The 56,951-nt window shown below is 74.2% G+C and carries 51 protein-coding genes (1 of these 51 only partly in view); 14 read left to right on the top strand and 37 right to left on the bottom strand.

What is annotated here, in order from left to right; translation table 11 throughout:
* Positions 1-160: 160 nt before the first annotated feature.
* Both JOD57_RS24845 and JOD57_RS24840 read right to left on the bottom strand, forming a co-directional pair.
* Positions 161-718 (bottom strand): hypothetical protein, encoded by a 558-nt coding sequence (locus tag JOD57_RS24845; RefSeq protein ID WP_204694472.1) that lies wholly within the window; start codon positions 716-718, stop codon positions 161-163.
* A 9-nt stretch (positions 719-727) separates the two neighbouring features.
* On the bottom strand, positions 728-1,195 hold the full coding sequence (locus JOD57_RS24840) for a hypothetical protein (protein WP_204694471.1): 468 nt from the start codon (positions 1,193-1,195) through the stop codon (positions 728-730).
* 215 nt (positions 1,196-1,410) lie between these two features.
* Here JOD57_RS24840 and JOD57_RS24835 point away from each other — a divergent pair, with 215 nt between their 5' ends.
* Entirely contained in the window at positions 1,411-4,725 is a 3,315-nt protein-coding gene (locus tag JOD57_RS24835; RefSeq protein WP_204694470.1) for an ATP-binding protein, read from the top strand.
* Here JOD57_RS24835 and JOD57_RS24830 read toward each other — a convergent pair.
* Positions 4,686-5,162 (bottom strand): GNAT family N-acetyltransferase, encoded by a 477-nt coding sequence (locus JOD57_RS24830; protein WP_204694469.1) that lies wholly within the window; start codon positions 5,160-5,162, stop codon positions 4,686-4,688. The two genes, JOD57_RS24835 and JOD57_RS24830, sit on opposite strands and share 40 nt — an antisense overlap.
* Before the next feature lie 150 nt (positions 5,163-5,312).
* Between JOD57_RS24830 and JOD57_RS24825 the strand changes: the two genes are divergently transcribed.
* Together JOD57_RS24825 and JOD57_RS24820 are read left to right on the top strand one after the other, a co-directional pair.
* Complete coding sequence (locus JOD57_RS24825) at positions 5,313-6,101, top strand: SDR family oxidoreductase (protein ID WP_204694468.1); 789 nt, start codon at positions 5,313-5,315, stop codon at positions 6,099-6,101.
* Positions 6,102-6,106: 5 nt separating this feature from the next.
* A complete protein-coding gene (locus JOD57_RS24820; protein WP_204694467.1) occupies positions 6,107-7,810 on the top strand; it encodes an FAD-dependent monooxygenase in 1,704 nt (567 codons plus the stop codon).
* A gap of 18 nt (positions 7,811-7,828) precedes the next feature.
* Here the strand turns inward: JOD57_RS24820 and JOD57_RS24815 are convergent, their stop codons facing one another.
* Positions 7,829-8,590 carry a creatininase family protein gene (locus JOD57_RS24815; protein WP_204694466.1) on the bottom strand — a complete coding sequence of 254 codons (762 nt, stop codon included), beginning with the start codon at positions 8,588-8,590 and terminating at the stop codon, positions 7,829-7,831.
* 76 nt (positions 8,591-8,666) lie between these two features.
* A complete protein-coding gene (locus tag JOD57_RS24810) occupies positions 8,667-9,131 on the bottom strand; it encodes a RidA family protein (RefSeq protein WP_204694465.1) in 465 nt (154 codons plus the stop codon).
* A 195-nt stretch (positions 9,132-9,326) separates the two neighbouring features.
* Between JOD57_RS24810 and JOD57_RS24805 the strand changes: the two genes are divergently transcribed.
* Together JOD57_RS24805 and JOD57_RS24800 are read left to right on the top strand one after the other, a co-directional pair.
* Positions 9,327-10,277 (top strand): threonine/serine dehydratase, encoded by a 951-nt coding sequence (locus JOD57_RS24805; RefSeq protein ID WP_204694464.1) that lies wholly within the window; start codon positions 9,327-9,329, stop codon positions 10,275-10,277.
* 77 nt (positions 10,278-10,354) lie between these two features.
* Positions 10,355-11,584, top strand: coding sequence for a M20 family metallo-hydrolase (locus JOD57_RS24800; protein WP_204694463.1), 1,230 nt, complete (start codon positions 10,355-10,357; stop codon positions 11,582-11,584).
* Positions 11,585-11,631: 47 nt separating this feature from the next.
* Here JOD57_RS24800 and JOD57_RS24795 read toward each other — a convergent pair whose 3' ends face one another.
* From JOD57_RS24795 to JOD57_RS24760, 8 genes are all read right to left on the bottom strand, one after another.
* Positions 11,632-12,867 carry a metal-dependent hydrolase family protein gene (locus JOD57_RS24795; RefSeq protein ID WP_204694462.1) on the bottom strand — a complete coding sequence of 412 codons (1,236 nt, stop codon included), beginning with the start codon at positions 12,865-12,867 and terminating at the stop codon, positions 11,632-11,634.
* The gene (locus JOD57_RS24790; protein WP_204694461.1) at positions 12,864-13,859 is read right to left on the bottom strand and encodes a pyridoxal-phosphate dependent enzyme; all 996 of its coding nucleotides are present in this window, start codon (positions 13,857-13,859) and stop codon (positions 12,864-12,866) included. Before JOD57_RS24790 ends, JOD57_RS24795 begins: the two co-directional genes overlap by 4 nt.
* A complete protein-coding gene (locus JOD57_RS24785) occupies positions 13,856-14,701 on the bottom strand; it encodes an ABC transporter permease (RefSeq protein WP_204694460.1) in 846 nt (281 codons plus the stop codon). The genes JOD57_RS24790 and JOD57_RS24785 overlap by 4 nt, the downstream gene beginning before the upstream one ends.
* 15 nt (positions 14,702-14,716) lie before the next feature.
* Positions 14,717-15,643 carry an ABC transporter permease gene (locus tag JOD57_RS24780; RefSeq protein WP_204694459.1) on the bottom strand — a complete coding sequence of 309 codons (927 nt, stop codon included), beginning with the start codon at positions 15,641-15,643 and terminating at the stop codon, positions 14,717-14,719.
* Between the two features lie 87 nt (positions 15,644-15,730).
* A complete protein-coding gene (locus JOD57_RS24775; RefSeq protein ID WP_204694458.1) occupies positions 15,731-17,326 on the bottom strand; it encodes an ABC transporter substrate-binding protein in 1,596 nt (531 codons plus the stop codon).
* A 103-nt stretch (positions 17,327-17,429) separates the two neighbouring features.
* On the bottom strand, positions 17,430-18,488 hold the full coding sequence (locus tag JOD57_RS24770) for an ABC transporter ATP-binding protein (RefSeq protein ID WP_204694457.1): 1,059 nt from the start codon (positions 18,486-18,488) through the stop codon (positions 17,430-17,432).
* Entirely contained in the window at positions 18,485-19,528 is a 1,044-nt protein-coding gene (locus JOD57_RS24765; protein WP_307824928.1) for an ABC transporter ATP-binding protein, read from the bottom strand. The genes JOD57_RS24770 and JOD57_RS24765 overlap by 4 nt, the downstream gene beginning before the upstream one ends.
* Before the next feature lie 137 nt (positions 19,529-19,665).
* Positions 19,666-20,688: an Lrp/AsnC family transcriptional regulator gene (locus JOD57_RS24760; protein WP_204694455.1), complete on the bottom strand. Its 1,023-nt coding sequence runs from the start codon at positions 20,686-20,688 to the stop codon at positions 19,666-19,668.
* A gap of 168 nt (positions 20,689-20,856) precedes the next feature.
* Here JOD57_RS24760 and JOD57_RS24755 point away from each other — a divergent pair, with 168 nt between their 5' ends.
* Complete coding sequence (locus JOD57_RS24755; protein WP_307824927.1) at positions 20,857-22,086, top strand: M20 metallopeptidase family protein; 1,230 nt, start codon at positions 20,857-20,859, stop codon at positions 22,084-22,086.
* A 216-nt stretch (positions 22,087-22,302) separates the two neighbouring features.
* On the opposite strand, the gene JOD57_RS24750 is transcribed toward JOD57_RS24755, so the two are convergent.
* The 3 genes from JOD57_RS24750 to JOD57_RS24740 form a co-directional block, all read right to left on the bottom strand.
* Entirely contained in the window at positions 22,303-22,974 is a 672-nt protein-coding gene (locus tag JOD57_RS24750) for an enoyl-CoA hydratase-related protein (RefSeq protein WP_204694454.1), read from the bottom strand.
* A gap of 46 nt (positions 22,975-23,020) precedes the next feature.
* Positions 23,021-23,425, bottom strand: coding sequence for a hypothetical protein (locus JOD57_RS24745; RefSeq protein WP_204694453.1), 405 nt, complete (start codon positions 23,423-23,425; stop codon positions 23,021-23,023).
* A gap of 243 nt (positions 23,426-23,668) precedes the next feature.
* Positions 23,669-24,958 carry an acyl-CoA dehydrogenase family protein gene (locus JOD57_RS24740; RefSeq protein WP_204694452.1) on the bottom strand — a complete coding sequence of 430 codons (1,290 nt, stop codon included), beginning with the start codon at positions 24,956-24,958 and terminating at the stop codon, positions 23,669-23,671.
* A gap of 366 nt (positions 24,959-25,324) precedes the next feature.
* On the opposite strand from JOD57_RS24740, the gene JOD57_RS24735 reads away from it, so the two are divergent.
* A complete protein-coding gene (locus JOD57_RS24735; protein WP_307824926.1) occupies positions 25,325-26,011 on the top strand; it encodes an NRDE family protein in 687 nt (228 codons plus the stop codon).
* Positions 26,012-26,224: 213 nt separating this feature from the next.
* Positions 26,225-27,703: an amidase gene (locus JOD57_RS24730; RefSeq protein ID WP_204694451.1), complete on the top strand. Its 1,479-nt coding sequence runs from the start codon at positions 26,225-26,227 to the stop codon at positions 27,701-27,703.
* 114 nt (positions 27,704-27,817) lie between these two features.
* Here JOD57_RS24730 and JOD57_RS24725 read toward each other — a convergent pair whose 3' ends face one another.
* The 3 genes from JOD57_RS24725 to JOD57_RS24715 form a co-directional block, all read right to left on the bottom strand.
* A complete protein-coding gene (locus tag JOD57_RS24725; RefSeq protein WP_204694450.1) occupies positions 27,818-28,936 on the bottom strand; it encodes a glycosyltransferase in 1,119 nt (372 codons plus the stop codon).
* Positions 28,937-29,160: 224 nt separating this feature from the next.
* The gene (locus JOD57_RS24720; protein ID WP_204694449.1) at positions 29,161-31,317 is read right to left on the bottom strand and encodes a DEAD/DEAH box helicase; all 2,157 of its coding nucleotides are present in this window, start codon (positions 31,315-31,317) and stop codon (positions 29,161-29,163) included.
* A gap of 349 nt (positions 31,318-31,666) precedes the next feature.
* A complete protein-coding gene (locus tag JOD57_RS24715; RefSeq protein WP_204694448.1) occupies positions 31,667-34,105 on the bottom strand; it encodes a phosphoketolase family protein in 2,439 nt (812 codons plus the stop codon).
* 137 nt (positions 34,106-34,242) lie between these two features.
* Between JOD57_RS24715 and JOD57_RS25925 the strand changes: the two genes are divergently transcribed.
* Together JOD57_RS25925 and JOD57_RS25920 are read left to right on the top strand one after the other, a co-directional pair.
* On the top strand, positions 34,243-34,815 hold the full coding sequence (locus JOD57_RS25925) for an MsnO8 family LLM class oxidoreductase (RefSeq protein ID WP_307824925.1): 573 nt from the start codon (positions 34,243-34,245) through the stop codon (positions 34,813-34,815).
* Entirely contained in the window at positions 34,805-35,284 is a 480-nt protein-coding gene (locus JOD57_RS25920) for an LLM class oxidoreductase (RefSeq protein ID WP_239568795.1), read from the top strand. Before JOD57_RS25925 ends, JOD57_RS25920 begins: the two co-directional genes overlap by 11 nt.
* Positions 35,285-35,323: 39 nt before the next feature.
* On the opposite strand, the gene JOD57_RS24705 is transcribed toward JOD57_RS25920, so the two are convergent.
* The 4 genes from JOD57_RS24705 to recD2 form a co-directional block, all read right to left on the bottom strand.
* Positions 35,324-35,737, bottom strand: a complete 414-nt coding sequence (locus JOD57_RS24705) for a hypothetical protein (RefSeq protein ID WP_204694447.1) — start codon at positions 35,735-35,737, stop codon at positions 35,324-35,326.
* Between the two features lie 174 nt (positions 35,738-35,911).
* Entirely contained in the window at positions 35,912-37,018 is a 1,107-nt protein-coding gene (locus tag JOD57_RS24700; protein WP_372440290.1) for a PD-(D/E)XK nuclease family protein, read from the bottom strand.
* Between the two features lie 9 nt (positions 37,019-37,027).
* On the bottom strand, positions 37,028-38,485 hold the full coding sequence (locus tag JOD57_RS24695; RefSeq protein WP_204694445.1) for a hypothetical protein: 1,458 nt from the start codon (positions 38,483-38,485) through the stop codon (positions 37,028-37,030).
* Between the two features lie 133 nt (positions 38,486-38,618).
* On the bottom strand, positions 38,619-40,934 hold the full coding sequence (gene recD2, locus JOD57_RS24690) for an SF1B family DNA helicase RecD2 (RefSeq protein WP_204694444.1): 2,316 nt from the start codon (positions 40,932-40,934) through the stop codon (positions 38,619-38,621).
* Positions 40,935-41,109: 175 nt separating this feature from the next.
* Here recD2 and JOD57_RS24685 point away from each other — a divergent pair, with 175 nt between their 5' ends.
* Both JOD57_RS24685 and JOD57_RS24680 read left to right on the top strand, forming a co-directional pair.
* The gene (locus JOD57_RS24685; protein WP_204694443.1) at positions 41,110-41,631 is read left to right on the top strand and encodes a single-stranded DNA-binding protein; all 522 of its coding nucleotides are present in this window, start codon (positions 41,110-41,112) and stop codon (positions 41,629-41,631) included.
* A 327-nt stretch (positions 41,632-41,958) separates the two neighbouring features.
* Entirely contained in the window at positions 41,959-42,912 is a 954-nt protein-coding gene (locus JOD57_RS24680; protein WP_204694442.1) for an IS481 family transposase, read from the top strand.
* Between the two features lie 22 nt (positions 42,913-42,934).
* Here JOD57_RS24680 and JOD57_RS24675 read toward each other — a convergent pair whose 3' ends face one another.
* The 4 genes from JOD57_RS24675 to JOD57_RS24660 form a co-directional block, all read right to left on the bottom strand.
* Complete coding sequence (locus JOD57_RS24675) at positions 42,935-44,044, bottom strand: chymotrypsin family serine protease (protein WP_204694441.1); 1,110 nt, start codon at positions 44,042-44,044, stop codon at positions 42,935-42,937.
* Positions 44,045-44,506: 462 nt separating this feature from the next.
* Entirely contained in the window at positions 44,507-44,815 is a 309-nt protein-coding gene (locus JOD57_RS24670) for a hypothetical protein (protein WP_204694440.1), read from the bottom strand.
* A 353-nt stretch (positions 44,816-45,168) separates the two neighbouring features.
* Complete coding sequence (locus JOD57_RS24665) at positions 45,169-45,507, bottom strand: histone-like nucleoid-structuring protein Lsr2 (protein ID WP_204694439.1); 339 nt, start codon at positions 45,505-45,507, stop codon at positions 45,169-45,171.
* 245 nt (positions 45,508-45,752) lie between these two features.
* Positions 45,753-46,193 carry a DUF4386 domain-containing protein gene (locus JOD57_RS24660; RefSeq protein WP_307824923.1) on the bottom strand — a complete coding sequence of 147 codons (441 nt, stop codon included), beginning with the start codon at positions 46,191-46,193 and terminating at the stop codon, positions 45,753-45,755.
* Between the two features lie 173 nt (positions 46,194-46,366).
* On the opposite strand from JOD57_RS24660, the gene JOD57_RS24655 reads away from it, so the two are divergent.
* Both JOD57_RS24655 and JOD57_RS24650 read left to right on the top strand, forming a co-directional pair.
* Complete coding sequence (locus tag JOD57_RS24655) at positions 46,367-47,908, top strand: MDR family MFS transporter (RefSeq protein WP_239568789.1); 1,542 nt, start codon at positions 46,367-46,369, stop codon at positions 47,906-47,908.
* Positions 47,909-48,182: 274 nt separating this feature from the next.
* Positions 48,183-48,596 (top strand): GlcG/HbpS family heme-binding protein, encoded by a 414-nt coding sequence (locus JOD57_RS24650; RefSeq protein WP_204694438.1) that lies wholly within the window; start codon positions 48,183-48,185, stop codon positions 48,594-48,596.
* A 121-nt stretch (positions 48,597-48,717) separates the two neighbouring features.
* Here JOD57_RS24650 and JOD57_RS24645 read toward each other — a convergent pair whose 3' ends face one another.
* From JOD57_RS24645 to JOD57_RS24600, 10 genes are all read right to left on the bottom strand, one after another.
* Positions 48,718-49,119, bottom strand: a complete 402-nt coding sequence (locus tag JOD57_RS24645) for a YkvA family protein (protein WP_204694437.1) — start codon at positions 49,117-49,119, stop codon at positions 48,718-48,720.
* A gap of 176 nt (positions 49,120-49,295) precedes the next feature.
* Positions 49,296-50,360, bottom strand: coding sequence for a sodium:calcium antiporter (locus JOD57_RS24640; RefSeq protein ID WP_204694436.1), 1,065 nt, complete (start codon positions 50,358-50,360; stop codon positions 49,296-49,298).
* Between the two features lie 49 nt (positions 50,361-50,409).
* Entirely contained in the window at positions 50,410-51,522 is a 1,113-nt protein-coding gene (gene pqqE / locus JOD57_RS24635; protein ID WP_204694435.1) for a pyrroloquinoline quinone biosynthesis protein PqqE, read from the bottom strand.
* Positions 51,515-51,808 carry a pyrroloquinoline quinone biosynthesis peptide chaperone PqqD gene (pqqD, locus tag JOD57_RS24630; RefSeq protein WP_307824922.1) on the bottom strand — a complete coding sequence of 98 codons (294 nt, stop codon included), beginning with the start codon at positions 51,806-51,808 and terminating at the stop codon, positions 51,515-51,517. Before pqqD ends, pqqE begins: the two co-directional genes overlap by 8 nt.
* Positions 51,795-52,490 (bottom strand): pyrroloquinoline-quinone synthase PqqC, encoded by a 696-nt coding sequence (pqqC, locus tag JOD57_RS24625; RefSeq protein WP_204694433.1) that lies wholly within the window; start codon positions 52,488-52,490, stop codon positions 51,795-51,797. The genes pqqD and pqqC overlap by 14 nt, the downstream gene beginning before the upstream one ends.
* 8 nt (positions 52,491-52,498) lie before the next feature.
* Positions 52,499-53,404 carry a pyrroloquinoline quinone biosynthesis protein PqqB gene (gene pqqB / locus JOD57_RS24620; protein WP_204694432.1) on the bottom strand — a complete coding sequence of 302 codons (906 nt, stop codon included), beginning with the start codon at positions 53,402-53,404 and terminating at the stop codon, positions 52,499-52,501.
* A 108-nt stretch (positions 53,405-53,512) separates the two neighbouring features.
* Positions 53,513-53,635: a pyrroloquinoline quinone precursor peptide PqqA gene (gene pqqA, locus JOD57_RS24615; protein WP_204694431.1), complete on the bottom strand. Its 123-nt coding sequence runs from the start codon at positions 53,633-53,635 to the stop codon at positions 53,513-53,515.
* Between the two features lie 5 nt (positions 53,636-53,640).
* Positions 53,641-55,374, bottom strand: a complete 1,734-nt coding sequence (locus JOD57_RS24610) for a PQQ-dependent dehydrogenase, methanol/ethanol family (RefSeq protein WP_204694430.1) — start codon at positions 55,372-55,374, stop codon at positions 53,641-53,643.
* A 14-nt stretch (positions 55,375-55,388) separates the two neighbouring features.
* On the bottom strand, positions 55,389-55,853 hold the full coding sequence (locus JOD57_RS24605) for an MSMEG_3727 family PQQ-associated protein (protein WP_204694429.1): 465 nt from the start codon (positions 55,851-55,853) through the stop codon (positions 55,389-55,391).
* Between the two features lie 174 nt (positions 55,854-56,027).
* Positions 56,028-56,951: the 3' portion of a glutathione-independent formaldehyde dehydrogenase gene (locus JOD57_RS24600; protein WP_204694428.1), read on the bottom strand. It continues 222 nt past the right edge of the window; 924 of the gene's 1,146 nt are visible here — the last part of the coding sequence; the start codon falls outside the window, past its right edge — the gene reads right to left on this strand; the stop codon is at positions 56,028-56,030.

Raw genomic sequence — 56,951 nt, 5'->3', positions numbered from 1 at the left:
TCCTCCCGCCGCAGCGCTGGACTGTCACACACCGCGACGCCGATCGGGCGGTGGGGCGCCGCGCCGGTCACCGTCGCCGCGCCGGGTACCGGGGAGCCGGAACGGCCGGGGGTGCAGGGGGCCGGCGCTCCGGCCGGCCCCGGCGGGTCGATCCCGCGGGTCACGAGGAGCTCGACGACAGGACGCGGGGAGCCGACGGGTCGCTCGCGGGCCGCCGGCGGCGTGCCTGCAGCCGCCGCAGCCCCCAGAGGACGGCGGCGTCGCAGACCAGCAGCCCGACCAACCCGGGCACGGTCATCGCCCATCCGGTGCCGTCGCCCACGAGGACACCCCACAGCAGCTTCCCGCCGGCCATGAGGTTGAGGAGCACCACACCCCAGAGCACCGACCGCCGCCAGAAGGCCAGGCAGTAGGCGCCGAGGGCGAGCGGGGCGAGCAGCGCCTGACCGATCTTCTGCAGGTCCCAGGCCCCGGTGATCCACTCCCGCTCGAAGTCGAGGAACTCCAGGATCCGCGGATCGGGCTGCGCGGGCGCCGGGAACCAGAACATGCTGGTGGCGAGGGCGACGAGGGTGCCGGCGATGCCCCAGCCGCTGCGCCGGTGGGCGAACCAGGCCAGCGGGATTAGGAAGAGGGGCCGGATGTACCAGCTGAGCACGTTGGCGTGGCGGTCGAAGGCCCAGTCGCCGAAGTCGGCGAGCAGCTGCGCGATGTCCATGACGGTCTCCTAGCGGTGGCTCGGTGCGGGTACGGGGGGATCGGTCCGCGGTGCAGCGGGGGCGGGGCCGGCGGGCGTCCGGGAGGCCAGGACCACCAGCGCGACGGCGGTCAGGCTCACCGCGGCGAGCGACACCGACTGCAGGACCTGGTCGGTCGTGGAGGGCAGCACCGACACGTGCGCCTGGTGGTAGAGCTGGTGCGGCAGGTTCATCACGACCACGGCCAGGCCGACGGCGCGGGCGACCCAGACCACTCCGGTGAGCAGCGCGACGAGCGCGACCGTCCCGACGGCGAGGTTGCCCAGGCCGACGTCGCGGAGCAGGTGCTCGTTGTAGGGACCATCCGGGCTGACCCAGTGGTGTCCCATCCCGGGGAAGTCGGCGTAGAAGGAAGCCGGGAAGACGGCCTGCCAGAGGCCGACCACCAGCCCGAAGAGGGCGAACCACCCCAGCAGCAGCTTGACGGTGAGACGCATGCGGGCCTCCGGTGGAGGAAGGGATCCGGTCGGGGCACGGGAGCCGGTGTGCCACCGACGTCCCGGGGGGACCGTCGGGTCCGGCACTTGACGCATCGTGGGCATCCGCTTGACGGGGCCCGCAGCGCCGCGACGGCGAGGAGCCGGGACACGGCCGCCGCGGGGCAGGATGGCCCGACGGCGAGGTCGGCGGGCGCCGGGGAGGCGGGTGGGCGGTGCAGTTCGACATCCTCGGACCGCTGCAGGTCCTCGACGCGGGACGGCCGCTGGTCCTCGGGCGGCCCAAGCAGCGCGCCGTTCTCGCGATCCTGCTGCTCGACGCCGGCACCGTGGTCTCGCTCGACCGGTTGGTCGAGGAGCTGTGGGGCCCGCACTCGCCGCCGCAGGCCCTCGCCTCGGTGCAGGCGTACGTCTCCCACCTGCGTCGGCTGCTGGAGCCCCGGCGTGCGCCCGGCGCCCCCGCGACGGTGATCGTGAACCAGGCGCCGGGCTACCGGCTCGTGGTGGGTCCCGACGACCTCGACGCCACGCGCTTCGAGACCCTCGCGCGGGAGGGCCACGACCTCCTGCAGCAGGGGGAGGCACCCCGCGCCGCGGAGACACTGGAGGCGGCCCTCGGGCTGTGGCGCGGGCCCGTCCTGGCCGACCTCGCCGATGCGTCGTTCGTGCAGGCCGAGCGGGCCCGGCTGGAGGACCTCCGGCTGACCGCGCTGGAGGACCGGCTGAGCGCCGACCTCGGCACCGGCCGACACGCCCGGATCGTCGCGGAGCTCGAACGGCTGACGGGCGAGCACCCGTTCCGGGAGCGCCTCCAGGGTCTGCGCATGACCGCCCTGTACCGCTGCGGACGGCAGGCCGAGGCACTGCAGAGCTATCAGCGGTTCCGCGGGCAGTTGCGCGAGGAGCTCGGCCTGGACCCCGGCCAGGCGCTCCGCGACCTCGAACAGGACGTCCTCCGCCAGGCCCCGCACCTGGACTGGACGGCGGCCACCGCCGACCACCGCCGCGCGCCCGGGCCGGCTCCCGCGGTGGCACCGGTCACGTCCCGGTCCGACGTCGAGGCCGCGGACGTCGAGGCCGCGGACGTCGTGGCCCCGGCCGCGCCCGGCGGCCTCGTCGGGCGCGACGCACACCTGCGGGTGATCGACGAGGCGCTGGCCGCGACGGCGACCGGCCGGGGACGGGTGGTCCTGGTGGCGGGCGAGCCCGGGATCGGCAAGACGGAGCTGGCCGAGGAAGCAGCGCGACGCGCCCGCGCATCCGGGGTCGCCGTGGGCTGGGGTCGCAGCGACCAGGACGCCGGGGCCCCGCCGTTCTGGCCCTGGACGCAGGTGCTCCGGACCCTGTTGGGCGGCGGACCGGCCGGAACGCCCGGCGCCGGGCTGGGCGTCCACGCCGTCGAGCTGGCACCCATCCTGCCGGAACTGGCCGACGGTGGCCCCCGGCCGCCCGCACCGGTGGTCGACCCGGAGGCGGCCCGCTTCCGGCTCTGCCAGGCAGCCACCGCTGCGCTGCGGGAGCTCGCCTCCGGCCGACGCCTGCTGGTGGTCCTCGACGACCTGCAGTGGGCCGACGTCGCCTCCCACCGGCTGCTGAGCCACCTCGCCACGACGCTGGCCGACACCCCTGTCGTGGTGCTGGCGACGTACCGCGACCGGGACCTCGACGGCCGGGAGCCGCTCGCCGACACGCTCGCCGAGCTGGCACGGGCGGTGCCGGTGGACCGGCTGGAGCTGACCGGCCTGGAGGTCGCCGACGTGGCCCAGGTGATGGCGTCCCACACCGGCACGGACCCCGACGAGGAGCTGGCCCGGCTGATCGGGGACCGCACCGGCGGCAATCCGTTCTTCGTCCTCGAGGTGCTCCGCCTGCTCGGCACCAACGGCTGGCCGGGGCGGACGACGAGCGAGGCGGCGGCGCTCGTCGCCCGGCAGGTCCCCGCCGGCGTGCGCGACGTGCTCCGCCGGCGTCTCGGCCGGCTCCCCGACCAGACCCGCACCGTGCTGCTCGTCGCGGCGGTCATCGGTCACGAGTTCGACCTCGACGTCGTCCGTGCCGTGACCGGGATGGACGACGACGACGCGCTCGCCGCCGTCGAGCTGAACGTGTCGGCCGGGCTGGTCGTCGAGGACCCGGCGACGGTGGGCCGCTTCCGCTTCGCGCACGCGCTGATCCGCGAGGCCGTCTACGGCGAGATCAGCCGCGCACGCCGGGCCCGACTGCACGCCCGCGTGGGACAGGCACTGCTCGACCACCGCGACGACGACGCCGACCACGTGCTGCAGCTCGCCCAGCACTGGTGGCTGGCCGCCCCCGTGGTCGGCCCCGAACAGGCCGTTCCCCACGTCATCGCGGGGGCGGAACACTGCCTCGACACGCTGGCGCACGAGGAGGCCGAGCGACAACTGCGACGGAGCCTGGACCTGCTCGCCGCCGTGCCCCCGACCACCGGACGCGCCGCCTCGGAGCTGCACGTCCACCTGCGCCTCGGCACGCTGCTGGTCCAGCTGCACGACACGGCGAGCGAGGAGGCGTGGGCGAGCTTCGCCCGCGCCCGTGAACTGGCCGACCAGCTCGGCGACAGCTCGGCCCTGCTCGCCGCGTACCACAGCCTCTTCGAGGTGGCGTACGCCAGGGCCGACCACCGCGCCGCCGGGGCCCTGGCCGAGCGCATGCTCGGGATCGCCGCGGACACCGCCGATCCGGTCGCGTCCACCGTCGCCCACCTGGCCCTGGGCAGGACGCTGTGGGGTCAGGGTCGGCTCCGCGAGGCCCGCGAGCAGCTCGAGCAGGGACTGCGGGTGGCGGGCGGGGCGCCGACGGCCCGCGAGCCCCTCCCACCGGTGTTCATCCTGCAGCTGCAGCTCTCCGCCGTGCTCGACCCCCTCGGCGAGCTGGAGCCCGCCGCGGATCTCGTCGCGGCGGCCGTCGAGGGGTCCCGCGAGCAGCACCCGTTCGCGCGGGCCGCCGTCCTGACCGGAGCTGCCCTGCTGGCCGCCCTGCGCCGCGACAGCTCGGCGGCGCGCACCTGGGCTGCCGAGGCCCAGGACCTGGCCGACAGGTGGAACTTCCCGGCGCCGAGCGGATACGCGGCCGTGGTCCTGGGCTGGGTGGAGGCCCTGGAAGGAGATCCCGGGGTCGCGATCCCCTCGCTGCGCCGCGAGCTCACCCAGATCGAGGCGGGCGGCGTCCAGCACCTCCTCGCCTGGGGGTTCGGGCTGCTGGCCGAGGCCCACCTCCGCGACCAGCAGCCGACCCAGGCGCTACGGCTGCTGGACGACGCGCTGTCCCGGGTCGCCCGCACGGGCGAGCGGCTCTACGAGTCCGAGCTGCACCGCCTCAGGGCGCTGGCTCTGCTCTCCCTGCCCGAACCGCGTGCCGAGGAGGCCCGCGGCGCGTTGCACCGGGCAGTCACCCTCGCCGCTGAGCAGGGCTCCGTCCTGCTGCAGCAGCGCGCCGCCGACACCTGCCGCGGAGCCGCGACGGATCGTCACAGCGGGAGCTGCGACCACCCCGACGCGCAGTCCTGACCCGGCTCGCGCGGGACGAAACCGACCCGGGCGAGCAGCACCGCGACCCGGCGGTCGCGGACGGGTGGGGCGGTGATCTCCTCCACGCCCGACGCGCGGAGCCGGTCCGCGACCTCGCCGACCAGCCGTCGTCCGAGCCGGCGATCGTGGTGGGCCGCCGACACGGCGAGACCGCACAGCCGGGCCGTCGTGGCGTCCACGCAGCGGACCACCGCCACCCCGGCGAGGCCGCCGGCCGTGGTCGCGGTCAGGTCGCACAGTCCGTACCAGACACAGCCCGCGTCGTGGTCGTCGAGCCCGCAGTCGGGCAGCAGCCGTGCGGCCTGTCGGCGCTCGGGGCCTGCGTCGAGCCGCCGGAAGACGATGCCGGCCGGTGAGCCGCGGGGGGTCCGGGGGGTCCGGGGGGTCCGGGGGGTCCGGGGGGTCCGGGGGGTCATCGTGCCTCCAGGGGCCGGGTGCCTCGGCGCGACGGTGCCCGCGGCGGTTTGACGCCGGCTTGACGCCGAGCACGGGTGAGGAGCCAACCGACCGTCAAGGCCCGGCCGCGACGCTCCCCTCCTCGACCGGTCCTGACGGAGGGATGTGCGATGACCAGCGTGCTCGTCACCGGCGGCACCGGACGCCTCGGGCGCCGGGTGGTCCGCGCCCTGGCGGCCCGGGGCCACACGGTGCGGATCCTGAGCCGGAACCCGGCCGCACCGCCGGCGCCGGGCGCCGACGTGGTCGTGGCGGACCTGGCCACCGGAGCCGGACTGCGCCGAGCCGTGACCGGCTGCTCCGGGATCGTCCACTGCGCCACGGATCCGCGGAGGTCCCGAGAGGTCGACGTGGGAGGAACCGAGCGGCTGCTGGCGGCCGCGCGCGACGCCGGCGGTCCGCACGTCGTCCACGTCTCCGTCGTCGGCGTCGACCGCATCCCGACGGAGTACTACCGGTCGAAGCTGGCCGTCGAGGCGGCGGTCGAGCGGTCCGGGCTGCCCTGGACCGTCCTGCGCACCACGCAGTTCCACGAGTTCGTCGCGGACCTGCTCGGTCGCCTGGCGAGGCTGCCCGTCGTACCCGTGCCACGCGGCTGGCGGGTCCAGCCGATCGACGTCGAGGAGGTCGCCCGCCGGCTGGCGGACGCCGTGGCGTCCGGGCCCGCCGGCCGGCTGCCGGACCTCGGCGGCCCGGAGGTGTTCCCGGTCGTGGAGCTCGTCCGCGACCGCCTCCGCAGGACCGGGCGCCGCCGGCCGGTGGTGGAGGTCCCCCTGCCCGGCGCGGTCTCCGCGGCGCTGCGAGCGGGCGCCGGACTGGTCCCCGGCAACCGCTCCGGCGGCTGCACCTGGCGGGAGTTCCTCGACGGCCGTTCCCCGTCCCCGCTCCTGGAGGGCTGACCACCATGAGCACCAGCACGGACGTCCTCGTCGTCGGCGCCGGCCCGACCGGACTCACGCTGGCCTGCGACCTGCGCCGCCGCGGCGTCGACTGCCGGGTCGTCGACCGGGCCACCGGCCACCACCACCGATCCCGGGGCAAGGGCCTGCAACCGCGCAGCCTCGAGGTCTTCGACGACCTGGGGATCGCCGGGGCCGCCCTGGCCGCCGGCCGCACCCACCACCACGTGCGCCTGTACTCGGGCGGACGGCTCGCCCTGGACCTGGACGTGCCCGCGCGCCCGCCGCAGCCCGGGGTCCCGTACCCGAACCTGGTCGTGCTGCCGCAGTGGCGCACGGAGCAGCTGCTGCGGACGCGGTTGTCGGAGCTCGACGGCGCCGTCGAGTCCGGGCGGGAGCTGGTCGCCCTCGACCAGGACGCCGACGGTGTCACCGCCACCGTGACCGACGGCTCCACCGGCGCGGTCGAGCTGGTCCGGGCCGCCTACGTCGTCGGCTGCGACGGCGGGAGCAGCCGGGTGCGGACGCTGGCCGGCATCCCCCTGCGCGGCGGGAGCCACGACGAGCACTTCGTCCTGGGTGACGTCCGGATCGAGGGCCTGCCGGCCGACGGCTCGTCGTTCGCCTGGTTCGACGACGACGGGTACCTCGCCGCCGACCCGCTCGACGGGAGCGGGACCTGGCAGGTGCAGGCCAGCGTGCGGCCCGACGCCTCCGGTGACCTGGAGACGGCGTCCCTGGAGCTGCTCCAGCGCCTGTTCGCCGAGCGCGGCTCCGGGCACGTGCGGTTGAGCGACGCGACCTGGCTGTCCGACTTCAGCCCCCGCGTCGCCATCGTCGACCGCTACCGCGCGGGACGGGTGCTGCTGGCCGGCGACGCCGCCCACGTGCACAGCCCGGCGGGCGGTCAGGGCATGAACACCGGCATCCAGGACGCCTACAACCTCGGCTGGAAGCTCGCCGCCGTCCTCCGTGGCCGTGCGGGTCACCCTCTCCTCGACACGTACCAGGAGGAGCGGATGCCGGTCGCCCGCGCAGTCCTCACGAGCAGCGACCTCGGCCACCACGCCCTCTTCTCCCCCCATCCGGTCATGACCTTCCTGCGCGACCGGGTCCTCGTGCCGGCCCTGCGGCTGCCGGCCGTCCTGGACCGGCTCCTCGACGGCGTGGCCGAGCTCGACGTGGGGTACCGGGACGGCTCGCTGGCCCGCGAGCTGGCCACCGTGGACCTCGCCGGCGACGGAGAGGGTGCCGGCCCGGTCGACCACGTCCGGTTCCGCTGCGGCCCGCACGCCGGCGACCGGGCCCCGGACGCCCAGGTGCGTCACGGCGCCGGCGGCGCGCCGACCCGGCTCTTCGACCTCTTCCGCGGCACGCACTCCACGCTCCTGCTGTTCGACGGCCCCGCCGCCACCGACGGCGGCTACCGGCGGTTGGTCACGACCGCACGACGGGTGCGCGCCGCGTTGGGCGACGACGTCCGCACCCACCTCGTGGTGCCCGCCGACCGCAGGCCCGACGGACTGGACGACGACGTCGAGGTGGTCCTCGACCCGGACCGCGACGCCCACCACCGCTACGCAGCCGCGGCCGAGTCGCTGTACCTGGTGCGACCCGACGGGTACGTCGCCTTCCGCGGGCAGCCCGCCACCGCCGGACCCCTGCTCGACCACCTCGGCTCCGTGTTCCGGCTGTGCGCACCCGCGTGACCGCCCCGGAGCCACCGGTCACGTGTCCCCGAGCGCCATCCGCTCGGTGAAGTGGCCGGCGATCACGTCGGCGACCCGCTGCACGCACAGTGCACCGATGGCCTCGGAGAACCCGTGCGGATCACCCATGACCCCGGTGTCCGAGAGCGCCCCGATCCCGCCGGTGAACAGGCGCTCCAGCACGGCGTCGTCGACCGGCCCGCGGTAGCCCCGGGCCAGCTGGTCGGTCCGCACGTCGCCGGGCCGGAGGTGGGCGTACACGGAGGACTCGGCCACGTCCGCGTGCCCGCCGACGTGGTCGGGATCCCCTCCCCCGTCCTCGACGCAGGACCGCCACACCCGGACGAGGCCCAGCAGGTCGGCGAACACCAGCACCCGGCAGTCCGGCCCCACCAGGTCGTCCAGCCGCTGCTCCATCTCCGCCAGCGGCGCGAAGTTCCCGCCGTGCGCGGAGAAGCACAGGATCGTCCGGAAGCCGTGCGCGGCCAGGCTCCGGCAGTAGTCGGAGCAGACGGCCTCGAAGGTCTCCGGCCGGAGGCTGATCGTCCCGGGGAAGGCCATGTGGTGCGGCGACACGCCGACCCGGATCGTCGGGGCGACCAGCGCGGTCCCGAGCCGCCCGGCGACCTCCTGGGCCAGCCGGTCGGCGTGCACGGCGTCCACGTCCAAGGGCAGGTGGCGGCCGTGCTGCTCCACCGCTCCGCACGGGACGACGACGTCGTGCCGTCCCTCGGCGAGCGCGGCCTGGATCTCCCCGAACGTCATCTTCTCGAGCAGCACGGGTCCTCCGGGTGTTCGGCGTCCCGGGACGGCCGGGCACGGGGCGGCCCGGTGCCGAGGGGTGTCGGGACGCGGCTCACGGTGCCACGAGGACGACGGCCTCGATCTCGACGGCGATGTCGAAGGGCAGCTCGGCCATGCCGACGGCGGAACGGGCTCCCCGGCCGGCCTCCCCGAGGACCTCGACGAGCAGGTCCGAGCACCCGTCGATGACGGCGGGGGTCCGGTTGAAGCCGGGGCGGCAGTTGACCATGCCGAACAGCTTGACGACCTGCCGCAGCCGGTCGAGCGTCCCCAGCTCCGCCCGCACGGCGGCCAGCAGCTGGAGGCCGGTGAGCCGGGCTGCCTCCCGCGCGGTGTCCAGGTCCAGCCCGCCGTCCCCCACCTTGCCCGTCACCAGACCGCCGTCCGGCCGGACCGGTCCCATCCCGGACAGGTAGAGCAGGTCCCCGGCAGCCATGGCCGGCACGTAGTTGCCTCCCGGCCCCATCGGCACCGGCAGCTCGATGCCCAGTGCTCCCAACCGCCCGTCGACGTCCATGACCCGATCCTGGCCCTTACCCGGTCGGAGGGGGAGGTCGTCGGCGACGGGCTCCCGGTCCTCCGGGGACCGCGACGCGGGCGCCGTCCGTCACGCCGGCGACGGTCGGTCGCCGGGCGACGTGCGCCGGTACGGTGCCGGCGTGGGACGTCGCCCGGGCGGCGCCGTCCGGAGGGACCGGCCGAGGGGAGTCGCGTGGTCATCGCCCGGTCCGAGGTGCGGCGGGCGGCGGTGCGGATAGCGCCGTACGTGCGCCGCACCCCCACCGCCGTGCTGGCCGGCGACCGGGTCGGCCTGCCGCACGACGTCGTCCTCAAGCTGGAGGGGCTCCAGCACTCCGGCTCCTTCAAGGCCCGTGGCGCCTTCAACACCCTGCTGTCCGCGCAGGTCCCGGCGGCCGGGGTCATCGCGGCGTCCGGCGGCAACCACGGGGCGGCGGTGGCCTACGCCGCCCAGCGGCTCGGGCACCGGGCACGGGTCTTCGTGCCGGCCAACGCCCCCGACGCGAAGCTGGAGCGGATCCGGCGCTACGGCGCCGAGGTCACACCGGTGGGCAGCGACTACGCCGAGGCCTACCGGCGCAGCCTGGACGAGGAGGCCCGCACCGGCGGCCTGCGGGTGCACGCCTACGACCAGCCCGAGGTGGTCACCGGCCAGGGGACGGTCGCCTACGAGCTCAGCCAGCAGGCCCCCGACCTGGACGCCGTCCTCGTGGCCGTCGGCGGAGGCGGCCTGATCGCCGGGTGCGCCAGCTGGTACACCGACAGCGTCCGCGTCGTCGCGGTGGAGCCCGAGCGGGCGCCGACGATGCACGCGGCGCGGGCGGCCGGGAGCCCGGTCGACGTCGAGGTCGGCGGGATCGCCGCGGACGCGCTCGGCGCCCGCCGGCTGGGCAGCATCGCCGCGGAGGTGACCGGCCGCTACGTCAGGGACTCCCTGCTGGTCCCCGACGCCGCCATCCGTCGCGCCCAGGAGGTCCTCTGGGAGGAGGTGCGCGTGCTCGCCGAACCCGGCGGCGCCACCGCCCTCGCGGCGCTGCTCTGCGGTGCGCACGTCGCCGCGCCGGGTGAGCGCGTCGGCGTGCTCGTCTGCGGCGCCAACCTCGACCCGGCCTCGTGGTCGGTGCTGCCCGCGACGGGGGTCTGACCGGTGCCGCCCCTCCATGGCCGGACGGACCCGCGGGTCGTCGCCGGTACCGACCACCGGCCTGCCGGGAGACACTGATGAGCACCGACGCGGTCACCGTCGACCAGGACCTGCTCGGCACCCACGTCGAGCGGCTCGGCGCCATCGGCGACAGCCCGCAGGGCGTGTACCGGTTCGTGTACGACGACGCCTGGCAGCGGGCCCGCGACACCCTCCTCGCCTGGATCGACGAGGCCGGCCTGGAGGGCCGGGTCGACGCGGTGGGCAACGTGTTCGGGCGGCTGCCGGGCTCGGGGGACGGCGTGGTCCTGACCGGCTCCCACGTCGACACCGTGCCCGCCGGCGGGAAGTACGACGGCGCACTCGGCATCGTGGGCGGCCTGGCCGCACTGGCGGCGCTGCGCGCGTACGGCACCCCCGCCACGACCCTGGAGGTCGTCGCCCTGTGCGAGGAGGAGAGCAGCCGCTTCCCCGCCAACTTCTTCGGCACCCGGGCGCTGCTCGGCCTGGTCGCCCCGGACGAGCCCGAGCGGCTCCTGGACCGGGACGGCGTCACGATGGCCGAGGCCATGCGCCGGGCCGGCCTCGACCCCGGCGCCGTGGCCGACGCCGAGCGGCACGACCTCAGCGCCTTCCTCGAGCTGCACGTCGAGCAGGGCCGGGTGCTGGCCGACGAGGGCGTCGACATCGGCCTGGTCGAGGTGATCCCGGCCATCGCCTGGGAGACGATCACCGTCCGCGGCCGGCAGGACCACGCCGGCGGCACCCCGATGGACCTGCGCGCGGACGCCCTGCAGGCGGCCGCGCAGATGGCCCGGGAGATCACCCTGCTCGTCGAGCAGGAGGGCCGGCCCGCGGTGGCCACCACCGGACGCTGGACGGTCGAGCCCGGCCAGCCCAGCGTCGTGCCCGGGCTGGTGCGGTTCTCCCTCGACCTCCGGCACCCCGACCTCGCCGTCCGGGACCGGCTGCTCGACGGCGTGCACCGGATCTGCGCGAGCGTGGCCGGCCGGCACGGAGTGGCCGTCGACGTGGTCCGGGACAAGGACGAGCGGCCGGCGACGATGGACGCCACCCTGCTCGACGTCTGCCGGGACGCCGCCGAGCGGTGCGGCGCGAGCTGGCGGCGGATGCCCAGCGGCGCCGGGCACGACAGCCAGCTGATGGCCACCCGCGTGCCGACGGCGATGGTGTTCGTGCCCAGCGTCGAGGGGCGCTCGCACACCCCGGCCGAGTTCACCTCGCTGCCCGACTGCGCCCGTGGCGCCTCGGTGCTGGCCACCGCCCTGCACCGGCTGGCCTACTGACCGCCCGGGCCCCCCCCCGCGGGCCCGGTGGGAGGGTTCCCCGGAGCTCAGGCCGGAACGGGGACCGCGGCGCCGGTGCCGGCCAGCTCGTCCCGGTGCACCACGCCGTCCTTGACGACGAGCACCACCCGGCCGGTGGCGGTGATGTCGGCCACCGGGTCGCCGTCGACCACCACCAGGTCGGCGAGCCTGCCCACCTCCAGCGTGCCGATCTCCCCGTCCAGGCCCAGGTTGCGCGCAGCGCCGGACGTCGCGGCGACCAGCGCCTGCATCGGGCTCAGCCCGTGCTGCACCATCAGCGCGAGCTCGCGGGCCAGGTCGCCGTGGGCGTTGAACGGCGTCCCGGCGTCGGTGCCCGCGGCGATCCGCATGCCCGAGGTGACCGCCGCCGCGAAGCTCTCCCGCTGCTGCGCCGCCTCCGACTCGGCCTTGTCCACCACCCAGCCGGGGATGCCCTGCGCCCGGCCGTTCCGGACGATCCCGTCGACGGCGAGCATCGTGGGCACCAGGAAGGTGCCCTGGTCGATCGCCAGCTCGAGGAGCTCGTCGTCGAAGTAGAAGCCGTGCTCGACGGAGTCGATCCCGGCGAGCAGGGCGTTGTGGATGCCGGCCCGGCCGATGGCGTGCGTGGTCACCCGCCGGCCGGAGTTGTGCGCCTCCTGCGCGACCACGGCCAGCTCCTCCGGCAGCAGGGCGGTCTGCGTCGGCGTCACGCCGGGGGTGAGCACGCCGCCGGTGGCCATCACCTTGATCACCGCCGCCCCGGCCTTGATCTCGGCCCGGGTGGCCTTGCGGACCTCGTCCGGGCCGTCGGCCTCGCGGCCGATGAAGTGCCCGTGCCCGCCGGTCATCGTGATCACCCGGCCGGCGGCCTGCACCCGCGGGCCGGGGACCGCTCCCCGCGCGATCTCCTTCGCGAGCTCGACGACGATGTCGTCGGCGGCGCCGCAGTCGCGCACCGTCGTCACGCCCGACTGCAGGGTGGTCCAGGCGCTCCGGGCGGCGCGCAGGGTGGCCACCGGCACGGTGTCGCGGGCGACCTGGGCGAACAGGTCCGGCGCACCGTCGGCCGTCAGGTGGACGTGGCAGTTGACGAGACCGGGCAGGACGGTGCGCCCGCCGCCGTCGACCACCGACTCCGGAGCGGTGCTGGGCGCCTGCTCGGCCGGCCCGACCCAGGCGATGCGGCGGCCCTCCACGACCACCGCCTGCCCGGGAACGGGGTCGGCGCCCGTGCCGTCGAGGACCGTCACGTCGCGGAGCAGGAAGCTGGCGGTGGTCATGGGACCTCTCGGGGAGTGGGGGCGAGTCGGCCGAACAGGGCCAGGTCGACGTTGCCGCCGCTGGCCACGGAGACCACCCGGGTGCCGGGCGGCAGGTCCAGGACGCCGGTCATCAGGGCGGCCAGCGGGGCGGCGGCGGACGGCTCGAGCAGCAGCTTGGTCCGCGGCACCGCGAGCGCCAGCGCCCGCAGCACGTCCTCGTCGCTGACCCGCACCACGCGCTCGACGAAGGTGCGCACGTGGTCCAGGGTCAGCTGCGAGCTCATCGGCGCCGCCAGCCCGTCGGCGACGCTGCGGGCGCCCGGCAGCCGCACCGGGCTGCCGGCGTCCAGGCTGCGGGACACCACGTCGGCGGTCTCGGGTTCGATCCCGATGACCCGCACGCCGGGGGCGAGGTCCGCGAGCGCGGCGGCCACGCCGGAGATCAGCCCACCGCCGCCCACCGGCACCAGCACGACCTCGGCGTCCGGCACGTCCTCGGCGATCTCCAGCCCGACGGTGCCGGTGCCGGCCACCACGGCCGGGTCGTCGAAGGGGTGCACCGGGACGCGGCCGGTCTGCGCCACGGTGGCCAGGTAGGTGTCGAGCAGGTCCCCGTCGGCGAGCACCACGTCGGCGCCGTAGGCCCGGCAGGCGGCGACCTTGGCCGCCACCGCGGTCGCGGGCATCACCACCGTGCCGGGCACCCCGACGCTGGCGGCGGCGAAGGCGACGGCGGCGCCCGCGTTGCCGGCCGACACGGTGATCACGCCCCGGGCGCGCTCGGCCGCCGGCAGGGACAGCACCGCGTTGAGCGCACCGCGGGCCTTGAAGCTGCCGGTCCGCTGGAACACCTCGGCCTTGAGGTCCAGCCGCACGCCCCACAGCTCGCCGAGCGTGGTGGACCGCAGCACCGGGGTGCGGTGCACCCGGCCGGCCAGCCGACCGGCGGCCCGCCGCACGTCGTCGATGCCGACCAGCGCGGTCGCGCTCGTGCTCGTGCCGCCGGTCACGCGGCGGGCCGGTCGACGGTCCGCATCCGCGGGTCGAGGGCGTCTCGCAGCCCGTCGCCGAGCAGGTTGAAGGCGAGGATGGCCAGGAAGATCGCGATCCCGGGGAACGTGGTCAGGTGCGGGGCGCTGAAGATGAACTGCCGCCCCTCCCCCAGCATCGTGCCCCACTCGGCGGTGGGTGACTGCACGCCGAGGCCCAGGAACCCGAGCCCGGCGGCGAGCAGGATGCTCACCCCGATGCTCAGCGTGCCGTGCACCAGCACCGGGGTCAGCGAGTTGCGGAAGACGTGCCGGGTGATGATCCGCAGGTCGCTCGCGCCCAGCGCCCGCGCCGCCTCGACGTAGGGCTCCTCGCGCAGGCTCAGCACCGACGAGCGCACCAGCCGGATGATCACCGGGATCACGCTGATGCCCACCGCGATGATCACGTTCTGCAGGCTGACGCCCAGGACGGCGACCAGCGTGAGGGCCAGCAGGATGCTGGTGAAGGCGAACATCATGTCCGCGAACCGGGAGATGGCCAGGTCGGCCCAGCCGCCGTAGTACCCGGCGAGCATCCCCAGCGGCACGCCGAAGACCAGGCCGATGGCCACCGCGAGCACGCCGATCAGCAGCGAGATCCGGGCGCCGTACATCAGCCGGGTGGCGATGTCGCGGCCCAGCTGGTCGGTGCCCAGCCAGTGGTCCCCGGAGGGTCCCTGGATGGAGGCGGCCAGGTCCTGGGCGTTCGGGTCGTAGGGCGAGAGGACCGGGGCCAGGATCGCCAGGCCGACGAACGTCAGGATGATGCCCAGGCCGATCATGGCCGGGGGGTTGTGGCGGAAGCGCCGCCAGGCTCGCATGGGGTCCCCTCCCCGTCAGTACCGGATCCGCGGGTCGACGACGACGTAGAGGACGTCGACGATCACGTTGAGCAGGATGAACACGGCGGCGTAGACCAGCACGATCCCCTGGACGACGGCGAAGTCGCGGGCGCCGATGGAGTCGACGAGCAGCCGCCCGATGCCCGGCCAGCCGAACACGGTCTCGGTGAGCACCGCCCCGCCCAGCAGCGCACCGAACTGCAGGCTGATGACCGTCAGGATCGGGATGAACGCGTTGCGCAGCCCGTGCTTGATGATCACCGTCCTCGGGGCGGCGCCCTTGGCCTCCGCCGTCCGGATGTAGTCCTGGCCGAGCACCTCCAGCATGCTGGCGCGGGTCATCCGGGAGACCAGCGCCGTGGAGAACGCCGCGAGCGTCACCGCCGGGAGCACGATGCTCAGCGGCTCGCCGCTGCCGGCCGCCGGCAGCCAGCCGAGGGTCACCGCGAACAGCAGGATGAGCAGCAGCCCCAGCCAGTAGACCGGCATCGACACGCCCATCATCGCCACGCTGGAGATCGCGTGGTCGAGGAAGGAGCCGCGCCGGACCGCGGCGATCACGCCCGCGGTGATGCCGACCACCGAGCCGATGACCGTGGCGGTGACCGCGAGGATCAGCGTCGCCGGCAGCCGCACCGCGATCTCGCTGGACACCGGCCGCGAGGTCCGCGCGGACTCCCCGAGGTCACCGGTCAGCACCCCGGTGATGAACGACCAGTACTGGCCCAGCAGCGACTGGTCCAGCCCCAGCTGCTCCCGGAGCCGGGCCACCTGCTCCTCGCTGGCGTTCAGCCCGGCGAGCACCCGGGCCGGGTCGCCGGGCAGCACCCGGAGCATCAGGAAGATCAGCACCGACACCCCGAACAGGGTGATCAGCGACAACAGCAGGGTGCGCACGATGTGCGCGGCGGTGCCCTTCATCCCTCGCCTCTCCTCCGTGCCCGTTCGCACGCGGTGCGCCGCCGGCCGGCGGGCCGCCCCCGCCGGACGCGGGGGCGGCCCGGCCGGTCAGCCGACCGGCCGCGCGTAGATGGCGTCGAACTTCTCGGTCGGCGTGGAGCCGATGCCCTCGACGTCGGTCGAGTGGACGATCGGGAACGACTGCGTCCACAGGAAGATCCACGGCGCGTCGTCCCAGATGATCTCCGAGGCGTCGCAGTAGAGCTGCTCCCGGGTGTCCGGGTCGATCTCCACGTCGGCCCGGGTGAGGATCTCCTCGACCTCCGGGTTGGTGTAGAAGGCCGTCCCCAGGCCCGCCGGCGGGTGGGTGGCCTGGCGGAACATCTGCATCTGGAAGTCCGCGTCCAGGTAGGCCGGCGCCCAGCCGAGCAGGTGCATGTCGACGGTCTCGGGCGACGGCGGGGCGTTCACCCGGGCCAGGAACGACGGGAAGTCACTGGTCGTGACGTTGACCGTCAGCCCGACCTCCCGCAGGTAGCCGGCGATGGCCTCGGCGGCCTGGGCGTCCTGCACGTAGCGACCGCTGGGGGTCAGCAGGTCCAGGGTGGCGCCCTCGGCGCCCGCGTCGGCCAGCAGCTGCCGCGCCCGGTCCGGGTCGTGGTCGTAGGACCCGGTCTCGCAGTAGCCGAAGAGGCTGGGTGCCATCGGGGCGTCCATCACCTCGGCGGCACCGAAGAGCACGCTGTCGACGATGGCCTGCTTGTCGACGGCGTAGTTCAGCGCCTGCCGCACCTGCGGGTTGGACAGCAGCGGGTCGTTGTTGTCCAGCGCGATGAAGATGGTGCGGTCGCTGGGGGCGAGCAGCACCTCGACCTCGTCGTTGTCCTGCAGCGCCTCGATGTCCGAGACCGGCGGCAGGATGATCATGTCGACCTGGCCGGCGAGCAGCAGGCTCTCCCGGGTGGCCGCCTCCGGGACGATCCGGAAGCTCACCGTGTCGTAGTGGGGCTCCTCGCCCCAGTAGTCGGCGAACTTCTGCACCGTCACGCTCTCACCGGCGGTGTAGTCCTCGAAGGTGTAGGGCCCGGTGCCGACAGGGTTCTGGTAGTTGAGGTTGGTGTTGCCCTCGGCCTCGACCGAGGCCGGGGAGATCATCCCCGCCGTCGTCACCGACAGGGCGCTGAGGAAGCCCGGCGAGGGCCGGCTCAGGGTGATCTCCACGGTGGACTCGTCGACGGCGGTCACCGACTGGATCACCTCGAAGGGCGAGCCCAGCGGGACGGTGAGCGCCGGGTCGATGATCCGCTCGAGGTTGAACTTGACCGCCTCGGCGTTGAACGGCGTCCCGTCGTGGAACTGCGCGCCCTCGACCAGACCGAGCGTGACGGTCAGCCCGTCCTCGGAGGTCTCGAACGTCTCGGCCAGCCGGGGCCCGACGGTGCCCTCGTCGTCGACGGTCACCAGCGTCTCGACGACGTAGTCGACCATGTTCTGCACCGTGGTCGTCGTCTGCCCGGCCGGGTCGAAGGTGTCCGGGTCGATGCCGACGGCGATGGAGAAGGTGCCGCCGCCTCCCTCGCCGTCCGCCGCGGGCGCCTCGGGGTCCTCGACGCTGCAGGCGCCCACCAGCAGGGCGAGCGCCGCGGCGGCGGCGAGGGACCGGGTCCTGGAGGTGCGGCGGCGTGCTGTCGTGGTGGTGTTCATGGTCTCCCGCTCTGACGGAGTGGCACGGTGGACGGTCCAGGGACGGTGCGGCGCGACATCGGGGACGAGGGCAGGGCGACGGTGCTCACCCGTCCCGGGGCGCTCACGCGATCACCGGCTTGACCTCGGCGAAGTGGCAGGCACTGGGGTGCCCGTGGCCGAAGCGGTCGATCAGGGCCGGCTCCTCCTCGGCGCAGATCTGCTGGGCCTTGGGGCAGCGCGTGCGGAAGTTGCAGCCCGAGGGCGGGTTCGCCGGGCTGGGCACGTCACCGGACAGGATGATCCGTTCCCGGCCGCCCCGCTTGGTGGGGTCGGGGATCGGCACCGCGGAGAGCAGGGCCTGGGTGTAGGGGTGCGTGGGACGCGCGTAGATGTCCGCCCGGTCGCCGATCTCCACGATCTTGCCCAGGTACATGACCGCGACGCGGGCGGAGATGTGCCGGACCACCGCGAGGTCGTGGGCGATGAAGACGAAGGCCAGGCCGAGCCGCGCCTGCAGCTCCTGCAGCAGGTTGACCACCTGCGCCTGGATGGACACGTCCAGCGCCGACACCGGCTCGTCCAGGACCAGGACCTGCGGGTCCAGGGCCAGCGCGCGGGCGATGCCGATCCGCTGACGCTGGCCACCGGAGAACTCGTGCGGGTACCGGTCGGCCTGCACGGCGTCCAGGCCCACCGACTGCAGCAGGGCGTCGACCCGCGATCGCAGCTCCCCGCCGGAGGCCAGCCCGTGGATCTGCAACGCCTCGCCGACGATCCCGCGCACGGTCATCCGCGGGTTGAGCGAGGTGTAGGGGTCCTGGAAGACGAACTGCATCTCCCGGCGGACCGCCTTCATCTGCGACCGGCTGAAGCCGCTGATGTCGTTGCCCTTGAACACGACCCTGCCGGCGGTCGGCTCCAGCAGCTTGACGAGGGTCCGGCCGGTGGTGGTCTTGCCGCAGCCGGACTCCCCCACCAGGCCGAGGGTCTCCCCGGCGGTCAGCGTGAAGCTCACGCCGTCGACCGCGTAGACGGTGCCGACCTGGCGGCGGGTGACCCCGCCGCGGATCGGGAAGTGCGTCTTGAGGTCCTCGACCCGCAGGATCTCCTCGCCGTGCGCCGCCCGCTCGTGCAGGTCCTGCGGCGGTGCGGCGGCGGGGTGGGCTCCCCCGGGGCTCATGTGCCGGTGCTCCCCAGTCCGGCACCCATCTCACGTGCCACCACGGCCATCTCGGCGGGGACCTCCTCGGAGAAGTGGCAGGCGGAGCGCTTCCCGTCGCCGACGTCGTACAGCGGCGGCACCGCCGTGCGGCACGGTTCGCGGCCCCGGGAGACCCGGCAGCGGGGGTGGAAGGAGCACCCCGGCGGCAGGTCGATCAGGTTCGGCGGGGAGCCGGGGATCGGGTCCAGCCGCTGCAGGTCGACGTCCAGCCGCGGCAGGCTGCTCATCAGGCCGAGCGTGTAGGGGTGCCGCGGGGCGGAGAAGATCGAGAAGGCGTCCGCGACCTCCACGACCTTGCCGCCGTACATGACGACCACCCGGTCGGCGTGCTCGGCGATCAGCCCCAGGTCGTGGGTGATGAGGATGGTGGCGGCGTTCGTCCGCTCCTGCGCCGTCCGCAGGACGTCGAGGACCTGCGCCTGGATAGTCACGTCGAGCGCGGTGGTCGGCTCGTCGGCGATGAGCACCTTCGGGTCGTTCGCGATGGCCATCGCGATCATCGCGCGCTGCCGCATCCCGCCGGAGTGCTCGTGGGGGTACTGGTCGTAGCGCCCCTCGGGGTTGGGCACGCCGACCATGGTGAGCAGCTCGATGGCCCGGGACCGCGCCTGGCCGCGGCTGATCGTGCGGTCGTGCAGCAGCAGCGCCTCGGAGATCTGCTGCCCCACGGTGAGCACCGGGTTCAGGCTGGTCATCGGGTCCTGGAAGATCATCCCGATCTCGCTGCCGCGCAGCCGCCGCAGCTCCTTCGGCGACATGGCGAGCAGGTCGCGTCCGTCGAAGAGGATCTCGCCGGCCACGATGCGCCCGGGCGGGCTCTGCACCAGCCCGAGGATGGACATGGCCGTGACGCTCTTGCCCGAGCCGGACTCACCGACGACGCCGAGCGTCTCCCCGGGGTAGAGATCCCAGCTGACGTCGTTGACGGCCTTGACCACTCCGGCGGGGGTGACGAATTCCGTCGTCAGACCCCGGATGGAGAGAACGGGACTGCTCACGAGCAGCGCCTCCTCGACGGATCGGTTGCTGAAAGCTAGGCCACATCGACCCCGTATGGGTGACGCCCGCATAACGGCGGTGGGTCACCACCCGATGTGGCGCGCGTCACGCCGGAGCGTGACGGCATCGTCCGTTCTCAGGGTGGCGACGGCACCGGCTGCCGCCAGACGTCCATCCGCACCGTGCCCGTGGCCCGGCCCCAGGCGTCGAGCAGGCGTCCCATCCGCTTGACGGAGCGGAGCACCACCAGCCGGTCGACCACGTCGGCCTCGGGCACCTGGTGCACCAGCTCCTGCTCGAACCGGTGCACCTCCTCCAGCGAGGGCAGCCAGGCGGTCACGAGCAGGCAGGGCGTGCCGGCGAGCGTGGCGGACAGGCGGACCTGGCGCAGTCGCCCCAGCCGCGAGGCGACGTCGTCCAGCCGGCCGGCCGGTGCGTCGGCCGACAGCACCACCATCACCGGCAGTCCGGCCAGCGGAGCCGCCACCTCCGTCCGCAGGATCACCGCGCCGGAGCCGATCAGCCGGTCGACCCGGCGCCGGGCGGTCGGCTGGCTGATGCCGGTCCCCAGGGCCAGTGCGGCGTAGGAGGCCCGGCCGTCCTCCCCGAGCGCCGACATCAGCTCCCGGTCCACCTCGTCCAGGACGGCGGGGCGGACGAACGGGATGGCGGCGCCAGCCGCCCCGTTGGCGGGCAGCACCCCCAGCCGCCAGGTGCTGCCCTCGGCGTAGAGCCGGGTGGCGATCCGCGCTCTGGTGCCGGTGACGCCGGGCACCCTGTCGAGCCTCTCGAGCAGGTAGCTGCCCAGGGTGGGCAGGTCGACGGCGGCGACGGTCAGGAGCAGGTCCCGGCCACCGGCGGTGATGTCGACCGACAGCGCGTGCGCGTCGCCGGCGAGCTCCTGGGCCACCCGGGTCTTCTCGCTGGGCAGGCAGGTGACGTCGACGTAGGCCAGCACCTGGGCGTGGTGCGAGCCGGGTCCCGGGGTGCCGGTGACCCAGGCGGCGCCGGTGGCCCGCAACCGCTCCCACCTGCGCGACGCGGTGACGGCGTTGGTGCCGACCACCTCCGCGACCGCCGTCCACGGGGCCCGGGGATCGCGTTGCAACGCCTCGGCCAGCGCCAGGTCGTCCTCGTCCAGCGCAACCACTTCTTGCATCCGTGGAGCCTCCCATGACGGATGCCTGCAAATAGCGGGACAACAGGTCACGAGTGCCCGACGATCCGACCAGCGCACTGGGGAGGCCCCCGTGGCCGGGCGTGCGGGGTTCCGCGGGGACCCGGGCACCGTCGGGCACGGTTCGACGAGCGCCAGCGAGGAGAACGAGTGAGCCGGTCAGAGGCACTGCGCGCGGACGCCCACGCGATGGAGGGCGAGCTGGTGGAGCTGCGGCACGAGCTGCACCGGCAGCCGGAGGTGGGGCTGCAGCTGCCCCGTACCCAGGAGACCGTGCTCGCGGCCCTGGACGGCCTGGGGCTGGAGGTGTCGACCGGGACGACGACCACCTCCGTGACCGCGGTGCTGCGCGGCGGCCGGCGGGGCCCGGCGGTGCTGCTGCGCGGCGACATGGACGCGCTGCCGGTGCAGGAGGAGACCGGACTGGACTTCAGCAGCGAGGTCGAGGGCGTGATGCACGCCTGCGGGCACGACCTGCACACCGCGATGCTCGTCGGGGCGGCGCGGCTCCTGCACGCCCACCGCGACACCCTCGCCGGGGACGTGGTGTTCATGTTCCAGCCCGGTGAGGAGGGCTGGGACGGCGCCGGCCACATGCTCGCCGAGGGGGTGCTGGACGCGGCGGGGCAGCGGGTCTCCTCGGCCTACGGCATGCACGTCATGTCGGCGATGGACCCCCGGGGGCGGTTCACCACCCGGGCGGGCACGCTGATGGCCGCCAGCGACGAGCTCCGGGTGACCGTCCGCGGCTCCGGCGGCCACGGCTCGGCACCGCACCTGGCCAAGGACCCGGTCTCCGTGGCCGCGCAGCTGGTCGGCGACCTGCAGACGATGGTCACCCGCACGTTCGACGTCTTCGACCCGGTCGTCGTCACCGTCGGTCTCTTCCGGGCCGGTACCAAGCGGAACATCATCCCGGACGAGGCGACCTTCCAGGCCACCGTCCGCACGTTCTCCGCCGAGGCCCGGGACAGGATGCGCGAGGCGTCGGTGCGCCTCTGCCGCTCGGTGGCCGCCGGCTACGGCCTGGAGGCCGACGCGCAGTACCTCGAGGAGTACCCGCTCACGGTGAACGCACCCGACCACACCGCGTTCGCCGCGGAGGTCGTGACGGAGGTGTTCGGCGCGGAGCGGTACGCGCCGAGGGTGTTCCCGCACGCCGGGTCCGAGGACTTCTCCCGGGTGCTGGAGGAGGTCCCCGGCTGCTACCTGTTCCTCGGCGCCGCCGTCGGCGAGGACTGGTCCACGGCTCCCAACAACCACAGCCCCCGGGCGCAGTTCAGCGACGCGGTGCTGGCCGACGGCGTGCTGCTGCACGCCGAGCTGGCGGTGCGCGCGCTCGACCGGGATGCCGCCGGGACGGCCGCGGCGGCCGGCTGACGTCGGGCTCGGCCGGGCCGGTGGCCCCGCCCGGGCTCCCCGGCGTCGCGGCTCCCCGAGCGCTCCCCGGCTACGCGGTCACGGGTACCGCCCAGGGCTCGACGGCCATCGGGGTCTCCTGCGCGTCAGACACTCGTCGTCGCACCGACAGACGCTCGTCGCTCGCGCGGCCGGGCGTTGCCCTGGCATGCCAGTGGGTCCTGCGTGGTGACGCAGTCAGCCGCGGGGGTCGGTGCGGTCGCGCAGCAGGTCGAGGACCGGGCTGTACATGCGGGTCTTGATGGTGGCGAGGGTCGTGCCGGCCTTGCCGACCTGAGCGGCGGCGAGTTGCTGGGCGGTGGAGCGGACGGCGTCCTCGGGAACGGCATGATCGACGATGCCGGCGGTGAGCGCGTCGCCGCCGCCGTAGCGGCGCGCGGTGGTCATCGCCTCGTGGGCGGTCTGCGGAACCAGCCGGGCCTGGATGAGTGCGGACATGCCGCGAGTGAACGGGATGTCGATGGCTGCCTCGGGCAGGCACCAGAAGCCGCGGTCGGCGCGCATCACCCGCAGGTCGTGAGCGAGGGACAGCATGGCGCCGGCGGCGAAGGTGTGCCCCTGCAGCGCTGCCACGGTGATCACCGGCAGTGCCAGCACCCGGGCCAGCAGCGCGTGGACGTCACGGACGTACTCCTCGTGCTGGTCGGGATGGGCGCCCAGCCAGTCCAGGTCCAGGCCGTTGGAGAAGAACTTGCCCGTAGCGACGGTGACCAGGGCACGCGACCCGTCGGTTCCCTCGACCTCGTCGAGGGCGGCGCCGACCGCGGCCAGCCAGTCGGGGTGGAAGCGGTTCTCGGTGTCGCCGAGGTCGAGGACGAAGACGTCGTCGTGACGTTCCAGCGTGGGCATCGGGGCTCCTCCGGGGTGGTGTGGCGGTGCGCGCGTGCTGACGTGCTCAGTGCGGTGGGCCGCAGTCGAGAACGGCGCCGACGGCGGCGGCGAGCTGGACCCGGGTGTGCGGATGGACGCGCCCGGTGCGGATCTCGCGGAACAGCAGCGCCGCGGGCAGCCGCACCACGCAGACGGTGACGACGTCCACCGCGGCGGCATCACCGCGGTCCCAGACGGCCCGGGCCAGCCGGCGCAGGGTGGCGGCGAGGGTGGTGTCGAGCGCCCGCAGCTCCTCGGCGACCGGTGCGGCCACCGAGTCGGTGAGCACGTCGTCGCGCTGCAGGGCGACCAGCAGCTGCGCGGCGCGCTGGTCGTCGTCGTCGGCGAGCCGAGCCGGCGCGTCGGCCGCGGCCTGCACCGCCCGCCGGCCGTCGCCGGCGGCCAGCGCCTGCTCCACGGCTGTGGCCATCTGCCGCGCCGTGGCGCCGCGTCGTGGAGGGAGAGCTTCGGCGTGCCGACCGACCCTGCTACGGCAGTGGCAGCCGAACAGGACACGCCCGGTCAGTGCGCCCACGTCCCGGCTAGCAGACCTGGCGGTCGGTCGGCCCGGCGGGTCACGAGGCCGGGTGCATGCCTCTCCGGGCCTGCGGGGCCCTCGGGACACCGCCGTGACACGCCAGGCCGCGGATCAGCGCCGGGACCGGTCCCCCTGCTACGGGCGGGAGGACACCTGCGTGTCGTCCTGCTGATCCGCAGCGACCCAGGGCTCGGCGCTGCCGCTGCCGGACATCCGGAAGTCAGGGTCGTGCTTGAGGATCTCGCGGCGCGCGATGGTCATCTTGTGCACCTCGTCCGGCCCGTCGGCGATGCGGAGCGTGCGCTGGTGGGCGTACATCTCGGCCAGGGGCGTGAACTGCGTGACGCCGGCCGCGCCGTGCACCTGGATCGCGCGGTCGATGACCTTCAGCACGATGTTCGGCACGGCGACCTTGATCCCGGAGATCTCGGTCGCAGCGGCCTTGTTGCCGACGGTGTCCATGAGGTGGGCGGTGTGCAGGACGTACCGGCGCGCCATGTCGATCTCGATGCGCGACTCGGCGATCCAGTCCTGCACGACGCCCTTGTGCGCCACGAGCGTCCCGAACGTCTCCCGCTGCAGCGCGCGCTGCACCATGAGGCCGAGGGCGCGCTCCGCGGCGCCGATCGAGCGCATGCAGTGGTGGATGCGGCCGGGTCCCAGCCGTGCCTGCGAGATGGCGAAGCCGCTGCCCTCCTGCCCGAGCAGGTTGCCCGCCGGGACGTGCACGTCCTCGAAGACGACCTCGGGGTGCCCGCCGCGGTCGGCGTAGCCGAACACCGTCGGGCTGCGGCCGAACGAGATGCCGGGGGTGTCCTTGGGGACGACGATCATCGACTGCTGGGTGTGCCGCGGCGCCCGCGGGTCGGTCTTGCCCATGACGACGAGGACCTGACACCGCTCGCCCAGCGCGCCGGAGCTGAACCACTTGCGGCCGTCGAGGACGTACTCGTCGCCGTCGCGCTCGATGCGCAGACTGATGTTCGTCGCGTCCGACGAGGCCGAGTCGGGCTCGGTCATGCAGAACGCGGAGCGGATCTCGCCCTCCAGCAGCGGCAGCAGCCACCGCTGCCTGACCTCCTCCGACCCGTAGAGGTTCAGGACCTCCATGTTGCCGGTGTCGGGCGCGTTGCAGTTGAGCGCCTCGGAGGCGAAGCCGACCTTGCCGAGCTCCTCGGAGATCGGCGCGTAGTCCAGGTTCGACAGCTTCGTGCCGGGGTGGTCGGGTGCGAGGTGCGGCAGGAACAGGTTCCACAGCCCACGCTCGCGCGCGGCCGCCTTGAGCTCGTCCATGATCGGCGGGTAGCCGGCCGGCCCCACCTGCTCGAGCTGCTGGTGGTACGCCCGCTCGTTCGGATAGACGTGGTCCGCCATGAACCGCCGGACCTCGCTCAGGGCCGCCGTGCCCCGCTCGCTGAACTGCATGATCTGCCTCTCCCCGGCTGTCGTGTCCACCGCGTCGGCGGGTCCCCGCCGGTCCCGGGCAGGACCGGCTCGCGGACCCCGCCCCGCAGTGGCGCGGCGGATGGCGACCGCACGACCGCCGTCCCGTTGGGAGACCATGGTGACTCCTGCCACCGCCGGACGTCAGCAGGCGCGGCTCCCGGTGGACGGCGGCGGGGGTCGACACCGGTGGGTGTGGCTCGTCGGAGGCGCGGACCCGCACGGAGGCCTCGGTCTGCTCGCCCCGGCTGTGCGCGACGTGGAGGCGACCGTGGTCCGCCCCCCGCGTCAGCGCCTGAGAGCTGGTGGGTGCGCCTGCCGTCCGGTGAGCCGTTGGAGGATGACGGCGTGTGCACCGTGGTCATCCGCTGGTCCGACGGGCAGCCGGTCCGGATCCTCGCCCTGCGCGACGAGCTGGCCACCCGCCCCTTCGACGACCCTGGTCGCTGGTGGCCCGAGTACCCCGACGTCGTCGCAGGGCGCGACCGCATCGCCGGAGGGACGTGGTGCGCGACCCGGATCGACACCGGGGCCACCGCGCTCGTGCTCAACCGGCCGCAGAGACGTGTGGCCGATCCCGGGGCGTCGAGCCGGGGGATCCTGCCGCTGCTCGGCGTCGCCCACGGCACGGAGTGGCGCGCGCACCTCGAGCTCGCCGGCATGGCCGGCTTCCTGCTCGTCCTGGCGACGCCCGAGCAACTCGTCACCTGGGACTTCGACGGCGTGCGGCTCCAGGAGAGCCGACACCCCGAGGGAACCGTCATGGTCACCTCCGGTGGGCTCGAGGACCGCAAGGCCGAGCGTCACCTCGGCTCCTTCCGGGCGGCCGGCCATCCCGAGGAGTGGCGCCGACTGGTCCAGAGCGCGCCACCGAGGGACGACCCCGGCGCCCTGGTCGTGCACCACGAGGAGGACGGCCAGGTCTTCGCGACCGTCTTCGGCGAGCTGATCGAGGCCCGGCCCGGTCGACTACGGCTGTCCTACAGCCGGGAGCCCTGGACCCGACGGTCCTGGGACACCCTCGCCGTCGGCTAGTACGGCAACGGCACTCCAGCGGTGCTCGTCCGCGGGCCGGGTGGTGGGGGCCTCCGGATCCGCCTGCCGGCCGCGTCGCGTCGGCAGCGGACTCCGGGCGGCGACGACGGCCTGCGACCCGTCCACGGTCGCCCCCGGCTCCTTGTCCCGCCCGCCCGGCCTCGGCAGACTCGCCCTCTCGGTGTCCCTCACGAGGAAGGGCGGACGACGTCCATGACCGATGATCTCGCCTACGCCACCGCGACCGAGCTCGCCGCCCGCATCCGACGTCGCGACCTCTCCCCCGTCGAGCTCCTCGACGCCGTCATCGCCCGGGTCGAGGCGCGCAACCCCAGCCTGAACGCGCTGGTCTTCACCGCCTTCGACGAGGCCCGGGACCGGGCGCGGCAGGCCGAGCGGGCCCTCACCTCCGGCGCGGCGATCGGCCCCCTGCACGGGGTCCCGACCGCGATCAAGGACCTGTTCGACTTCAAGCCCGGGTGGCCCGCGACGTTCGGTGGGATCCGTGCGCTCGAGAGCTTCAGCGTCCCCGCCCGCTGCACCTACGCGGAACGGATGGAGGCCGCCGGCGCCATCCTGGTCGGCAAGACCAACAGCCCCGTGATGGGCTTCCGCGGCACGTGCGACAACTACCTGTTCGGCCCCTCCCGCAACCCCTTCGACCCGACGAGGAACACCGGGGGCTCCTCCGGTGGCAGCGCCGCCGCCGTCGCGGACGGGCTCCTCCCCCTGGCCGAGGGCACGGACGGCGGTGGCTCCATCCGCATCCCCGCGGCCTGGTGCGGCCTGTACGGCTACAAGGCGTCCTTCGGCCGCGTACCGCAGACCGCTCGCCCGAACGCCTTCGGCTCCCTCAACCCGTTCCTGTTCGAGGGTGCGCTGACCCGCACCGTGGACGACGCGGCCCTCGCCCTCGACGTGCTCGCCGGTTACGACGACCGGGACCCCTTCGCCCTCGACGACCCCACCACCTTCGCCGGGGCCACGCGCCGGTCGATCAGCGGCTGGCGGATCGCCTACAGCCCCGACTTCGGCGGCTACCCGGTCGACCGGCGGGTCGCCGCCGTCGTGCAGCAGGCGGTGCGTGCCTTCGAGGACGCCGGCGCCGTCGTGGAGGAGGTCGACCTCACGTTCGACCACGACCAGCGCGAGCTCAGCGACCTGTGGTGCCGCATGATCGCGCCGCTCAACATCGAGGGCCTCGAGGGGATCGCGGCCCAGGGTGTGGACGTGCTCGGCGAGCACCGCGACGACCTCCCGCCGGAGTACCTGCGCTGGATCGACGAGGGTCGCCGGCTCAGTGCGCTCGACGTGCTCGGCGACCAGCGGGTGCGCACCCACGTGTACGACCGGGTCCAGCAGGTCCTGCGCTCCCACGACCTGCTGGTCACCCCGACCCTCGCCGCGCTGCCCGTGGTCAACGCCGAGGACGGCAACACGGTCGGCCCGAGCAGCATCGAGGGCGTCGACGTCGACCCGCTCATCGGCTGGTGCCTCACCTACCTGGTCAACTTCACCGGGCACCCGGCCGCCTCGATCCCCGCCGGGGACGTCGACGGGTTGCCGGTCGGCATGCAGCTGATCGGCCGTCGCTACGGCGATTCCGACGTCCTCGCCGCCAGCGCGGTCTACGAACGCCTGCGTCCCTGGCACAGCACCTACGCCCGGTGCGCGGACCGGCCGCTCAGCTGACCCGGCATCGTCCTGGCGCTCCTGCAGGTCAGGGAGGCGTCGCCGAGGTGGACGCGAGGGACGACGCGGTTCCGCTGAGCCCCTGCACGGTCGGCGGTCCTCCGGATCGGGCTCTCAGCGGGCCAGCGCGACGAGCGGCTCGACCAGGTCGGCGGGCGGGGGCATCGCCGCGATCTCCGCGGCGACCTCCTGCGCGTTCCGCCTCAGGACCGGATCGCCCACCACCCGCTCGAGCGTCGCGGTGGTGATCTCCCTCGCGGGCACGGCCAGCCCGGCGCCCCGGGCCGCGACCAGCCGTGCGTGCACGGTGCGGTCGCCGGCACCGGGCACCACGACCTGCGGCACGCCGGCGGCCAGTGCGCTCAACACCGAGCCGGCACCCCCGTGGTGGACCATGCCCGCGACGCGAGGGAGGACGTCGGCGAACGGCACCCAGCCCGTGACCGTGACGTTCGCCGGCAGGGGACGGCGGGCGACGCGACGAGCAGGCCGCACCAGGACGACGTCGACCTCGGCGCCCCTGGCCGCCGCCACCACGCGGGGCGTCATCCGGTCGGGCCGGGGGTCGGCCACCGTGGACCGGCTGACCAGCACGACGGGCCGCGTGCCGGACGTGGGGAGACTCGTGTGCCCGTCGCCGCCTCGCGGTGCGGGCACGTACCGCATGGGCCTGCCCCGCCGCCTCCCCACCAGGCTCGCTGGAACGGCGACCACCGCGTCGGCCGGTCCGGGGATGGCGTCGACGCCGTAGCGGCGGGCGAGTCCGGCCAGGCGCGGGGTCACCGCGGAGGAGAGCTCCCGCCCGTCGAAGACCAGCGCGTCGACGAGGACAGCCGGTACCCCGAGGCGCGCCGCCACCAGGGCACCGAGCGGTGCGAGCCCCTCGTGCAGCACCAGGCCGGGCCGCCACGCGTCGGCGAGCGCCACCGTGCGTTCGGTCATGCGCTCGGCCAGGGGGGCGAAGGTGCAGCCGAGAGAGGCCGTGCCGTCGTCCCCGGCCAGGACGTGCCTCATGCGGATCGGGTGCGGGAGCAGGGCGCGCAGGAGGGTCCGCTGCACGTCCAGGCCCGGGGCGACGTCCCGGACCGCAACACCCACCCCGCGCGCCGCGCCGACGCCGTCCTCGGCCGTGGCGACGAGGACGTCGTGACCGGCATCCCGGAACGCCAGGGCGAGCGGCACCAACGGCAGCACGTGCCCCACCATCGGGGACGCGACGAACAGCGCCCGCATCCCCGCAGACTCGTCGCGTCGGGCTCCCGGGACAAGGGAGCGCGGCGCCGAGCGCGCCGCCCAGGATCCCACTCGGGGGAAGGCGCCCGGCGGGTGCCGGAGCCGGGCCGGGTGGTCCCCGGGCGGGGGTGCGCTGGTCACCGGCCGCGCAGGATCGCCGCTCCGGCCGGCGCCACCGCGGCGTACCGGCTCTCCGGGTCGGTGCCGGCCGGCTAGCCCGCGGGTCACCGCGGCGACGCCGACAGCGCGTCGGTCAGCAACGTGACGAGCGCCTCGAGCTGCACGTCCGCCGACGACGAGACCTCCTCGTCCGACCCGTCGAGCGCCCGGGCGGCGAGCCCGGCCTTGCTGTCGATGAGCTCGGCGATCCGGGCGTCGATCGTCTGCGCGGCGATGATGCGCCACGCGGTGACGGGCTCGGTCTGGCCGATGCGGTGGCTGCGGTCGATGGCCTGGGTCTGCTCCGCGTCGGTCCAGGAGAGCTCGGCGAGCACGATGTTCGAGGCGACCTGCAGGTTGAGCCCCACCCCGGCCGCGGTCAGGGAGCACACCGCGACGGCGACGCCGGGGTCCTCCACGAAGGCGTCGATGTTCCTCTGCCGCGACGTCGGCGTCTGGTCGCCACGGATCGAGGAGAACCGGACCCCCTGCCGGGTGAAGGTCTCCTCGGCGGCGTCCATCACGTCGACGTGCTTGGCGAAGAAGACGACCTTGCCCGCGCTGCGTGCCAGCTGCGCCGCGTAGTCGGCGGCGAGACCGGCCTTCGCCTGCCCGATGCGCCGCATCATGCTGAAGACGTTCTCGCCGGCCTCCCCCGTGGTCGCGTCCTTCAGCTCCCACCGGGCCACCCGGCGCACGAGGTCGGGGTCGACGCCGTGGACGGTGCCCTGGCCGGTGCCCTCGACGACGCCGTCGGACGCGCGGGTCGCGAGCGCGGTCTCGTAGCGCGAGACCATCCGGCGGGCGAGGTCCCGCTCGGCCGCCCGGATGGACCGGCCGGCCGGCCCGTCCAGCTCGACGGGGAGGTCGGCGATGCGGCGGGCGGGGATGTCGGCGGCCACGTCGACCTTGCGGCGCCGGACGATGCCCAGGTCGATCACGCACCGGCGGGCGGCGGCGTAGAACCCGGGGTCGGCCGGGGTCAGGCCGGTCCCCTCGAGGGCCTCCATGAGCTCACCGAGCGGCTTGGTCTCGTCGGTCCAGCCGAGGAACTGCCAGATGGCCCGGAAGTCGTCGATGTCGTTGATGAGCGGGGTGCCGGTGAGGGCCATGAGCAGCGGCCGCGCGGTGCGGGTCCGGAGGCGCTGGGAGAGCTCCAGGACGTGCTGCGAGCGCTGGGACGTCCGGTTCTTGATGAAGTGCGCCTCGTCGACGACCATCCCGCGGAAGCCGAAGTCGCCGAGCCACCCGACGTGGCGGTCCAGCACCTCGTAGTTGACGACGACGACGTCGGCGAAGCCGTCGATGGTGTCGCCGTTGCCGTGGATCACGGTGGCCGGGCGGTGCGGGGTCCAGAGCCCGGCCTCGCGTGCCCAGTTGGTCTTGACGACGTTCGGGACCACCACGAGCAGCGGGTAGGCGTCCGCCGCCTCCGCGGCGAGCAGTGCCTGGGCCGTCTTGCCCAGGCCGGGCTCGTCGGCGAGCAGGAAGGTCCGGTGGCCGGCCGCGGCCGCGGCGACGAGCTGCGCCTGGTGCGGCATCAGCTGCCGGCCCTCGGGCGCGCGCAGCGAGGACGGCGCGGGCAGGGGCATGCACGCCGGGTCCCCGCCGCCGGCGCGCTCGAACGAGCTGAGCAGCGGGCCGAGCAGCTCCCAGCCGGCCAGGCGGTGGGGACGTGGGGTGCGCTGCGGAGCGGCGGAGAAGTCGGGCGCGAGGAAGGGGTTGGCCAGCTGCCGTGACACCACCGACTGCGGCACGACCCGGCGCTCGATCGGGGCGGGGGCGGCCACGGGCGCTGCCGGGGCGGCCTCCTCCGGGATCGGCTCGGCGTGGTCGTCCCCCAGCATGTCCCGCGCCAGCGACCGGGCGGCGTCGGACACGACGGCGTCCTCGGCGAGGAGGGCGAGGAGCGCGGGGGCGCGGACGGCGGTCTTCGCGAGGATCGTGGCGATCCCGTCCAGGCGCCTGAGCTGCTCGGCGCGGCGGGCGGGGCTGCTGCCCTCCTCCGCCCGGACCCGGGCGTGCTGCTGGCGCACCAGCAGCGCGACGGCCTGGAACTCCGTGCGCACCGCGGGTGTCACGCGGCCGCGCTGGACGGCGGCCTCGAGCTCGCGGACGGCGCGGGCGAGCACCGCGATGACGTCGCCGCGGTCGCGGGCGCGCCGCTGGTCCCGCGGGGTGGGGCGGCGAGCGCCCGTCTGGCGCCGGCCCGGTCGAGCCACGGACTCCTCCTCTGGGTGCCCCGGCGCGGTAGCCGCGGCAGCGTGCCGAACCATCCCGCGGACACGACGCCCCGAGACGTGAGCACCGAACGGCCTGCGGATCCTCGATGGACCGCACGGCGGGATCCGGCGGTCCGCCGCGGCCGGCACCGCCGGTCGACGACCGGCGGGACCACGGCGCGGGGAGGTCCGTCACGAGAGGAGCGACAGCGGTCTCGTGCTCGGTGTGTCGCTCATGCTAACGCGTGCGGGTGCGCACCATTCCCGACTCCCTGCGAGCCCACGGCGCGACCGCTCCCCCGGGACGGAGTCGTCCGCCGGCGACTCCGCTGCCGACGGCCGGCGGACCTCACGCCGACTCGGGCTCCACCAGCGGGCCCGGCGGCCGGGTGACCGGCCCCGCGGCCCCCGACCACTGCCAGTCGCGGATCTCCGGCAGGTCGATCCCGTGGGTGTGCACGTACTGGCGGTGCTCGATGAGCCTGCCGACCAGCGTCTCGCGCGCGTGGGCCGCGGTGACCTGCAGCCGCGGGATCAGGTCGATGGCGGCGATCGCCAGGTTGAACCGGTCGGTGCGGTTCATCACGCAGATGTCGAACGGCGTGGTCGTCGTCCCCTCCTCGACGTAGCCGCGCACGTGCAGGTTGGCGTGGTTGGCCCGCCGGTAGGTCAGCCGGTGGATGAGCCACGGATAGCCGTGGTAGGCGAAGACCACCGGCTTGTCCCGGGTGAACAGCGAGTCGAACGCCACGTCGGACAGGCCGTGCGGGTGCTCGGCCTCGTCCTGCAGGCGCATCAGGTCCACGACGTTGACCACCCGGACCCGCAGGTCGGGGAACCAGCCGCGCAGGATCTCCACGGCCGCGAGGGTCTCCATCGTCGGGACGTCGCCGGCGCAGGCCATGACGACGTCGGGCTCCGCGCCGGCGTCGCTGCTCGCCCACTCCCAGATGCCGATGCCCTTGGTCGCGTGCACCACCGCCGACCGCGCGTCCAGGTACTGCAGCGCCGGCTGCTTCCCGGCGACGATGACGTTGACGTACTGCCGGCTGCGCAGGCAGTGGTCGGCCACCGACAGCAGCGTGTTGGCGTCCGGTGGCAGGTAGACGCGGATGACGTCGGCCTTCTTGTTCACCACGTGGTCGATGAAGCCCGGGTCCTGGTGGGAGAAGCCGTTGTGGTCCTGCCGCCACACGTGCGAGGTGAGCAGGTAGTTCAGCGAGGCGATCGGCTGCCGCCACGGGATGCCGTTGGTCGTCTTCAGCCACTTGGCGTGCTGGTTGACCATCGAGTCGACGATGTGGACGAACGCCTCGTAGCAGGAGAAGAAGCCGTGCCGGCCGGTGAGCAGGTAGCCCTCCAGCCAGCCCTGGCAGGTGTGCTCGGAGAGGATCTCCATCACCCGGCCGTCGGGCGCCAGGGACTCGTCGTCGGGCAGCCGCTCGGCCACCCACGTGCGGTCGGTGGCCTCCAGGATCGCGCCGAGCCGGTTGGAGTTGTTCTCGTCGGGCGCGAAGACGCGGAAGTTCGCCGGGTTCCGGCGCACCACGTCGCGCAGGAAGGTGCCCAGCACCCGGGTGGCCTCGACCGCGCCGGTCCCCGGCTCGGGGACCTCCACGGCGTAGTCGCGGAAGTCCGGCAGGCGCAGCGGCCGCAGCAGGGAGCCGCCGTTGGCGTGCGGGGTGGCGCTCATCCGCCGCCCGCCGGCCGGGTGCAGGTCGCGGACGGCGGGCACCGGGGCCCCGTCGGCGTCGAAGAGCTCCTCGGGCCGGTAGCTGCGCAGCCACTCCTCGAGCACGGCACGGTGCCCGTCGTCGTCGCGGGCGTTGCTGAACGGCACCTGGTGGGAGCGCCACGACCCCTCCACCGGCAGGCCGTCGACCTCGGCCGGGCCGGTCCAGCCCTTCGGTGAGCGCAGCACGATCATCGGCCAGCGCGGCCGCTCGGTGACCCCCTCGTGCCGGGCGCGGCGCTGGATGGCGGCGATCTCGTCCAGACAGCGGTCCAGCGTGGCGGCGAAGGCCTGGTGCATCTGCGCCGGGTCGGAGCCCTCGACCACGTACGGGACGTGCCCGTAGCCGCGCACGAGGGCGTCGAGCTCGTCGCGGCCGATGCGGGCCAGCACCGTGGGGTTGGCGATCTTGTAGCCGTTGAGGTGCAGGATCGGGAGGACGGCGCCGTCGCGGGCGGGGTCGACGAACTTGGTGGAGTGCCAGCTGGTGGCCAGCGGCCCGGTCTCCGCCTCGCCGTCCCCGACGACCGCGGCGACCACCAGGTCGGGGTTGTCGAAGGCGGCGCCGTACGCGTGGGACAGCGCGTAGCCCAGCTCGCCGCCCTCGTGGATCGACCCGGGCGTCTCCGGGGCGACGTGGCTGGGGATCCCGCCGGGGAAGGAGAACTGGGTGACCAGCCGCCGCATCCCCGCCTCGTCCTGCGAGACCTCCGGGTAGACCTCGCTGTAGGTGCCCTCCAGCCAGGCCGCCGCGACCGGCCCGGGGCCGCCGTGCCCCGGGCCCATCACGTACATCGCGTCGAGGTCCCGGGCGGCGATGACCCGGTTGAGGTGGGCGTAGAGGAAGTTCAGTCCCGGCGTGGTGCCCCAGTGCCCCAGCAGCCGCGGCTTGACGTGCTCGGGCCGCAGCGGCTCCCGCAGCAGCGGGTTGCCCATCAGGTAGATCTGTCCCACCGACAGGTAGTTGGCCGCCCGCCACCAGGCGTCGATGGCCTGCAGTCGATCCTCGTCGAGTGGCTGGGCTGCGGTCGACGACTGCTCGGTGGTGGCGGTCATGCGGCACTCCTGGGACGTCGTGGGCCTCGGCCACCTGATCCCATCGACCCGCCCGGCACCGGGCAACCCGACGGCACGACCCGGAGCCACCGGCGCGCGCGGGGAACAGCGCCCGGCCGGACGGCGCTGGAGCTGCCGTGATCGACGCGGAAGCCCGGCTCTCGCTGCTGGACCGGTCCCGCACGCGGGTCGGCGAACCCGACGCCGCCGCGCTCGGCGGCACCGTCGAGCGCGCGGTCCGCGCCGAACGGCTCGGGTTCGACCGGTTCTGGGTCGCCGAGCACCACGGGGTGCCGGGGGTCGCCGGCGCGGCCCCGGCGGTGCTGCTGGCCGCCGTCGCCGGCCGGACGGCGACCATCCGGATCGGCTCGGCCGGCGTGATGCTGCCGCACCACCAGCCGCTCGTGGTGGCCGAGCAGTTCGCCACGCTGTCGGCCTTCGCACCCGGCCGCGTCGACCTGGGCCTGGGCCGCTCCCCCGGCTTCACCCCGCCGGTGCGCCGGGCGCTGCGGGAGACCGACCGGGACTTCGCCGGCGACCTCGACGAGCTGCGCCGGTACCTGACCGGGACGGCGGAGGTCACCGTGCACCCGCAGCCGGCCGGCGCGGTGCCGCTGTACGTGCTGGCCACGGGCCGCGGCCTGCAGGTCGCAGCCCGACCTCGGGCTGCCGGTGGTCGTCGGCGGCCCGCTGCTCGGTGTGGGCGGTGACCCGGAGCCCGGGCTGGCGGCGCTGGCCGGCTACCGGCGCGCCTTCCGGCCCTGCGCGCAGCAGCCGGAGCCGCGGGTGGCGATCAGCCTCGACGTGCTGGTGGCCGACACCGCCGCGGAGGCCGCCGACCTGCTGCTGCCCGAGGCGTGGGCGATGGCCCGGGCCCGCACCACCGGGACCTTCCCGGCGCTGGAGCCGGTGGCCGCCGTCCGGACCGCCGCCCGCACCCCGCGCCAGCAGCGGTACCTCGAGCAGACCGCCGCGGCGGCGATCGCCGGCACCCCCGCCCACGTGGAGCGCCGGCTCGCCGAGCTGCTCGACCGCACCGGGGCCGCCGAGCTGGTCGCCGGCAGCAGCACCTTCGACCGCTCCGCCCTGGCCGCCTCCGACGCGGCACTGACCGCGCTGTTCGGCCGGGCCCGGTCCGCCGGCAGCACCCCGGCGATGGCGCTCGCGACCCGGCCGTAGCCGACCCGCCCCCGGCGGGGCCGGTGACCGGCTCCCGGGTCAGGCGACCACGCGCGTGGCCGGGTGGGCACCCGGGTCCGGCTCGGCGACGACCCACGCCGTGCGCCCGTGCAGCGGCGGGGTCTTGGTGCCGTCGGTGAACCACACGACCACTCCCCCGTGCGCCCTGCAGTGCGAGCGCACCTCCCGGACCCGGCTCCCCGGCCCGGTCCTGGCGGGCCGGACGAGCGGGAGGCCGAAGTCGGTGCCGACGACGTCGGTGGTGAGGACCGGTGCACCGGCGGGCAGGTTGGCCGTCGACACGGTGACGGTGGTCTCCGGCGGCGCGGGCCGGACCGGTCTCGGCGCGCCGCGGTGCACGGCGGCGCTGCGGCTCATGCCGCACTGGCAGCGCCAGGCGGCGTCACCGACGGCTCGGGTGAACGGGTGGGCGGACGTGGAGACGGTCGTCATCGGAGCCTCCCGGGAGTCGGGGCCGACCGGGCCGACCTGGCCCGGACGACCATGGGTGGGGACCGGCGGGGTCGGGGCGTCGACCACGACGATTCGAACACACGTTCGAGGATGCGACAAGGCCGCGTCGGCACCGGCGCACGGGACCGGCCGTTCCCGGCCGTGCGCGCGGGCTCAGTCCTGCCGGGTGCCGTTGCGCGTGACGCGGATCGTCTGCGGGCTGCGGGTGCTCCGGGTGGGTACGACCTCGCCCAGCTCGACCAGCCGCTCGACCGCGGCCTCCCTGTCCACCTGCGTGCGCAGGCCGCCACCGGACCACTCGCAGTGCAGGTCGTCGGCCGGCCCGGACCGGCCCCTGAGCCGCTCCCGCGCGTACTCCTTGTGGCGCTTGGCCTCGTTCTCGGCCGCCCGCCAGGCGTCGTAGTCGTGCACGGCGACGACGTAGTCCTCGTCGGTGACCGTCAGGCGGGACTGCCGGGAGACCTCGCCCTCGGTCTCCGGGTCCACCGGCGGGCCCCAGCACAGGTCGAGGAACGGACACCAGTCGCACATGGTGTCCACCCCGGGACCGAACCCGTCCCGGGGGACGGCCTCGACCCCCTCGTCCTCGACGGTGGCGTAGACGTCGGTGAGCCACAGGATCGCCTCGGCGGTCAACGACGGGTCGGAGTCGGCCTCGAAGACGACGTCCTCACCGGAGTCGCGCGACAGGTAGCGGATGCGCAGCCCCTCGACGTCCTGCCCGGTGTCGGCCGGCAGCCGGCGGTCGGCGGTCTGCCCGGTCCGCAGCAGCCAGGCGTAGACGGCGACCTGGAACCAGTGCCGCACCGGGACCCCGCGGGTGAGGACCCGCTCGAAGCCGAACCGGGACGTCGTCTTGAGGTCCTCCACGACCGGGGCGTGCCACCAGTCGCAGCGCCCCTTGACCTGCTCGCCCCTGAGGCCGACCTCGGTCAGCCCGCCGTACTGGCGGCGCAGCGCGCGCAGCACCCCGCGGTGCAGCTCGGTGCCGATGAAGGCCTGCAGCCCGGTGCGGGTGTTGGTCGGACGGCGGCGGGCGATCCGGTAGGCGGCCCGGCGGCGGCACTCCCCGAGCTCCGAGGCGCCGATCATCCGCTGGCGGGAACGGGCCCGGCGGCTGTCGAGGTCGCGGACCGCGGCGGCCAGGCTCGGGGCGGCCCGGCGCTCCGCGGCGCTGGGGCGGGCGGGCAGGACGGCGGTCACCGCGTCTCCCTCGGGTCGGGGGCGGTGGAGCGGGGCCGGGGACCGGCCCCGCTCCACCCGCGCGGCTCAGGCGACATCCGGACGGCCGTCGCCGGCGGCCCGCTGCGTGGCGATCACGTCGCGCACCAGTGCGGTCAGCCGCTTGGTCGCCACGTGCTCGGCGGGCCGGCCGAAGCGGGCGCCGATCTGCTCCTCGGTGACGCCCAGGGCCTCCAGGCTGGCGAGCACGCCCCGGCGGGCGGCGTTGAGCCGGCGCTCCTGCGGGTCGTCCGGGGTCGGCGAGGGCTCCAGCAGCGGGTTCGCCGGCGCGCCCTCGCGGCCCGTGGACGGACGGGCCGACGCGGCGGCGGCGAGGGCGGGCCCCACCAGCTCGGCCGGCGTCTGCGGGACGGACGGGTCACCGGCCGCGACCCGGCGCCGTCCGGCGGGGTGGGCCTTCATCGACGCGGCGAGGAGCTCCTCGTGCCGGGCCTGGATCAGCTCGGCGACGGTGTAGGAGCCGCCGGGGGTCGCCACGTCGACCTGCAGCAGCCCGGTGCGGTTGCCCTCGGCCCAGACCTCGCGCAGCTCGTCGTCGCCGCGGGCGTCGCCGATGCGCGCCACCAGGTCGGCGACGTCGGGCTCCCGCCGTCCGCCCGCCCGGGTGCCCGGCCGGCCGGCCGGGGCCTCCTCGGTCCGCTCGTGGTCGAGCAGCCCGCCGCCGTGGAAGGACACGAGGTCGCGCACGTGGGCGGTGCCCGGGTCGCACTTGAGCGCGTCGAAGACCAGCCACTCCAGCAGCCGGCCGGTGGCGGCCGGGTCGGTGACCTCCTTGGCCGGGTCGTCGTTGGGCTTGATGCCCACGTGCACGCTGCGCGCGCCGACGATGAGCGGTCGCCGTCCGCGGCGCAGCCGCACCCACACGCTGGCCGCGTACGGGAACTCCCGGTGGGTCTGCACCGACCAGGTCTTCTGCCCCTCGATCGGGCGGCCGTTGGCGTCGACCTCGGTGACCTCCTTGCCGCGGGCGGTCACCACGACGATGCCCGGGAAGGTGAGCAGCTCGGTCTGCAGCTTGCGCCAGCGGGACCCGGCGTCGTTCCACAGGTTCTGGCTGATGGTGATCTCGGCGTTGGGGTCGCGCTTGAGCAGTTCGCGGTTGCGGGTGCTCTTCGAAGCACGGTCGCTGGCCCAGTCCTTCAGGCCGTCCCAGATCGCCGAGCCGGTGTCGATGCCGAGCACCACCGGCGGCTCGCCGGCGTCGGCGGCGCGGCGGGCCTGCGCCTTGACCGCCTGCACCGCGGCGAGCACCGCGGCGTACGAGCCGTCGTGCTCGATGAGCTGGTAGCTCGCGCCGGGGATGGCGCCGTACTCGTCGCCGGCGCCCTCGTTGAGGTCGATCCAGTACAGGGCGCCGATCTTGTCGCTGCTGCTGAACTGGGCCAGCGCCCAGCTCTTGCCCGCCTTCTCCTCGCCCTCGAGGAGGATGCACGGCCACGGCACGCGGCCGGTGGGCTTGCGGGTCTTGAGGCCGGAGACGGCCATGGGGAACTCCTTGTCGACACGGGGAAGATGTCGACCCGGAATCTATGAGCGGGTACTGACAAATCCGTCGCCGTGGCGGCGTGTCGACTTGACTGCTCCCCGGGTGATCGACCGGCGTCGGGGAAACCGCAGCTCAGCGCGGTGCCGTCGCCGCGGTCGGCGGGACGGCCGTTCGCTGTCGGCGTACAGCCCCGGCTGCGGCGTCCTCCGGGCCGGTCGGGACGGGAGCGGCGCGCAGCGGTCCGCACCGCAGGCGGCGGGCCAGGGCGGTGTGGCGGCGGCCGGAGCCGGTGGCCTGCACGGCCTGGCCGAGCGCCCGGGGCGAGCCGACGAGGACGACGAGCTGCTTGGCCCGGGTGACCGCGGTGTAGAGCAGGTTGCGCTGCAGCATCACCCAGGCGCTGGTGGTCAGCGGGATGACGACGCAGGGGTACTCGCTGCCCTGGGAGCGGTGGACGGTGACGGCGTAGGCGTGCACCAGCTCGTCCAGCTCGCCGAAGTCGTAGTCGACCTCCTCGTCCTCGTCGGTGCGGACGGTGAGGGTCTGCTCGACGCCGTCGATGGCCGTGACGACGCCCTGGGTGCCGTTGAAGACGCCGTGGGCGCCCTTGTCGTAGTCGTTGCGGATCTGGGTGACCTTGTCCCCGACGCGGAACACCCGCCCGCCGAAGCGCTTCTCCTCCCGGCCGGGCGCCGCGGGGGTGAGCGCCTCCTGCAGCAGCTCGTTGAGCGCGGCGGCACCGGCGGGCCCGCGGTGCACCGGGGCGAGCACCTGCACGTCCCGGCGGGGGTCGAGGCCGAACCGGGCCGGGATCCGGCGCGCCACCACGTCCACGGTGAGCCGGGCGGCCTCCTCGGCGTCGTCGGTGCTGAACAGGAAGAAGTCCTCGAGACCGCGGACCTGGGGGTGGCTGCCGGCGTTGATGCGGTGCGCGTTGGTGACCACCCCCGACCGGCTGGCCTGCCGGAACACCTGACTCAGGCGCACGTGCGGGACGGGGGTGCCCTCGGCGAGCAGGTCGCGCAGCACCTCGCCGGCGCCGACGGAGGGCAGCTGGTCGACGTCGCCGACCAGCAGCAGGTGCGCGCCCGGCGGGACCGCCCGCACCAGCTTGTTGGCCAGCAGCAGGTCCAGCATCGAGGACTCGTCGACGACGACCAGGTCGGCCTGCAGCGGCCGCTCCCGGTCGAAGGCGGCGTCCCCGCCGGGGCGCAGCTCCAGCAGCCGGTGCACGGTCACCGCCTCGACCCCGGTCAGCTCGGTGAGCCGTCTCGCCGCCCGGCCGGTCGGCGCCGCGAGCACGATCCGCGCGCCCTTGGCCGCCGCGAGGGTGACGATCGAGCGCACCGTGAAGCTCTTGCCGCAGCCGGGGCCACCGGTGAGGACGGCGACCTTCTCGGTGAGCGCCAGCCGCACGGCCTCCTGCTGGCCGGGCGCCAGGTCCACGCCGGTGCGCCGGTGCAGCCAGGCCTGCGCGGCGTCCCAGTCCACGGCGGCGAAGGCCGGCATCCGGTCGGCCTCGGCGGCCGCCAGCCGCCGGAGCCCCGCGGCCAGGGAGACCTCCGCCCGGTGGAAGGGGACGAGGTAGTACGCCACCGTGGTGCGCTGCCCGTCCGCGCCGGGGAACTCCTCGCGGATCACCCCCTGGTCGGCGACCAGCAGGGCCAGGCAGTGACCCACCAGGTCCGCCGGGACCTGCAGGATCTCCACCGCCCGGGCGACCAGCTCGGTCTCCGGCAGGAAGCAGTGCCCCTGCCCGGTCGCCTCGGAGAGCACGAACTGCAGCCCCGCCTCCACCCGCTGGGTGCTGTCGTGCCGGATCCCGACCGCCGCGGCGATGGTGTCGGCGGTCCGGAAGCCGATGCCCCACACCTCGGCGGCCAGGCGGTAGGGCTCGGCGCGGACCACGCCGATCGAGGCGCCGCCGTACTGCTTGTAGATGCGCACGGCCAGCGAGGTCGAGACGCCCACCCCCTGCAGGAAGACCATCACCTCCTTGATGGCCCGCTGCTCCTCCCAGGCCGCGGTGATCAGCCGGCTCCGCTTCGGCCCCAGGTTCGGCACCTCGACCAGCCGCGCCGGTTGCTCCTCGATCACCCGCAGCGCGTCGGTGCCGAAGTGGTCGACGATCCGTTCGGCCAGCCGCGGGCCGATGCCCTTGACCAGCCCCGAGCCCAGGTAGCGGCGGATGCCCTGCACCGTGGCCGGCAGCACGGTGGTGTAGTCCTCGACGTGGAACTGCCGGCCGTACTGGGGGTGAGCTCCCCACCGCCCCCGCAGCCGCAGCGTCTCCCCCGGTTGCGCGCCGAGCAGCGAGCCCACCACGGTGACCAGGTCACCGCCCCGCCCGGTGTCCACCCGGGCCACGGTGTAGCCGCTCTGGGCGTTGGCGAACGTGATCCGCTCCAGCGTCGCCTCCAGGACCGCCCCGGCCCGCGTCTCCCCCACCTGCCATCCCCTCGCCGACACACCCGCTCCGACGACCGATCGTCACACCACCCGGGGACATCGCCGCGGTCCCCGCCCGCGGGACGGCGTCCGTGGCCCGCGGAACTGTCAGCCGGTGCTCATAGCCTCCGGACGCTCACCAGAGCGATGCACCGACGTCACGGAGGACCGGATCATGGCCGGCGACACTGTCATCACCATCATCGGCAACCTGACCAGCGAGCCCGAGCTGCGCTTCACGCCCTCGGGAGCGGCGGTCGCCGACTTCACCATCGCGTCCACCCCGCGCACCCTCGACCGCCAGACCCAGGAGTGGAAGGACGGCGAGGCGCTGTTCCTGCGCTGCAGCTGCTGGCGCCAGATGGCCGAGAACGTCGCGGGGTCGCTCACCCGCGGGTCGCGGGTCGTGGCGCAGGGACGCCTCAAGCAGCGGTCCTTCGAGACCAAGGAGGGCGAGAAGCGCACCGTGGTCGAGCTGGAGGTCGACGAGATCGGCCCCTCCCTGCGCTATGCGACGGCGTCGGTCACCAAGGTGGCCCGCTCCGGGGGTGGGTTCGGCGGCGGATCCGGCGGCGGCAGCGGCGACGGCGACAGCGGTGACGGCACCGGCGGCGATCGATCCGGGACTGGGCGGGGTGGCTCCCCCGATCCCTGGGCGGCGCCGGTCGGCGCCCCCAGTGAGGAGCCGCCCTTCTGAGCTCCCCGACCGGACGCACCGCGACCCGTGCGGCAGGGCGGTCCGCCGCCGCCACACCGTGCACCCCGGGCGAGGGATGGCGCAGAGCTGGTCCGGCGCCCGACCGGCCGGATCAGCACACAGGCGCGCAGCGGCCCGGCCCCGGACCCGTACGGAGGGTCCGGGGCCGGCCTCTGCGCCTCGCCGCGGTCACTCGGTCACCGCGTGCCTGCCCTAGATGTCGTGACCAGGGACGTTATTGACAGTCGGCGTGGTGCCTTGATCGCGAAGGAGACCTCCGGAAGGAGTGGCGGTGCTTGACGTCGCCGTTTCCAACCGGAGGTCTCTGTGGCCCACGCTAATGCCCGCACGACCGTCTATGCCCGCAAGCTGATCGTCGACCGCGTCCGAGCCGGTCACCGGCCCGGCGAGGTGGCCAAGCAGCTGGGGGTGAGCCGACAGACGGTCGACAAGTGGATCCGCCGCTACCGCGCCGAGGGCGAGGCCGGGCTGGCCGACCGCTCGTCCCGGCCGCATCGGATGCCGCGGCAGACCTCGCCGGAGACGACCGCGGCCATCGTGGCCGCGCGCACCGAGCACCATGCCGGCCCGGTTCGGCTGGCCGCGATCCTGGGCCTGGCAGCCTCCACCATCGGTGCGGTCCTCGCCCGCGCCGGCCTGCCCCGGCTGGCCGAGGTCGACCGGCTCACCGGCGAGCTGCTGCGCGGCCGGCGGCACAGCGACCGCCGGTATGAGCGCGCCCATCCCGGCGAGCTGCTGCACGTCGACGTCAAGAAGCTCGGCCGGATCCCCGCCGGCGGCGGCTGGCGGGTCCACGGCCGCTCGGAGGAGGTCCGCGGTCGCGGCCTGGGCTGGGACTACGTGCACGTCGCCGTCGACGATCACACCCGGCTGGCCTACGCCGAGGTGCTGTCTGACGAGCGGGTGGCCACCTGCGCCGGTTTCTTGACCCGGGCGGCGGCCTGGTTCGCCGCCCGCGGCGTCATCGTGCGTCGGGTGCTGACCGACAACGCCAAGAGCTACCGAGTCGGGCGGGCCTGGATCGCCGTCTGCGCCCAGCTGGGCATCGGCCGCCGGTTCATCAAGCCCGGCCGGCCCGCGACCTTCGGCAAGGCCGAGCGGTTCAACCGCACCCTGCAGACCGAGTGGGCCTACGCCACCGCCTGGACCAGCAACGACGAGCGCACCGCCGCCCTGGACAGCTGGCTGACCCACTACAACACTGCCCGCAGCCACTCCGCCCTCGGAGGTCACCCGCCGGTCAGCCGCCTCGCCGCGTGAACAACCTGTCTGGTCACGACACCTAGACCAGGTTGACGTCCAGGAGCTGGAGCACGAAGGCCATGGGGTTGATGATCGTGAAGTCACCTCCACCGGCGAACAGCAGTCCTACCGGAGGCAGTCCCCCCCGCCACGCCCAGACGCACGATCCCGAGTCACCACCGGCACTGAACGGCCGGCCTGCGATGTTGCTCTCGACGAGGATCTGCCGCTCGAAGTAGGCGGTGCCGCACTGCCGGTAGCTGACCCTTCCGCTCCACGTCAGGCTGGTGACCCGGCCCTGCGTCAGCTGCGTCGTGCGCCCCGACTTCCCGACGATCGTGCCGACCTGCGCGGCGACCGGCTGGGTGCCGACCTTGAAGCGGCCGAAGGTGGTGCCCGACCGGTAGATGTGCTCCGGGTGCACCCGGTCCGGCCACGCCCAGCCCGTGGCCGCGTCCACGTAGTTCGTCCCGCCCTGGAAGTTAAGGGGGACGGCTCTCTCCAGGATGGCCACCTGGTCCCTCGGGTCAGGCGGTGGGCACCGGCCGCCGTCGGCGGGGCCGGGTTGGACGATGCAGTCGCCATAGGCAGCAGGGCAGCCCGGGTACGAGTTGGCGAGGACGTGGTTGTTGCTCAGGATCATCAACCGGGCGTCACGCGGTGCCGTCCGGCCGCGGCAGAGCTGACCGATGGTCCCGGCCGTGATCCGGTGGTGGCCCACCGAGATGCCGCAGTAGGCGGGGCGCTGACGGAACTTGTGCTCGAGCGCCTCGAAGGTCGCCTTGTGCGTGACGATCGGTACGTCGGCGCCGCCGTTCCCGCTCAGGGCAGACACACCGAAGTCCTGTGCGAGGAGGGACCGTGCAGCGTCGGGGTAGAGCTCCTCGGACGTGAACACGTGCAGCGCCTGCTGCCCGGGCTCACCCGCGCCCGGCACGGACGGGCCGACCGCCACGGCCTGGACGAGGTTCGTGTCGGCTCCCGTGGCGTGGGCAGTGGTCGCCCCCGGGTCGAAGGTGATGTCGAGGTGCTGCGGCCCCGCATCCGCCTGTTGCTGGACCTGGCTCTTGATGAGGCCGGAGACCTCCTCGAAGGCTGCGGCGACGTCGCCCGGCACACCGCTGAGCGCGTCCGCAGCGGCCTGGGCCATCGCTGCGTCCTCCCCGAGCGAGGCGTCCGGCACGGCGTAACCGACCGAGGCGTCCTCCGACTGGTCGCCTGCACCGGGCGGCTGGTACTGACGACCGCCGGGCTGCGAGCCGGCTCCGTCCGCCGGCGGGTTGGGGTTGGGTCCGGACACGTGGATCACCCGCTTCCGTGTGGCATCGGTGGGGGTCACGAGGACCGCTGTGGTCCTGCGGCCGACGGGACCGTAGGCCGACTGCTGTCACTGACCCGTCACCGGAGCGTCACGTACGGCGGGCCGTACTCCGGTGTCTTGAGCACATCGACCGGAGGCTCGTCCCGGGTTCGGCGACGAGTCGGGTCACGGGGTGCGGTCGACGTGCACGAGTGCACCACTCGTCTGGAGGACAGCCGCCCGGCGACGACTCGCCGCGTCCGCCGTGGCCTGTGCCCCCGAGTCGGACCGCGTCACGGTCGGACGCGACCGCTAGGCCGGCAGGATCTCGATGGGGTCGTGCGGCTCGACGATCACGCGGTGGCCGGCGATCTCTCGCGGGAGCTCGTCACGCCTGCCGATGTGGTCGACCCAGATCACGATGGCGTCCTTCGTCGGGGTGTCCAGGCGGCGGTACACGCCCCTCACCCACTCCTTGTCCCTCAGGTCGCGGGCCACCCGGACGGTCAGCTCGTCCAGCGCATCACCGGCCGGCGACTCCCAGACCGGCGGCACCTGCCCCGGAGGCGGCATCGCCAGGTCCTCCGACGCGGTGATCCTGGGTGGCTCGAACTGGGTCATCGCCATCACTCCCGCCCCGCAACCCGTCGCCAGCCCCACGCTCATGACGATGGAGGTCAGCAGGGTGACCCTCCGGCGCCGGAGAGGCCGCTCGTGGACCGACGGACCCACGGCGTCATCGTATGCCCGCTTCCCCGGGACCCGACCACGATCCGAGCGGTACTCGACGTGTGACCGGTCGCTGACGGGTCCGTGCCGGCCCCGAGCCCGGTCACCGCGACGGTCGCGACCGGAGCCGAGGTCACGGCCAGGTCCGCTTCAGGCTCGTCGGAGGACCGCCCGGGAGGCCGGTCCCGGCTCCGTCGGCCCCCACCCCCGACCCGTGGGGCACGGACCTCGCCGAGGCGCCGGCGTCAGTTGCCGGCGGCTCGGTACTGCTCGACGACGTCGGCCTTGATCCGGCCACGCGGGGAGACCGTGATGCCCTGTCCGGCAGCCCAGGCGCGCACCGCGGCCGGGTCGTACCCCGAGTAGGCGGGTCTCGCCGGCTCGGCGGCACGACGACCCGCGCTCGAGGAGACCTCCCGGGCGGCCTGCACGTAGCGGGAGAGCTGCGCGCGCATCGCTGCGGCGTTCTCGTCGCTCAGGTCGATCCCGTACTCGGTGCCGTCGAGAGCGAACTCCACGGTCGTGCTGGCCGGCGTCTCGCCATCCAGGTCGTCGATCAGCACGACCTCGGTCCGGGTAGCCACACGACCGAGACTCCAGAGCCGTGATCGGGAAGTCAAGGGAACGGCCCTGATCACCGGGACGTCGCCCGGCGGGGGGACCAGTCTCCGCCGAACACGAGGAGGACCCCGCGGTCCTCGACCGTGGGGCTCCCCGTCCTCGGGCCGGTGCTCCCATCGGGTCGCGTCGCGCCGGTACAGCAGGACGGTTCCCACGACGAGGGCCACCGCGGCGTACCCGCCGAAGACGAGTGCGCTCTCGGGCCGGGTCAGGGCGACGGCGATCGCCTCGGGGGTGTCGACGTCGTTGCTGTGGGCGAGCAGCTCGTCCCCCGCGAAGAACGGCAGGAAGCGGGCGACCGGATGTCATCTCCCGGTCCGGGCCGGGTCGACGGGACGGCGCGGGCGGTGATCGGCGTGGACCTGAAGCCCTTGACCATCAGGTAGACGCCGGGTGACAGCTCCCAGGAGAAGATCGGGGCGGCCGCGATCACGTGGAGCCCGGCGTCCAGGTCGTGCGTGCCGAGGACGACCCCGGCCACGGAGGCCAGCAGCAGGGGGCCGCCGATCAGGCCCATCAGCGGGATGACGCGTGCTACGAGGCCGGACCGGTACACCAGCGAGCCGAGCAACAGGGCGTCGACGGCCGCCATGACGTCGGGTCCGGACAGGTGCCCGCGACCGGGTGACCGCCGGGCTCGTGGCTGCACCGTGTGTCCCCGACCGGGAACGCCTGCGGGGGATCGGCCGTCGGCTCCCCCGGCGGGGACGTCGCTCCCGAGGAATGCGGAGGGCCGGCCCGGGTTTGTCCCTCGACGTGACCTCGGTGACCCGCGCGTCGGTCGGACTGCGCTCCGAGCGCGGGCCCGTGCTCGGAGCGGTCATGCTCAGCACCGCGCTCATCGCGCTGGACAGCACGATCATCGCGACGGCCGTGCCGGCCGTCGTCGACGACCTCGGGGGCTTCAGCCAGTTCCCGTGGCTGTTCAGCGTGTACCTGCTGACGCAGGCGGTGACCGTCCCCGTCTACGGCAAGCTCTCCGACGTCTACGGGCGCAAGCCGGTGCTGCTGTTCGGCATCGCGGTGTTCGTCGCGGCGTCGCTGTTCTGCGGGCTGGCGTGGTCGATGCCGGCGCTGATCGTCGGACGTGCGCTGCAGGGCATCGGCGCCGGAGCGGTCCAGCCGATCGGCATGACCGTCATCGGCGACATCTACACGGTCGAGGAGCGGGCGAGGGTCCAGGGCTACCTGGCCTCGGTGTGGGGCGTGTCGTCGGTGCTCGGGCCGACGCTCGGTGGCGTCTTCAGCGACCACCTGTCCTGGCGCTGGATCTTCCTGGTCAACCTGCCCCTCGGCGCGGTGGCGCTGGTGGTGCTGTACCGCCGGTTCACCGAGCGGGTCGAGCGCCGCCGGCACCGCCTCGACGTCGCGGGCGCGGTGCTGCTGTCCGCCGGGTGTGCGCTGCTCATCCTCGGCCTCCTGGAGGGAGGCAACGCCTGGGCCTGGACGTCGGGCACCTCGATCGCCGTCCTGGGGACGGCGATCGTGCTGCTGGCGGCGTTCGGCCTCGTGGAGCGCCGGGCGGCGGAGCCGGTCCTGCCGACGTGGGTGCTGCGCCGCCGCATCCTCGTGACCGGCAACCTGGCCGCGCTGGGCCTCGGTGCCCTGCTCATCGGTCTGAGCTCCTACCTGCCGACGTGGGCGCAGGGTGTACTCGGCGCCAGCGCCCTCGAGGCCGGCTTCGCGCTGGCGGCGCTGACCCTGGGGTGGCCGATCGCGGCCAGCCTGGCCGGCCGGCTCTACCTGCGCATCGGCTTCCGCAACACCGCCCTCATCGGCGTCGTCCTCGCGGTGCTCGGGACGACGGCGACCGCGCTGCTGGGGTCGGACGCCCACCTCTGGCAGGTGGGCGCGGCGATGTTCGTCACCGGGGCCGGGCTGGGGCTGTCGTCCTCGCCGCTCATCGTCGCCGTGCAGTCCGTCGTCGGCTGGGACCGGCGCGGCGTCGTCACCGGCACCACCATGTTCGCCCGGTCGATCGGGTCGGCGGTCGGTGCCGCGGTGTTCGGCGCCATCGCGAACACCACGCTGGCCGGTCGCTTCGCGTCACCTCCGCCCGGCCTGGGGGGCGAGGTCCCCACCGACGTCGACGGCACGACCGCCGCGCTGTCCCAGGGCGGCGCGGTGGCCGAGTACGCGCGGGAGAGCCTGCACGCGGCGTCGCACGGCGTGTTCCTCGCGACGGCCGTCACCGCCGTCGTCATCGCGGTGGCCGTGGCGGCCATGCCGCGGCGCGCCGAGCGGCTGCGCTTCGACGACGACCCGGGCACGGACGCGGCCGGAGACGCCCACCGAGCCGAGGGCCGCGGGACCGGCCGAGGCGACGACGCCCGCCCCACCTCCACCGGTCACCTGCCGGACTGACCACCCCTGCCGGGACACCGACCGTGCGAGCGGTCCCCCACCCGGAGGCGGTCCGCGGGCGCCAGCGCCGGCCGCGCGACGACGGCGGGCGGACCAGCACCCCCGAGGTCCCGATGGCACCACGACCCGCCGGCCCGGGTCGCGGATCGGCCGGCGTCCCCGGCGGAGTTGGCCGTGGCCCGAGCCGGGTACTCCGCTCCTGTTCCGGCCGCCGGACCGGAGCAGTGGCTGACGAGCGCTGGCCCGTGGCCATCGCCCCCACCGGGAGGTTCCTGTGCCCCAGCAGCTGACCAACCTGACTCTGGACGACGCCCGCCGCATCGTCGCGGCCGGGGAGGCCCGCGCCGCGGAGATCGGGCAGCCGATGAACATCGCCGTCGTCGATGCCGGGGGCGACCTCGTCATGCACGTCCGGATGGACGGCGCCTGGCGCGGCAGTGTCGACATCGCCATCAACAAGGCCTTCACCGCCCGGGCGTTCGACACCACCACCGCCGAGCTCGCCGAGCTGGCGACGCCGGGGGGGCCGTTCTACGGCATCCAGGCGTCCAACAACGGCAAGGTCATGGTGTTCGCCGGTGGCGCCCCGGTGCGCGCCGACGGCGTCATCGTGGGCGCCGTCGGGGTGAGCGGTGGCACCGGTGAACAGGACACCACCGTCTGCGAGGCGGCCGCCGCCGGCCTCTGACGTCCACCGCACTCCACGGGCCCGGCGCCGGTCGGCGCGATCGGTGCCGGGCGCGGGGACCACGCACCCCCTGCCGCTGCGGTGACGGGGCACCACGGATCCTCCGTCGGCGGGGCCTCGGTCAGAGGCGGCTCGCCCGGCGCAGCGCGGCCAGGCCGTCGGGCGTGCCCGGCCAGTGCCGGTCGATCGCGTCCGCGCCGGCGCGACGGACCACCGAGCGCAACACCAGGGCGACCACGATCGCGTCGTCGGCGTGGCCGAGCACCGGCACGAAGTCGGGCACCAGGTCGATGGGTGAGGCCAGGTAGGCCAGCAACAGCCACAGCCGTACCCGGACGCCGCGCGGCAGCGTCCCGTCACCGGCCAGCCGGCGCACCAACCTGAGCACGTCGGGCAGCAGCCGCAGCAGCTCCCGCAGTCGCAGCTCGTCCGGGCAGGTCCACCACAACGCCGCCATCAGCACCAGCCAGCACAGCAGCAGGCCCCCCAGCACCCCGGCCAGCGTCCACGCCCAGTCCGGCATCCCGCCGCCACCTCCCCACTGCCCCGGCCCCTCCCCGGAGTCCCGGGTCTGCGAGGGACTCGGGACGGCGGCCCCCTGCAGGGTCCCGCCGCGAGCCTGCGAGCGGTGGGGGGCAGGCGGCCCCCTGCAGGGTCCCGCCGCGAGCCTGCGAGCGGTGGGGGGCAGGGGGTCCTTCTTCAGTCCAGCTCGACCGGGGCTCCACCGAACACGACGAGGCTGACCACCCAGTACGCGAGGTAGAGGACCAGCAGGGTGCAGCCGTGCCACCGCGCCAGCCGGCCGGTGGCGAGGAGGTACGCGGCGAGGGCGGTGAGGACGACGAGCGCAGGCAGGTGCCAGGTGAGCACGTCCGAGCCGACGACGATGCCACCGGCCAGGAGGGTGATGCCCAGCTTCCCGGTGACCGAGAAGACGACGCTCCCGATGACGTTGCCGACCCCGACCTCCGGCACGCCCTTGCGGAAGGCCTCCACGGTCAGGAAGAGGTCCTCGAGGGTCAGCACGGCAGTGACGATGGTGGCACCGAACACCGTGCCCTCGAGCCCGTAGGCGTCCAGGATCCCCTCGGTTCCGGCGCTGGTGGTCGCCGCACCGATGACGAGGCCGGCGAGGGCCAGCACCGCCAGTCCCAGATCGGCCCAGCCGGGCAGCCGGCGCGCCTCCGCGCACCGCACGTCGTCGAGGACCCGCTGCTCCAGCCCGGCGCCGGCCCGCGCTCCTCCGCCGTCCGGTCCCTGCTGCGCGCCGGCTCCCGACCTCCCGACGGCGGCTTCGCACACCTCCACGTCACGGAAGACCGGCACGCTCCTGCGGAACTCGCGGGTGGCGACGTAGGCCATGAACACGACGAACAGGCCGAGGAGCAACAGGCCGTCGGTGACGGTGAGCGGCGCGGTGAGCGTGAACCCGACCATCACCAGCGGTGCGACGGCGAACACGACGACGTAGTCGCGCGGGACGTCGACCCGGCTCGGCCGGAGGATCGCGGCGAGCGCGAGGACGACCCCGGTGAACGACAGCGCCGTTCCGAACACCAGGCCCAGCGCGACGCCGTTGAGGTCCTCGAGGTTCAGCGCGACACCGAGCGTGATGTCGTCGAACTCGACACCGGTGAAGACGACGGCGAGCAGGAACAGCGGGAGCCGCAGACCCTTCGCCGCCCCGACCAGGTGGTCGATGAGCTTCTCGGCGCTGACGATGAGCAGCGTCGCGCCAGCGACGAAGACGAGCACCGAGGTCACGGACGGTCCTCCTCGCGACGACCCGGTGGGCAGGGGCCTCGACGCGCGGTCACCGGCTGCGCCGGGTGACGGTCTGCGGCCGGGGGGTCAGCACCGCATCCCCCGGCCACGGCGCCTCGTTGGCGGCTCGCACCGCGTCGGCCACGACTCCGTGGTCGGGAGACAGGTGGCAGACCGGATCCGTGCGGGCGGCGTCGCCGGTGAGCTGGAACGCCTGACAGCGGCAGCCGCCGAAGTCGAGCTCGCGGCGCTCGCAGCTGCGGCAGGGGTCGGGCATCCACGCCGTTCCGCGGAAGCTCTGGAAGAGGGGTGACCGCTCCCAGATCCAGCCCAGGGAGTGCTCCCGCACGCTGGCCCGGGGAAGGGGGAGGGTCTGTGCGGTCGGGCACGGGAGGACGTCGCCGTTGGGCACCACGGTGAGCTGCCGCCGCCCCCAGCCGCCCATGCAGGGCTTGGGGTACCGCCCGTAGTGGTCGGGGAGGACGTAGATGACCTCCATCCGTCCCTCCAGGCGTTCGTGCGCCGCCCGCACCACGACCTCGGCGCGCTCGAGCTGGGCCCTGCTCGGCAGGAGCCCGTCGCGGTTGAGCAGACCCCAGCCGTAGTACTGCGTGTTGGCCAGCTCGATCCGGTCGGCCCCCAGCTCCTCGGCCAGCTCGAGGATGCCGGCGATCCGGTCGACGTTGTGCCGGTGGAGGACCACGTTGAGCGTGAGGGGCCACCCCAGCTCCTTCACCAGCCGCGAGGCCGCCACCTTGCGCTGGAACGACGGCGACCCGGCGAGGCGGTCGGAGAGGGTCGGCTCGTCGGCCTGGACGCTGATCTGCACGTGGTCGAGGCCCGCGGCGAGCAGCTGCTCCGCGCGGCGGGAGGAGAGGCCGAGCGCGCTGGTGATGAGGTTCGTGTAGAGGCCCAGCCCGGAGGCGCAGTGCACGATGTCGGGGAGGTCGCGGCGCAGGAGCGGCTCGCCGCCGGAGAGGTGCAGCTGCAGCACGCCCAGCTCCCGGGCCTCGGCCAGCACCCGCTGCCACTCCGCCGTGGTCAGCTCGTCGGCGTACGCGGCGAGGTCGAGCGGGTTGGAGCAGTACGAGCACTGCAGCGGACAGCCGTAGGTGAGCTCGGCCAGCAGCCCGAACGGCCTGTCCACGCCTGCGTCAGCCACGGCCGACCTCCGCGTGGTCGATCTCGACGCACCGTCGGGCGGCGAGGCGGTCGAGGAAGGCCCGCACCTCGTCGTCGACCACGCGGCCGTACCGTCGGCGCAGCTCCGCCCCGATCCCGGCCACCGTCCGGCGCCCGTCGCACAGGTCCAGGACGGCCGCGCCCGTGCCGTTCAGGACGGTGACCGCCTCGGGCGTCAGCAGCACGTGCTGCCCGCGTGCCGGGTCGAACGTCAGCCGGACGTGGCGGGCCAGACGGGGGCGGTCGGTCCCGCTACCGATCTGCACAGGCCCGGTCGATGGCATCGAGCACGCTCCACAGGACGTCGCACTTGAAGGACAGTGCCGCCGCGGCGGCTGCTTGCTGCTCGGGCGTCCGGCAGTGCTCCGTCACCACCTCCAGGGCGTGCTCGGAGTCGCGGGGCGCCTGGGTGAGGCGGCCCCGGAAGTAGGCCAGACCCTGACGGTCGATCCAGGTGTAGTGGCGTTCGAAGGCGGCCAGCCGTTCGGCCATCAGGTCCGGCGCGAACAGCTCGGTCAGGGAGGAGGCCACCGCCTCGACCCAGGGCCGGGTGCGGGCGAAGCCGACGTAGGCGTCGACGGCGAACCGCACCCCGGGGACGACGTGCCGCTCGTCCTCCATCTCCTCCCGGCTGAGCCCGACCGCGTCGCCCAGACGCAGCCACGCCTCGATGCCGCCCTCGCCCTCGGCCGTGCCGTCGTGGTCGACGATGCGCCGCAGCCAGCGGCGGCGGACCGCGCGGTCGGGGCAGTTGGCGAGGATGGCGGCGTCCTTGCGGGGGATGTTCTCCTGGTAGTAGAAGCGGTTGGCCACCCACATCCGGATCTCCCCGGGGCCCAGGCGCCCCGCGTTCATCCGCTCGTGGAAGGGGTGCCGGTCGTGGTAGCGCCGCGACTGCGCGCGCAGCGCTGCCACGAAGCCGTCGGTCGCCGTGTCCGTCAGGGTCACCGTGGGCCTCACAGCTGTAGTTCCAGCCCGTCCACGGCGACCTCCATGCCGTGCTGCTCCACGGTGCGCCGCTCGGGCGCGTCCTCGAGCAGGATCGGGTTGGTGTTGTTGACGTGGACGTAGACCGTGCGCCGGATGGGCAGCGGGGAGAGCTGCTCGAGGCTGCCCCCGGGCCCGCTGATCGGCAGGTGCCCCATCTCGCGTGCCGTCCTGCCTGCCAGGCCGAGCCGGATCAGCTCGTCGTCGGACCAGCAGGTCCCGTCGACGAGCAGGCACGAGCAGCCGTCAAGTTCGCCCAGCACCGCCGCGGTCAGCTCCTGCACCACCGGCAGGTGGACCAGCACCCGGCCGCTGCGCTCGTCGGTCAGGCGGTAGCCGACGACGCGCCCGCTCCGCCCGCCCGGGCCGAACCGCGCCCGCTTCGTCGTCGGGACGTCGAAGGCGCGGTAGGACAACCCGTCGGCCAGCGGCACGTCCGCCCCCGGCACGACCGGCCGCCACTCGACCGGGCAGTAGGCCTCGAGGGTCCGCAGCAGCGACGTCCCGTCGCACAGCGTGTCGCGGGTCGCCTCGGTGGCGTGCAGGACGAGGCCACCTCCCTCTCGGAGCAGCAGGAGCCCGAGCGTGTGGTCCAGCTCGGCGTCGGTGAGCAGGACGGCCTGCAGCGGGACCACCCGGGCACCGTCGGGACCGCTGGAGGGGTGCAGGGCGGGGAAGGACGCCATCTGGGCCTGGACGTCGGGTGAGGCGTTGAGCAGCAACCACCGCCGGCCGTCGGGGCTCACCGCGACCGACGACTGGGTCCGCGGGCGGGCGGGCCGGGACCCGTCGCGCACCGCGCGGCACGCCGGGCAGGCGCAGTTCCACTGCGGGAACCCGCCTCCCGCTGCCGAGCCCAGCACCCGCACCCACACGTCGATCGGTGTCCTCCCGGCCGTGCGCCGCGCAGCGGCGCCGCGTCGACGGGGAGGCGCCGGACCGCGTCGCCCGACGCCTCCCCGCCCGGTCCCGGACGTGTCCGTCTAGTCCCAGTCCTCCTGGACGCCCATGTAGGCGGTCGCCTCAGCGGACACCCGGATCTCCTCGAAGGAGGGGGTCTCCCACTCGTCTGCGCCGAGCGGGCAGACGTACTGCTCCTGGTCCATCGCCGTCACCTCCCTCCGGACGAGTCCTGGCCCTCGGGCAGCGAGAAGACGAACATCGCCTGTCCGTGCGGGCCGCCCATCATCCCGGGCAGGAACCCCTCGACCCAGGCGCCCCAGCCGACCGGGACGGCGATGTACTGCTTGCCGTCGACGCTGTAGGTGGTCGGGCTGCTGTGGTGGCCGCTGCCGCAGTTGAACTGCCACAGGAACTCGCCGCTGCGGGCGTCGAGGGCCACGAACGTCCCGGACGGCGTGCCGGCGAACACGAGGTCGCCCGCCGTGGCCAGCACCGAGGCACACATCGGCAGGTCGTTGCGCCAGCGCCAGACCTCCTCGCCGGTGGACGGGTCGAAGGCCGACACCGACCCCGCCATGTCCTCGGCGTCCACGGTGACCGCCGCGCCCCAGTAGGGGATGCTCTCCTTGAACTCCCGGCGCCGGCGGGCGACCTTCGCGCCGGTGTCCTGCACCGGGACGTAGAACAGTCCCGTCCTCGGGCTGTACGCCGCGTGGGTCCACTCCTTGGCCCCGGCCGGCCCGGGGTGGAAGTGGACCTCCTCCCCCTCCTGCTCGGGGTAGATCCGCGGCGTCACCTGACCGTCGGGGGTGATCTCCCCCCAGGTGATCCGGTCGACGAACGGGAAGATCCGCACCCGTTCACCGTTGGTGCGGTCCAGGACGAAGCAGTACCCGTTCTTGTCGAAGTGGGCCAGGAGCTTGCGCCCGTCCTGCTCGAACAGGATGCACTCCATGTTGCTGTCGTAGTCCCACAGGTCGTGCGGGGTGCACTGGTAGTGCCAGCGGATCTCGCCGGTGTCGGCGTCCACCGCGATCACGCTGTCGGTGTAGAGGTTGTCGCCCGGACGGACCTCGCCGTCGAAGTCGGGCGCCGGGTTGCCGGTCCCCCAGTACAGGAGGTTGGTCTCCGGGTCGAAGGTGCCGGTGATCCAGCCGTTGCCACCACCCCGCGCCCAGGCCTCGCCCTCGGCGGGCCAAGTCTCGGAACCCGGCTCACCAGGCTTCGGGATCGTGTAGCACCGCCAGACCCGCTCCCCGGTCTCCATGTCGTAGGCGTCGAGGTGGCCGCGGACCCCGAACTCCCCGCCGGAGCTGCCGACGACGACCCGGTCCTTCACCACCAGCGGGGCGACCGTGAGGCTCTCCCCGGCGCGCACGTCCCCGCTCGTTACGTCCCAGATGCACGAGCCGTCGGTGGCGTCGAGCGCGAGCACGTGGGCGTTGAGGGTGCAGACGAAGACCTTGCCGTTGGCCACCGCGACCCCACGGTTGACGTTTCCGCAGCACAGCGAGACGTCGAACGGGATCGCGTGCTTGTACTGCCACAGCAGCTGACCGTTCTTGGCGTCGAGCGCCCAGACCCAGCCGTCCCACCCGGAGACGTACATGACGCCGTCGACGACGATCGGGCAGGTCTCGAAGGCGTACGTCGACTGGCCCGCGTGCAGCCCGTGGGGCGAGAAGCTGAAGACCCAGGCCGGGGTGATGCGGACGACGTTCTCGGTGTTGATCTGGTCGAGCGGGCTGTACCGCTGTCCGTCGTAGGCCCCGTAGTAGGTGAGCCAGTTCTGCGGCTCGGAGCGGGCGTCGAGGATGCGTTCGTACGTGACGTCCTGGACCACCGGGGGCGCGGTCCCGGGGGCGGTGGTGAGAGACCCGAAGTCGACTGCCGGCGGGGCCTCTCCGTACTCGATGTCGGTCCTGTCCTGGATGCCTGTCATCGATCCAGTCCTGTCTACGGTCGGGGCTGCTGCGGGCGGTCGAGGCGCGCGGACTCCGGGACGTCGCCCCTCACGACGATCGCCCCGATCAGGCCGCGGCCCTCGTCGTTGCCGATGTTGGAGCTGAACCAGTAGTAACCAGGGCCGTCGAGGGTGACGGACATGGTCCCGCGCGAGTAGTTGGGCAGCCACATCCACTTGCTGTCACCGTTGCTCGGCACGAGCGCGCAGTGCGTGTTCTGGTCGTCGTTGACGAACTCGATGTCCAGGTGCCCCCCGTGGGGCAGGACCAGGACCGAGGGGTCCCAGATCAGCTGGTCGGGCACGATCCGGATCCGGGCGCGCATCCGGCCGTCGGCGCCCTCCTCGGCGTGTCCGATGTTCCCGGTGGCCAGCAGCCGACCGATCGTCGCCTGGTTCTGCCCGTCCAACCCGAGCTCGCTCAGCGCCGTGGAACGCTCCGGTGCGGTGCTCGTCATCGACCTCACCTCCTAGTTCGGTTCTCCTGTCGAAGCGGACTGACGGAATGCCTGCCGGTGCCTGCCAGGGTCACGGCCAGGCCCCCGGACGGCGGCCCGCCGCACCTCGTTCGGTCGGGACCTGGGTGGCCATGGCACCTCCTCCCCTCTCTGGCGGCTGGAGCCGCGCGGCGATCAGCCGGCGTCGGGCTTGAGGACGACCTTCGTGCAGCCGTCGACGCACTGGTCGGCCTTCCGGTAGGCCAGGGGCGCCTCGTCGAGTGGCAGCTCGTGGGACACCACGAAGCTGGGCGTGGCCCGGCCCTCGGTGATCAGGTCGCGCAGCTGCCGGTCGTAGCGCTTGACGTCCGCCCGCCCGGTGCCCACGCGCAGGCCCTTCTCGAACAGGGTGTCGATCGCGACGAGCAGCGTGCCGGCCTCGGCGTCCGCGACGACCCCGACCGGTTCCCAGTGCACGCACGGGCCGGGGACACCGAGCCCGCCGGTCGGCCGCACCGTCTGCACGAGCTGGTGGAGCACCGTCGCGGGCTCCTCGCCCTCGCCGGTCCGGGCGGTGATCGGGAAGCCGACGGCGTCCACGCCCTTGTCGGTGCCCTCACCGCCGGTCAGCTCCTTGATCTGCTGGGCCGGGTCCCCGGCGGAGGAGTCCACGGCGACGGCCCCGATGTCGCGCGCCTTGGCCAGTCGCTCGGGGACGCGGTCGACCACGAAGACGCGCGACGCGCCGCAGAGCAGGGCGCAGTACGCGGCCATCAGGCCGACCGGCCCGGCACCGAAGACCGCCACGGTCTCCCCCGGCGAGACGCCCGCGAGCTCGCAGCCGTGGTAGCCGCTCGGGAAGACGTCGGCGAGCAGCACGTAGTCGGACTCGTGCTGGGTGCCCGGTGGCAGCGGCAGGCAGTTGACGTCCGCGTACGGGACCCGCAGGTACTCCGCCTGGCCCCCGGCACACGGCCCCGCGGTGACGGAGCCGTACGCGCCTCTCGCCCGGCCCGACGGGTGGAGCGTGAGGCAGGCACCGGTGGAGCCGGCCCGGCAGTTCCTGCAGAAGCCGCAGGCCACGGCGAACGGCACCACGACGCGGTCGCCCTGCTCCAC

It is taken from the genome of Geodermatophilus bullaregiensis (assembly GCF_016907675.1).
In the GTDB taxonomy this organism is placed as follows: Bacteria; Actinomycetota; Actinomycetes; order Mycobacteriales; family Geodermatophilaceae; genus Geodermatophilus; species Geodermatophilus bullaregiensis.
This window is presented reverse-complemented; position numbering and strand designations above follow the sequence as displayed.

Coding starts and splice junctions, on each gene's coding strand:
- JOD57_RS24845 (WP_204694472.1), bottom strand. CDS start 718: ATGGACATCGCGCAGCTGCTCGCCGACTTCGGCGACTGGGCCTTCGAC.
- JOD57_RS24840 (WP_204694471.1), bottom strand. CDS start 1,195: ATGCGTCTCACCGTCAAGCTGCTGCTGGGGTGGTTCGCCCTCTTCGGG.
- JOD57_RS24830 (WP_204694469.1), bottom strand. CDS start 5,162: ATGACCCCCCGGACCCCCCGGACCCCCCGGACCCCCCGGACCCCCCGG.
- JOD57_RS24825 (WP_204694468.1), top strand. CDS start 5,313: ATGACCAGCGTGCTCGTCACCGGCGGCACCGGACGCCTCGGGCGCCGG.
- JOD57_RS24820 (WP_204694467.1), top strand. CDS start 6,107: ATGAGCACCAGCACGGACGTCCTCGTCGTCGGCGCCGGCCCGACCGGA.
- JOD57_RS24810 (WP_204694465.1), bottom strand. CDS start 9,131: ATGGACGTCGACGGGCGGTTGGGAGCACTGGGCATCGAGCTGCCGGTG.
- JOD57_RS24800 (WP_204694463.1), top strand. CDS start 10,355: ATGAGCACCGACGCGGTCACCGTCGACCAGGACCTGCTCGGCACCCAC.
- JOD57_RS24795 (WP_204694462.1), bottom strand. CDS start 12,867: ATGACCACCGCCAGCTTCCTGCTCCGCGACGTGACGGTCCTCGACGGC.
- JOD57_RS24785 (WP_204694460.1), bottom strand. CDS start 14,701: ATGCGAGCCTGGCGGCGCTTCCGCCACAACCCCCCGGCCATGATCGGC.
- JOD57_RS24780 (WP_204694459.1), bottom strand. CDS start 15,643: ATGAAGGGCACCGCCGCGCACATCGTGCGCACCCTGCTGTTGTCGCTG.
- JOD57_RS24775 (WP_204694458.1), bottom strand. CDS start 17,326: ATGAACACCACCACGACAGCACGCCGCCGCACCTCCAGGACCCGGTCC.
- JOD57_RS24770 (WP_204694457.1), bottom strand. CDS start 18,488: ATGAGCCCCGGGGGAGCCCACCCCGCCGCCGCACCGCCGCAGGACCTG.
- JOD57_RS24760 (WP_204694455.1), bottom strand. CDS start 20,688: ATGCAAGAAGTGGTTGCGCTGGACGAGGACGACCTGGCGCTGGCCGAG.
- JOD57_RS24750 (WP_204694454.1), bottom strand. CDS start 22,974: ATGCCCACGCTGGAACGTCACGACGACGTCTTCGTCCTCGACCTCGGC.
- JOD57_RS24745 (WP_204694453.1), bottom strand. CDS start 23,425: ATGGCCACAGCCGTGGAGCAGGCGCTGGCCGCCGGCGACGGCCGGCGG.
- JOD57_RS24740 (WP_204694452.1), bottom strand. CDS start 24,958: ATGCAGTTCAGCGAGCGGGGCACGGCGGCCCTGAGCGAGGTCCGGCGG.
- JOD57_RS24730 (WP_204694451.1), top strand. CDS start 26,225: ATGACCGATGATCTCGCCTACGCCACCGCGACCGAGCTCGCCGCCCGC.
- JOD57_RS24725 (WP_204694450.1), bottom strand. CDS start 28,936: ATGCGGGCGCTGTTCGTCGCGTCCCCGATGGTGGGGCACGTGCTGCCG.
- JOD57_RS24715 (WP_204694448.1), bottom strand. CDS start 34,105: ATGACCGCCACCACCGAGCAGTCGTCGACCGCAGCCCAGCCACTCGAC.
- JOD57_RS24705 (WP_204694447.1), bottom strand. CDS start 35,737: ATGACGACCGTCTCCACGTCCGCCCACCCGTTCACCCGAGCCGTCGGT.
- JOD57_RS24695 (WP_204694445.1), bottom strand. CDS start 38,485: ATGGCCGTCTCCGGCCTCAAGACCCGCAAGCCCACCGGCCGCGTGCCG.
- JOD57_RS24685 (WP_204694443.1), top strand. CDS start 41,110: ATGGCCGGCGACACTGTCATCACCATCATCGGCAACCTGACCAGCGAG.
- JOD57_RS24675 (WP_204694441.1), bottom strand. CDS start 44,044: ATGGCCCAGGCCGCTGCGGACGCGCTCAGCGGTGTGCCGGGCGACGTC.
- JOD57_RS24670 (WP_204694440.1), bottom strand. CDS start 44,815: ATGACCCAGTTCGAGCCACCCAGGATCACCGCGTCGGAGGACCTGGCG.
- JOD57_RS24655 (WP_239568789.1), top strand. CDS start 46,367: ATGCTCAGCACCGCGCTCATCGCGCTGGACAGCACGATCATCGCGACG.
- JOD57_RS24645 (WP_204694437.1), bottom strand. CDS start 49,119: ATGCCGGACTGGGCGTGGACGCTGGCCGGGGTGCTGGGGGGCCTGCTG.
- pqqA (WP_204694431.1), bottom strand. CDS start 53,635: ATGGACCAGGAGCAGTACGTCTGCCCGCTCGGCGCAGACGAGTGGGAG.
- JOD57_RS24610 (WP_204694430.1), bottom strand. CDS start 55,374: ATGACAGGCATCCAGGACAGGACCGACATCGAGTACGGAGAGGCCCCG.
- JOD57_RS24605 (WP_204694429.1), bottom strand. CDS start 55,853: ATGACGAGCACCGCACCGGAGCGTTCCACGGCGCTGAGCGAGCTCGGG.